The organism is Gemmatimonadota bacterium, assembly GCA_009838645.1.
GTDB lineage: Bacteria > JAAXHH01 > JAAXHH01 > JAAXHH01 > JAAXHH01 > JAAXHH01.
Genome location: VXRC01000028.1, coordinates 1 through 43,222 on the forward strand (window position 1 = coordinate 1; position 43,222 = coordinate 43,222).

Consider the following 43,222-nt stretch of genomic DNA (forward strand, 5'->3'; position numbering starts at 1 on the left):
ATCGTAGGCCGTCTTCACCGCTTGAAGGAACCCGTCTATTTCCTCCTCGTCGATTTCATCCGCGGCATGAGCGAGGCTGCCGAACAGGACGGGTGCCGCGGCGGCTTCATCCGCCGGCTTCTCCGGCCATGCTTCGGTAATACCCGCCGCAATCTTCGATACCGGGCCAATCTCGATCAGCGTATTCACGGCAAGACCGGCCAGGTTTCGCGCGGAAGCGCCCGACCCCTGGCCCGATCCCTGGCCCGATCCCTGGCTCGATACCTGGCCGTCGTGCGATCCCTCGCCTTCGACTGTCCGATGGACCCAGCGGTCCAGGTCCGCCATCTCCGCCGATCCCACCCTTTCTCCCGTGGCTCCGCTGATGATCGTGAGTGACGGCGTCGATACGGATATCTCATCCAGCCTGGTCTTTGATGCTTCTGCGGCTGCCGATACATCGCGCCCCATATCCATGGTCCTGGCGATCTCACCGCGCGCCAGTGCGATGCGGAGTCCCTCGTCGAGCGTGAACGCTCCGGCAGCCTGCGCGGCTGCGATCTCCCCGACGTTGCGGCCACAGACTGCCGAGGGCCGTACATCCAGGCTGGACCACAGGGCGGTGATCGCGCACTGAAGCGCATAGGCCGCCGGGTCCGCCCAGGCCGGATCGTCGATCGGATGCTCCGCCCCTTCCTCGTCGAACAGGGGATTGAGCAGGGAGACGTCCGTTTCTCCGCGGAACAGCGCTTCGCAGTGATCCAGGACGCCTCGTACCACGGGTTCCGAATCGTACAGGCGCTTGCCGATATCCCGCCATCCGTCGTCCCAACTATCATATACGAACGCCACCTTCGGCGCAGCCGCGGCCACATTGATCGAGTTCGACTCGACGGAATCTAAACTGGCCTCATTCGACGCGAGTTCCTCCAGTCCTTCGCGGAGCGTTGCAACACTACGAAACACCACGCCGTTCCGGCAATTGAAATGGCTTCTTCCCATGCTCGCGGTCCAGGCCATGTCCGCCAGGAACTCCTCTTCCGATTCCGCGCCCGAACCGGCCGGGAGATTTCGATCCAGCCAGGACAGGTAACTTCCGGCGAGTTCCCTGAGTGCCGCCGGGTTCTTGCCCGAGAGTGGCAGAAGCCGATACGTCCGCTCCACGGGGCGCTCGTTGTCTCGTTGCGGTTCCGGGACGCCCGGAGGCAGTTTCAACGCGACGGTTTGCGGGGCGCCGGCCGCTTCGATCTCAGTTTCCGCCGGTTGCACGTTCTCGTCGCCCGTCCCATAGCCTTCGACCAACACGTGGGCGTTCGCCCCGGATATGCCGAAGGCGCTGACCCCCGCGCGATGCGTCCGGCCGGGATGGACCGGCCAGTCCACCGCTTCTGACGTCACCCGCACGGGAAGCCGGTCCCAGTCCACGTTAGGGTTTGGTTTCTCGAAATGCAGTTGTTTCGGGATACGTCTGTGGCGAATTGCCATGACCACCTTGATCAGTCCGGCGAGGCCGGCGGCGGACTCGAGATGGCCGATATTGGTCTTCACCGATCCGACCAGGAGCGGCCGGTCCGGCGCGCGTCCCCTGCCGTAAACCGCGGCGGCCGCCTGCACCTCGATCGAGTCGCCCAGCGCCGAACCGGCGCCGTGGGCCTCCAGATAGTCCACTTCCGCGGGATCGACGCCCGCCTGCGCCAGCGCGTCCTCGATCACCCGTTCCTGCGCCGGACCATTGGGCACCGTGGGCCCCGCGGTCGCACCGTTCTGGTTGACCGCCGAACCCCGGATGACGCCCCAGATGCGGTCGCCGTCCGCCTGGGCCGCGCTCAATCGTTTCAACACGACCACGGCGCAGCCTTCGCCTCTAACGAAACCGTCTGCTTTGGCGTCGAAGGCGTAGCAACGACCTTTATTGGACAGCATGCCCAGGTAGGCCATTTCCGACGTGATATCGGGGGACAGCACCGTATTTACCGCTCCTGCCAAGGCCATATCCACTTCTCCTAGACGAAGGCTGGCCACGGCCTGGTGCACGGCAAACAGGGCCGACGCACAATTCAGTTCCAGAGGTACCGAGGGACCTTCCAGGCCCAACAAGAAGGAAATCCGGCTTACTGTCAGGCTTCTGGCCGTACCCAGGAAATTGACGCCGCCTCCCCGGTTCTTCATCAGATCACGATACTCGCTGGAAGATACACCCGTGTACACCCCCGTACGCGAACCTCGGAGCCGATCCGGATTGATTCCCGCGTCATCGATCGCGTGCCAACTCGTCTCCAGCAGGAGCCGCTGCTGGGGATCCATGCTGCGCGCTTCCAGTGGCGATACCCTGAAGAACCTCGCATCGAACTGGTCTATGTCGTCTATGAACCCAGCGCGACGCCAACCTTCGTCGCCCTGGTCCAGCCCATCCGGCGATACACTCGCCGATCCAGTGTCGGGACGCACGTCTGTGACGGCATCCGTACCTTCTTCCAGCATGCTCCAGAAGGCATTCAGGTCCGGCGCGCCGGGAAAACGGCACGCCATGCCGATGATGGCAATGCCTTCGTTTTCGGTCCGAGCCACGGCGCCGCTTGCGGGCCCGGTGGGTGCAAGCGGGGCAGCAGAGGCACTGCTCTCCTGCCTGGCGGGCGCATCCGGTGCGGCGATAGCAAAGCGGCCGGATCCGGCAGGCGCTTCCGAACCCGCGGCTTCGCTTCCGCTGCCGCCGCCGGATCCAGGATCGCCGCTTTCCAATTCCGCGTCGCCGATCTCGTCCATCAGGTGGGTGGCGAGAGACGAGATATCCGGATAGTCGAAGACAAGGGTGTTGGGCGCCGTGTAGCTGCCCGAAAGTGCGCGGTTCAACCGGTTCCTCAGCTCGACCGCCATCAGCGAATCCATGCCGAGGTCGAAAAACCCCACGGTAGGCGCGGGGGTGGACGACAACCGAAGCACCGACTGCACTTCCCCTTGCAGAAAGGAAACCAACACATTCTCCCGCTCCGCGGATGGTGTGTTCCGCAGGCGGGTCAGGACGTCGTCCGAGGAGGATTCCGGCGCCTCTTCCGCCGCCTCCTGGGCTGCCGCAAGCAGGTCCTCGAGCAAGGGCGGCCGGCTTTCCGCCGCTTCTTCGAACACGGCCCAGTCCATCGCCATGACCACGGAATGAGTCCCGTCCTGCCGGACCAGCCGGTCCAGCGCCCTCAGGCCCTGCTGCGGGGTAAACCAGCGGCCGCCGAGGGCCGCGCGCTGGCTTTCGATCCGTTCCTTCTGCTCCGCCGCCTCGCCGATCTCCGACCAGGCGCCCCAGGCGATGGCCTGGCCCGGAAGCCCCAGTGCCCGCCGGTGGCCGGCCAACTGGTCCAGGAACGCGTTGGCCATGGCGTGGTTCGCCTGGCCCGGGTTGCCCATGACGCCGACTCGGCTCGAGAAGAGCACGAACAGATCCAGGTCCCGGTCCCGGGTTGCCTGGTGCAGATGCCAGGCGCCCAGTATCTTGGGCCGCAACACGGTCTCGAAGTTCTCCCAGCGCTGGTTCCCCAGCGCGCCGTCCGACAGCACGCCTACACTGTGGATCACCCCACCCAGGGGAGGCAGTTCCCGGTCCATGCGCTCGAGCATCGCGTCCACCGCGTCCAGGTCGGTCACGTCCGCCAGTTCCACCTTTACCGTTGCACCCCGCTCACGGAGTTCCTGTATGGCTTCTTCGGCTTCCGCGTCCGGCTGGCGACGGCCGTTAAGCACGATCGTGCCGGCGCCGCGGTCCGCGAGCCAGCCGGCCACCGCGCAACCGATGCCGCCCAGTCCCCCCGTCACCAGGTAGGTGCGGTCCTTCTTCAATCGGCCTGTGACCAGCGGGGGCGGCGTCACGACGATCTTTCCGAGATGGCGGGCGGACCGCATGAAGGACAGGGCGGCGCCCGCTTCGGCCAGGGGCCAGCGGCTGTGGATGATGGGTTTGAGTTCTCCCGAAACCATGCGTGCCATGATTCCTCTGAGGACGCGGCCGACCCAGGCGGGATCCGTCTTCTTCAGTACATCCAGTTCCAGGATGTCGTAGGCCACGTCGGGACGGAGCGCGGCCATCTCGTCCCCGGTCAGGATGTCGCGACGGGCCATCTCCACGAATCGGCCATCGGGCTTGAGGCAGGACAGGCTGGCGTCGATGAACCCCTCGCCCGTCAGGCTGTTCAGGACCACGTCCACCCCTTCGCCATCCGTGGCTTCGAGGATCTCCGCTCCGAATGCCGTCGTGCGGCTGTCGTAAATGTGTTCAACGCCCAGCGAACGGAGATAGGCCTGCTTCGGGGCGCTTGCCGTGGCATGGACCTCGGCCCCCGCGGCCTGAACCAGCTGGACGGCCGCCAGGCCCACCCCGCCGGCGCCGGCGTGAATGAGCACTTTTTCTCCCGCCTCGAGTCCCGAGTACTCGAAGGAAAGCGCGGCGGATACGAAGGCGCTGGGCACCGTGGCGAGCCCGGAGACGGAGAACCCCTCCGGTGCGGGCGCTACGAGGTCCCCATGGGTGATCATAAGCGGCGCGAAGGCGCCGAAGCCCAGTCCCACTACGTGATCGCCCACGGAGACGGACGATACTTCGTCGCCCACCTCGGTAATCACGCCGCACATCTCCCGGCCCAGGAGCCCCTCTTCGATGAAACCGAGGGACCGGAATACATCCCAGAAATTGAGTCCTGCCGCCTCGACGGCGACCCGGACTTCCCGGGGTTCGAGCGGGCGCGGCGGGAGCGGCTGTACAAAGGGTTGGTCGAACACGCCCGCAGGGTCGGGCGCCAGCACCCATTCCTGGTCTTCCGGAAAGTCCAGGCGGTCGGATCCGTCTCCCATGTGAACCAGCCGTGCCACCATGCGGCCTTCCCGCCGGTAGACGATGTGGTTCTCATCGTCCGGATACATGAGTTCATTGACGAGATCGGGATCCGGCGCGAGCTCCGCGGGGTCCAGATCCAGCATCCGTGGTTGCAGATGGGGCGCTTCGCGGGCCACCCCCTTGCCGAAGCCCCAAAGGGCGGCGCCCGCCAGTTCACCGCCGAGTTCCCGTTCCAGCACTTGGGATCCGCGGGTAACGAACCAGACGCCCCTGGTCGGGGTCGAATCGGTGTCGATCAATCCCTGCACGAGGGCGAGGGCGCTGGCTCCGGCACGCTGCACTTCCGCGGCCAGTTCTAGCGTGGCGGCCTGCGCACCGGGGCCATCCAGGCCGGCCAGATGTGCAATGCCGCTGAACGGTACGTCCTGCGGCAGGCCTTCGATCAGCGTTCGCCACGATTCGCGTTGCCCCCATTCCACGGCGGTCCTGACGATACCCGGGCCGGTTGCGGCAGGCTGACCGTCCGCTGCATCGCCGTCCCGCACCAGGTAGACCGTCTGGTTCCGTGCCGCCAGCGCGGACGCGAGTTCCGCTGCCCGTCCCGCCCGGTCCTCGGTGAGGATCCACGCGCCGGAAGGCTCGGACACCTTCGCCGGGCCCTGGGCCACGATCACGCCTTTGTCCAGGATCGTGGATGCGTCCGATGTATCCGGTCCGTCGGGTCCCAGCACTTCCGCTTCCGCGAATCCCGCGTCGCCAAGAGCCTGCTTCCATACGTCGGGCCCTGCCAGCGCGTGGTGGGGCCGGTAATCGTCGGCGAACCGCCACCAGCCGTCGAGCTGTCCGAAAGTCAGGTCCATCCAACCCAGTCCGCTGAGGTTCTCGAGGGCAATCAGATGGCCGGACGGCGCGAGCAGATCCCTGCAGTGACCGAGGGTCTCTGTCAGGTACCGTGTCGCGTGCAGTACATTCGACGCGATCAGCAGGTCGTAACCATGGGGTTCGAATCCCTGCTCGATCGGATCCTTCTCGATATCCAGCGGGCGATATTCGATGGCTCCGCTACGGTCGCCGAACCGGGCTTCCGCCTCGGAGAAGAAGCCCGCGGAGATATCCGTGTAGGTGTATACGAATCGGCCATCCGGAAGCTCGGGCAACACGGACGCGGTCGCGGACCCCGTGCCGGCCCCGACTTCGATCACCCTGAGGCGCCGTCCATCCGGCAGTGTGGTCACGAGGGCCTGCACCGCCTCCGTGAGCATCCTGTTCGCGGCCCGCGCGACGGGCGCTTTCAGATATAGATCGCCCGCCGTCGGTTCTCCGCTGCTGAACAGGAGGGTCAGCGGGTCCTCTTTTCCACGAAGCACCTCCGCCAGGGCGAGGCCGGACCGCAGGAACAGCCCGATCTCGATCTGGCCCTGGTCATACCTGTCCTTCATCCAGTCGGCGAAGGCCTCGAGGTCGGCGGGCATGTGTCCAGGGAGCGGATCCTCCGGACCCACAACCACGCGGAATCCGTCGTCCCGCTCCTCCATTACGCCGGATCTGGCAAGCATCTCGAAGAGCCGGCGAAAGAGGCGGGTGTGTTCGGGCAGGACGCCCAGCGCCTGCCGGAGATCGTCGGGATCCACCACCACGCCCTTCTCACGCTGCCATCCCAGTTCTTCCAGCGACGCGAGTGCGCGGGACCGCGACCATCGCTCCAGGTCCGCCAGCAGGGCGTTCCGGTTCTCCGGATCCACGCCGGCGTCGGTCAGGTAGTCCGTAAACGACTGTGCGTTGCCCGCGATCTCCGACGGACTCGGGAAGAAGTCCGCCGCTTCGATACCCGGGGCCAGGGGGCGCTCGCGCCAAACGACCTCGTACAGCAGGTCATTCACGCCCTCGACCGCCGCCAGTAGGGCCGCCCGGGTCGCCCGTTTCACCGTGTATCCACTCAGGCGGCCGACCAGGGCGCCGTTCGGATCGTAAATCCGCATCTCGCCGCTCAGTACTTTCGGCGTCTCGTCCGGGTTCGCCTCGGCGCCGCGCGAGGATTCGCCCAGCAGCACGTGACAGACCACCCGGTCCGGCAGCGGCCCCGCCAGCCACATCCGCTCCCAGCCGAAGGGCAGGTAGGTCGCTCCGCCTTCGGTCTCCGCCACGTTCCGCGCAACGCCCATGACCTGGAAGCATCCGTCGAGGACGAGCGGATGCACGTCCAACCCGTCCCTGTCGTGGGGTTCCGTTAAAGATACCTCCGCCACCGCCTCGCCCGGCCGGGACCATGCGTTACCGAGCGTGCGGAAGCTGGGACCGAGATCGACCCCCGTACTCGCACGGTGGCGATAGTAGCCCGCGACGTCCACGGGCGAGAGTCCGTCTTTCAGCGCTTCCAGGTCGACCTGCCGGTCAACCCGGCCGGACTGGCCGGACTGGGCGCCTGGACCGATCGGGCCGTCTCCCGGATCGGGGGCGCCCGATGAGATGTGCCCTTCTACGTGGACCGTCCATTCTTCTTCGTTCCCCTTGCTGTAGATCTGCAGGCCTCTGGATGCATCCGGTTTCACCGTATCGATCACGACCTGAACCCGTCGTCCGTTCTCGGCCCCTTCTCCGTCTTCGAAGACCATCGCGTTGTGTAACTGCATGTCTTCCAAAACCATCGGACCGCTTCCTTCAAGCATCGATACGGCACAGGCCATGGAACCGTACAGGGCGCCTGGAGCCAGGACGCGGTTGAAAACGCGGTGGTCGCTCAGCCAGGATGGATCCGTGGGGAAGATCTCCGTTTCGAACGTGATCTCGCCGCGGGCGGACTCGTGACGGTCTCCCAGCAGGGGATGGCCAGCGCCGCTCCGACGTTGCTTCGGCGCTTCGACCCAGTGCCGCTGGCGTTGGAACGGGTACCCCGGCAACGAGATTCTCCGCCTGGATTCCCCGGCGAAGAGTCCTTCGAATCGTATCGGCAGGCCGGCCTCATACGCCGCCGCCACTGCGTTTACGAGACTGCCCACTTCCGGTATCGGCGAATCATCGGAGGGACGGGTGAGACTGGGGAGCACTTTGGGCGCCGGTGTCTGCGGAGTTTCCGGCCAGGCCGAGACGGTTAGGGGAGCCAGGATCGCATGCGGACCGATCTCGACGACCAGGTCCACGCCGAGGGCGGCCAGGGTGCCGACACTCCGGGCAAAGGCCACGGGTTCCCGGGCGTGCCGTGTCCAGTAGGCCCCGTCGAACAGGTGATCGGAAGCTACTTCCCGTCCGGTCAGATTGCTCACCACGGGAATCGACGGGGTACCGATGGCCACCCCGTCCAGTGAGGATTCCAGCGCGTCCAGGGCCGGTTCCACCAGCGCGCTGTGGAAGGCCCTGGTGGTATTCAGCCGTCTTGCGCGGATCCCCGCCGACTCGAAGTGTCTCATGACGGCTTCGACGCCCGGGACCGTTCCGCTTACCACCTGGTGCGACCCGTTGTCCGCCGAGATATTGCACCCGATTCCGCCGGCCGCTTCGATATCGCCGGCCGTTTCGGCACTGCCGGACGCCCCGTTCAGGGCTTCCAGTTCGGCTGCGACCCGTTCCGCGGGCGCAAAAACCGCGGCCATGGCACCTTCTTCGGTACCGGACAGCAAGGTGCCCCGCGTGGCGGCGAACTTCATCCCGTCTTCCAGGCCGAATACTCCCGCGGCATGCGCCGCGGCCAGTTCGCCGACGCTGTGGCCCATGACCACGGCCGGCTGCACGCCAACGCTCGACCAGAGTGCCGTCAGCGCACATTCCAATGCGAAAAGCGCCGGTTGCTCCCAGGCCGTGTCGTTCAGCGGTCCTGCCGCTTCGTTACGGCCGAACATCACATCCAGCAGCGAGGTCCCGCGGACCTCCTGGAACACCGCTTCACAGCGGTCCAGTACCGCACGGGCTACGGGTTCCTGTTCGTAGAGCGCCTGGCCCATGCCGACCCACTGGCTTCCCTGCCCGGTGTAGACGAACGCGACCTTCGCCGGTTTCAGGGCATGCTCGATCGGGCCGGCTTCGGTCAGTTCGGTGAGCCGTTCCCGCAATGAACCGATGTCATGGAAGGCAACGCCCGTACGGTGATCGAAATGACTTCTGCCCACGCCCGATGTCCACGCCATATCCAAAAGGCACCCTTCCAGGCCGGCCTCGCCGTCGCTGTCGACGGGGTGCGATTCTTCGGTCCGCCCGGTCCGCTGGTCTAGCCAGGACAGGTAGCGGCCGGCCAGTTCGCGCAACGCGCTTTCCGATTTGCCCGACAGTGGTAGCAATCGGGTCTTGCGCTGTCCCAGGTCATCGGACGGCACAGGCGCGTCAGCCACCGATTCAGGCAATGAAGCAGCCACGGCGACCGGCGATCCGGCGGCCTCGTGGCCACCGTCCCCCGCTTCATCCGGCGTGCGGTATTCCTCCACCACGATGTGGGCGTTGGTCCCGGAAATACCGAAGGAATTCACGCCCGCCATGCGCGTGCGCCCGTCAGTACGCGGCCAGTCCATCATCTCCGTGGTAACCCGTATGGGAAGGTTATCCCAATCGATACCGGGGTTCGGGTCGTGGAAGTGGAGGTGCTTCGGAATAACCCCGTGCTTCACCACCAGGGCCGCCTTGATCAGTCCGGCCACGCCCGCGGCCGACTCCAGGTGGCCGAGATTGGTTTTCACAGAACCCGTCAGCAGCGGATGATCGGCGTCCCGTCCCCGGCAGTAGACTTCGGATACGGCGTCGATCTCTATCGGATCGCCCACGGTCGTACCGGTCCCGTGCGCCTCCAGGTACTCCACGTCCGTAGGCGATATGCCCGCCTGGTCCAGCGCGTCTTCGATCACCCGGATGAGCGCGGGGGTATGGGGGACGGTCAGGCCCGTGCTGGCACCGCCGTGGTTTATGGCCGAACCGCGGATCACGCCCCAGATCCGGTCGCCGGCGGCCTCCGCCTCGCTCAGCCGTTTCAGAACCACCACGCCGCAGCCTTCGCCCCGAACGTAGCCGTTCGCCGACGCGTCGAAGGTCTTGCACTGCCCATCCGGAGACAGCATCATGGAATCGGCGCGCAATTCGTAAATACGGGGATTCAGGAGTGCTTGCACGCCGCCAGCGAGAGCCAGGTCCGCCTTGCCGTGCTGCAGGTCCGACACCGCGTCATGGATCGATACCAGTGACGACGCGCAGGCGGCGTCCACCGCCTTTACGGGACCCATCAGCCCCAGCACGAAGGCGACCCTGCCGCAGGTACCGTTGAGGTTCGTGCCGCTCAGTGCGTAGAGACAGGAGGCGGCGTCGGCGGGCCGGGTGGATTCCAGGACCAGCATGCGGTACTCGTCGTTGCTGATCCCGGTGTAGACTCCGGTTCGGCTGCCTTTCAGACTGTCCGGGTCGATTCCCGCGTCTTCCAGCGCCTGCCAGCTCGTCTCCAGTGTCATCCGCTGCTGCGGATCCAGCAACTGCGCTTCGACCGGCGAGATCCGGAAGAAGGACTCGTCGAACTGGTCGATGTCGTCCACGAAGGCGCCGTAGCGGCAGCCGTCGCTGATCACCGCGCCTTCCGGGAAGAGCGTGCCGATGCGCCCGTTACCCGATCCGGGGACGCCCTCGGTCACCGCGTTCCCACCCGCTTCAAGCAGGCGCCAGAACGAATCCAGGTCCGGTGCGCCGGGAAACCGGCAGGCCATGCCGATGATCGCGATCGACTGTTCGTGCACGGCGTTCCCCTTCGTCGTGTCTCCGGATCGACCAGCCGCTTTCTCGCTCGCCCGTGGTGATGTTTCGATCGACATGATCATCCCTTTCGTCTACTTGAGTTTTTTTCGTCAACTGGGTCTGTTTTGGATGCCACCCGCCCTGCCGAATACCGATTCCGGTACTTCCGCCAGTTGCTTGATCCGCTGCAGGAACCGTGCGGCCGGCGCGCCGTCCACGATCCGGTGGTCGAAGGTCAGGCTGAGCGCCATCATGCGGCGCACGCCGGTCTTTCCGCTCGATTCGTCGACAACGACCACCCTCGGCGCCGCCCGTCCGAGTCCGAGAATGGCGCACTGGGGATAATGTATGATCGGGGTGAAAGCGTCCACGTCATACATGCCCAGGTTGGTCAGGGTGAAGGTACCGCCCTCGATCTGTTCGAGCGTCAGGCCGCCGTCCTGCGCGGCCTGGATCAGGCTTTTCGTTGCCGCGGCAATCTCCTGGAGCGATTTGCCCGGAACGTCCCTGATGACGGGCGCGATCACCCCGCCGGAAGTGTCCACCGCGATGCCGATGTGGATGCCATCGTTCAGCACCACGCCGTCGCGCCAGGATGCGTTCATGACGGGATGCTCGGCCAGGGCGACGGCGGTGATCCCGGCCATCAGATCGTACCAGGACGGGCGGTAAGCACCTTTGAACAACGACGAAAGCGCGGTTACGTCTGCCTCGGTGTTCAGGGTGACCGGCGCCGTGGTTTGATGGGCTTCGACCATCCTCCGGGCGATGACCTGCCGCATTTCGCCGTGGCCTGTGATGACCTGCCGCATGTCGCTGTGGCCGGCGCCGGCCTTTCCGTCCGTCCCGTCCACCGCGGCTTCGTGCGGCCGGGCTGCTTCGTGCTGCCGTGCACCTTCGTGCTGCCGGGCGGCTTCGAGCACGTCCCTTTCCACGATCCGGCCCGATCGTCCGGTGCCTTCCAGCGTCCGCCAGTCGATGCCCGCCGTATGTGCCGCGCGTTTGGCCCGGGGACTGATGGCGGGGGCGCCGCGTTCGAGGCCCGTTGCTACCGGCGTGGCGCGTTCGAGTTCGGTCCCGGTACCGGGATCCGGGAATGATGTCCCGGCAGGCGCGGTTCCCTCCGCGGGTCCGACCGCCACGTCCTCGTTCCCGGCATCGCCCGCCCTCCCCGCATTCGGATCAAAGGTCTCAATTTCGTGTTCGGCCACGACGAAACCCAGCAACGTCCCCACGGGCACGGTCTGGCCAGGCGGAGGCGATGCGTCCGGGATCTTCAGGATACCGGCCTCGAAAGACTCGACGTCCGCCGCGGCCTTGTCGCCCTCGATGGTGCATACCATTTCGCCCTGGATTATCGGATCGCCGTCCTGTTTCAGCCATTCGACCAGCGTGCCTTCTTCCATGTTCCAGCCCAACCGGGGCATGACGATTTCGTAGGGCATGAGCCGTTCCTATTCCGCGAGCAGTTCGCGGACGGCCTGTTCGATCGATGCCCGGTCCGGGACGACGGCCTGCTCGAGAGAAGGACTGTAGGGCGTGGGCACGTGGGCGCCGTTCAGCCGCTTGATCGGCGCGTCGAGCTCGTCGAAGCCGTGTTCGGTCACGCGGGCGGAGATCTCCGCGCCGATCCCGCAAGGCATGAAGGTCTCGTCCACGATGAGCAGCCTACCCGTCTTCCCCACGGACGCGAGGATGGTGTCCGCGTCCAGGGGCGCCACCGTGCGCGGATCGATGATCTCCAGGGAAATCCCCTCGCCGGAAAGTTCCTCCGCGACCTGAAGGGCATGATGGACCATGACGGTCAGCGCCACGACCGTGGCATCGGCCCCCTCGCGAACGACCGCGGCCTGTCCGAAGGGCACCCGATGCTCGCCGTCGGGCACGGGCCCCTTCAGGTTCAGCAGATGCCGGTGCTCCATGAAGAAAACGGGGTCTTCGCTGCGCAGCGCCGTGGCGAGCAGGCCCTTCGCATCCGCGGGATTGGAGGGCAGCGCCACGCGGAACCCCGGGATATGAACGAAGAACGGATAATAGCTGCCGGAATGATGGGTCGCCGCGGAGTGGCCGATGCCGATGCAGCCCCGAAGGACCATGGGCATCTTCAGCCGGCCGTTGCTCATGTACTGCATCTTGGAAGTCTGGTTGATCAGCTCGCCCAGGCCGTCGAGGATGAAATCCGTGAACATGAAGTCCACGACGGGCCGGGCGCCGGTCATGGCCGCGCCCGTGCACATCCCGATGAACCCCCGTTCGCAGATGGGCGTGTCGCAGAGCCTTAAGGGACCGTGCTTCTCGTAGAGACCGGCCGTAGTCTCGAAGTTGCCGCCGCGTTCGCCCGCGCCTTCGCCGACCACGAATATGGCGGGGTCCGCGTCCATGGCGTCGGACAGGGCTTCCCGCGCGGCTTCGGTGAAGGTCTTCTCGGTCATACCGTCTCCCGGTATACGTGGCGATCCGCCGTACCGCCTTCGGGCCAGGGACTGGCTGCCGCTTCCTTTTCCGCTTCTTCGACTTCCGCCCGGACGTCGGCTTCGATCCGGTCCAGATCGGACTCCGTCATCGTTTCATCGGACAGGATACGGCGCCGGAACCTCGAGATGGGGTCCTTCTCCCGCCACTCGGCGACTTCTTCCTCGGTGCGATATACGCCGGTGAGGCCCATCCCTTCGGCATGGGGACGGGTGCGGTACGTCTTCGCTTCGATGAGGGTCGGTCCCTCTCCCGCCCGTGCCCGCAGCAGCGCCTCGATGGCCGCTTCGTGCACGGCCAGCACGTCGTTGCCGTCCACGCCGACGCCCGGCATACCGTAATTGGACGCGCGCGTTGCCACGTCCGGGTTCCTGGAAGCATGGGAGAAAGGCACCTCGGTCGCGTACAGGTTGTTCTCGCAGACGAAGAGAACGGGCAGGTCGTAGATGGCGGCGAGATTCAGCCCTTCGTGAAAGGCGCCGTTCCCTACGGCGCCGTCGCCGAAGAAGGCCACTCCGACGCTGCCGTTGCCCAGCAGCCTGGCGCTGTAGCCGGCGCCGGCGGCCTGCAGGATGCAGGGGCCCACGATTCCGCTCGTTCCCATGAGACCGATCTCCGGAGCGAAGAGGTGCATGCTGCCGCCCCGGCCGTGGGAGATCCCCGTCTCCCGGCCGTAAAGCTCGGCGATGAGCGCGGCCGGCGACACCCCCTTGGCCAGCGCGTGGCCGTGGCCCCGGTGCGTGCTGAAGACCGCGTCGTCATCGGTCAATCCGGCGCATACCCCTGCGGCTACGGCCTCCTCGCCGACGTAGGTATGGCAGGCGCCGTGGATCAACCCGGACATGAAGGACCTCGCCAGCCGTTCTTCCACCGTCCGGATCGTGAACATGGTCCGGTACAGCCAACGATAAAGTTCGAACGGGTTTTCGCGTTCGACGGACATAACGATCTCCGGCTAAAAAACTTGCCTGTTGCACGCGGCCCTGTACATTGTCGAATGTCCTTCAAAAATACAAGTAGATCTTCCCGCGGGGCAAGGTAGATTTTCCCTCCCGGCGGGTCGCCGTCCGGCTTCATCCTGAAGGGAGATCGACATGGCTATGGAGCAGTCCGAGACCCATCGCGGACTGACCGTCGAAGAGGTCGGCGCGTTCCACGACCAGGGGTTCCTGGTGGCCGGCAAGTTACTGGACGACGACCACGTGGAAACGCTTCGGGCGGAGTACGACCGCGTATTCGAAACAGCGCGCGAAAGCGGCCGCTACCGCAACCTGTCCATCGATGACACGGAAGACAAGTCGCGCAAGCGCAAAGCCCGGACGCAGATGCTGCAAATCATGCAGATGTGCGAACGCAGCATCGAATTCAGGAAACTGCTCTACCACGGGCCCATCCTGGATATCGTCGAGTCCCTGTTGGGACCGAACATCCAGCTTTTCCACGACCAGGCCCTCTACAAGCCGCCCCGGCAGGGCGGTCCCGTCTTCTGGCACCAGGACAACGGCTACTGGCAGTGCACCCCCGCGAACCTGGTGAGCTGCTGGCTCACCCTGGACGACGTGGACGTGTCGAACGGCGCCATGCACCTGATTCCCGGCTCGCACCGGCTCCTGGTCTCCCATGAACGGTCGGCCGAGACCAGTTCCCTCCTCGACCTGGGCGACCAGGCCGCAGCGGAAAGGGCGACGGTGATCGACCTGCCCGCGGGCGGCGCCATGTTCCACCATTGCCAGACCATGCACCACACCCCGGCCAACGTCACCGACCGGCCGCGCCGGGCCTTCGCCATCCACTACATGACACCCGGCACGAAGCGCATGCGGGACGGGGCTTACATCGATGTCTCCTTCGCCCACCCCATGCTGCGGATGCGGGTGTAGGGAGCTTGTATGACTGAAACCCCTCGGTGGGAACCCCTCGGACCGGACGTGGAGTCCATCCTGGCCGCCGAAAGCGATCCGCTCCTGGCCCTGTCGGAGGGCCGGATTCCCGCGATCATATGCCGGCAGGCCTATTCGCCCGCCCATTGCCAGGCCCTGATCGAGCGGTTTATCGACCGGGGGCTGATGCGGAATCCAGCCGATCCGGAGGCCGCGGCAAAGGACAGCCGCCTGCGTATCGATATCGGCACGAGCCTGGCGAACAAGGGTTCGGACAAGGAGGCTTTTCTGATGCACGCGGTCGGAACGCGCGTCCTGTACGAGACCCTGTTCAATGGGTATGAGGATCCCGTGAAGCTACTGTACGGGGTGCTGGACACGCTCGCGGGAGAGAAGCGCGTCATGACCGCCCGGGAGCCCGACGGCCGCAAGTACGGCCCGGCCATCTTCCGCATCCACTACGGGGGGCATACCTACAAGCCCCATATCGACCACGTCACGCTCCGGGAAAAGCGGTTCGACTACGACGTGACCCGTTTCGGCCACCAGTTCGCCGGAGTCCTTTGCTTCCAGAACGCTTTGCACGAGGGACGCAGCACCCAGGCCATCCTGCACCAGTGCATGTGGACGCCTGAGGTGCAGGAGTCCATCGCCACCGATACCTTCCCCGAATACGCCCGGCGCAACGGCGTAAGCAGCTACACCGTCGACCTCGAGCAAGGCGATCTATACTTCTTCAACACCCGCCTCATCCACGAGGTCCCCGCCGTGGAGGGCGACCAGCCGCGCATCGTCCTGGCCACCTTCATCGGTTATTCCCCCGACGACCCGGAAGTCTACGTCTGGTCGTGATGTGGTAGGGCGGTCTATCAGATGTACAATTGTACAATAATCAAGTTCCTCACGCCACATCCAGTACCGCCTGAAGATTCTTCGACGCGATCATCATCAAAGTTCGAGCAGCACCTGAAGGACGACGGCGGCCTTGCTCCCAATCTTGCAGTGTTCGTACCGATACACCTAACAATCGGGCGAACTCGACCTGCGATAATCCTGATTTCTTTCGAATCCCAGTAATATCGGGCACATTGATCACGCGGCCGTGTTTACCTCGTTTGATTTCCTGAAGACCTTCCAATATCTCCTTGCCAACGTCTCGTTCAACTTCATTCATTTTCCACCTCCCAACGGATCTTGCGCAAAACATGATTGGCGATGTTGTCCCTCACAGATTCCGAGTACTGATGATCGGTCAGGTATTCCCGAACGAGACGGGTAAAAAGCCTAGTCTCGATATAGCAGTACATAGAATTAATATACGGCATTGCCGTACGAGGTTAATAGGTAAAACCCGCTACAACCGTCTTGTTGCTAAGGTGTTTTATTTTGTCAGATTCAACGACGGGTTACAAATTGCATTGCATAAATGAACGCAATCAGTAAATTGATAGGACAATCGAATACAGCCGCAGGTGGCGGTAAGCAATTACGCTGAAAAGGGAAGATGGTGCGAATCCATCACGGTCCCGCCACTGTGTTCGGGGACGAAACTCAAACTCGTCACTGCCGGTCAGGCTGAGTCCAAGGACCGGCGGGAAGACTTGAGGAGTAGGACGATCCGTCAGTCAGGAGACCTGCCTGCAGGCTGTGCGAACGCTTCTCCGTGAGCAGAGAGGCCGAGCCCGGATGCGCATGCCTGCCGTCCCGACCCAGCCCTTCCATTGCGGAGCGGCTGGTTTTTTTGTGCAGAAAGGGGACGAGTCGGTGTGAGCGTGGAAACCGCCAAAGGGGTGGAAACCGCCTTCCGCGTTGAAGACCTCTCCTGCGGTTACGATCGTCGCCCGGTGCTGGAGGGCCTGTCGTTCGACCTGCGCCAGGGCGAGATGCTGGGGGTGATCGGGCCGAACGGCTCGGGAAAGAGCACGTTGATACGTGCGCTTACGCGGATTCTTCCGCTGAGCCGGGGACGCATCACGCTCTACGGGACTCCGCTACAGGACTACACGGTCCGTGAGATCGCGCGCGAGGTCGCCGTCATTCCCCAGCAGACGCCGGTTACCTTCGCCTTTTCTTCGCTGGACGTCGTCATGATGGGCAGGACGCCCCATCTTCGGCGCTTCCGTCGAGAAGGTCCGGAAGACCGGGAAATCGCCCTCGAAGCCATGCGGCGGACCGACTGCCTCGCCTTCAGGGACCGCCCCATACACGAACTGTCCGGCGGTGAAAGGCAGCGGGTCATCATCGCCCGGGCGCTGGCGCAGCAGCCTTCGATCCTTCTCCTGGACGAACCGACCTCTTTCCTGGACCTGAACCACCAGGTCGAGATCTTCGATCTGCTTCGCCACGTGTGCGCCCGCGACGGACTCGCCGTGCTGTGCGTGTCCCACGACCTCAACCTCTCGTCAGAGTACTGCCACAGGCTTATGATGCTGAAGGAGGGGCGTATCTACACCGACGGCACGCCCGAAGATATCCTGACCCGGGGACACATCAAGGCGGTCTTCGAGACCGATGTGACTGTAATAAAGAGCCCCTATTCGGGTTCGCCGCAGATCATACTGAAACCGGGAGACTGACCGGCTTGACGATGAAACGTCCCCTCATACTGGTCTTGACGGCCGTAATCCTCTTCGTCGCCTGCGTCTTCTCCATGGGAGTGGGCGCCGTATATATCCCGGCTGGCGCCGTGCTGCAGGTGCTGGCGGATCACCTATGGCCAGGCGGCACGCTCGAGGCGGCAAAGACGGCGACGGACACGATCGTCTGGGAGATCCGCCTGCCGAGAACCCTCCTGGCGGTGCTTGTAGGGGCCGCCCTGGCCAGTTCGGGCGGGGTGATGCAGGGCTTCTTCCAGAATCCCATGGCCGATCCCTATATCATGGGCATATCGGCCGGCGCCGCGCTGGGCGCCACGGTTGCGGTCACCCTGGATCTGCAATTCTGGATGCTCGGGCTGAACGCGGTATCCATCGCGGCGTTCCTCTGCGGCCTGGCCGTGACCATGGTGGTGTACGCCTTCTCCCGCCGGGGAGGCCGCGTGGCTTCGACCACTCTGCTTCTGACGGGCATCGCGATCGGCGCCATGGCGACTTCCTTTACGTCCTACATGCTCGTGATGGGCGGCGAGAACCAGCGGCAACTGCTCTTCTGGCTCATGGGCAGCCTATCCGCCCGGAGATGGGACCACGTCTGGATGCTGGTGCCCTACGCGGCGGTCGGTCTGGCCGTCGTCCTCGTATACGCGCGGGAACTGAACGTCCTGCTGCTGGGGGATGAGCAGGCGTCCCAGCTGGGCGTGCACGTCGAACGGGTCAAACTGATCCTGCTGACGGCGGCCGCCTGCCTAGCGGCGGCCGCGGTATCGGTGAGCGGCATCATCGGTTTCGTCGGCCTGCTGGCGCCGCACATGGTCCGGCTGATCGTGGGGCCCGACTACCGCATCCTGACGCCCATGGCCGCCCTGGCCGGCGCCTTGCTGCTGGTGCTGGCCGACCTGGTCGCCCGGACGGCCATGGCCCCGGCCGAAATGCCCATCGGCATCTTGACCACGTTACTCGGCGCTCCATTCTTCCTGTACCTGCTGCACCGGCAACGGCGGGTCTGAACCGGGCGCGCCGGATAGGACCGGCAACACCTTCTTCAACTACAACGCCGGGTCTGAACCAAGGAGATCGCATGCCCAGGCTTACAAAGATATACACCCGCAAAGGCGACAACGGGACCACCGCCCTCGGCAGCCGGCAACGCGTACCCAAAGAGTCGCCCCGCGTGGCGAGCTACGGGACCGTGGACGAACTCAACTCGGTCATAGGCATCGCCCTCGCACACGGACTGGCTCCGCGGCTTGCGGAAACGCTGCCGGTCATTCAGAACGAGTTGTTTCACCTCGGATCGGACCTGTGCTTTACCGAAGAGGACAAGGAGAAATACCAGATCCCGCTGATCGAAACCCGGCACGTGGAGAAACTCGAAGCGATCATCGACGAACTGAACCCCATCGTTGGACGGCTCGAGAACTTCATCCTTCCCGGCGGGTGTCCGGGCGCCGCGTACCTCCACCTTGCGCGGACCGTCTGCCGGCGCGCGGAACGGGAAGTAGCGGCCTTGTCCCGCAACGAGGCCATCGGGGCATTCGTGCTGGCCTACCTGAATCGCCTCTCCGACCTGCTCTTCGTCATGTCACGGTATGAAAACAAGGAACGGGGCGTCGACGAACCACTTTGGGACAGCAGGTTGTAGGATTGGACGTATCCGAGGTGAATTTGGAAGAAACACTCGAACGCCAAGAGCATTACCTGCTCAAGAAAGACGGAAGGTTCCTCGTTGCCGAACTGCGCACGCCCCACCAGGTGCTGAGTACCTCGGCCTGCAGCGGCGGAATGACCGGCCGCGTCCGTTTTCTCGTCAACCACCAAAGCGTCGAGGGCCAGGGCCACCTGGATCGTTTCGAATGGATGTTGGAACTCGGCGAGACGGGATACCACCACCACGTGTGCAAGGAGCTTGGGCTCGAACCGGAAGCCGTCGCAATGATGGGCACGGCCGCGAACATGAACTACGCCGCCCGGATCGTGGAGACCTTCGCCGAACTGCGCGTATGCGCCGTCGTGACGGCCGGAGTCGAAGGGAATGCGGGCTGCGCCGGCGATCCCGCGGACTGGCATGAAGCGGAATCCGGGCAGATGGAGAGACATCCCCATGAGAGACATCCCCACGACGGTACGATCAATACGATGCTGCTCGTCAACTGGCCGCTCACGCCCGGTGCCATGGCTCGCGCGGTCGTCACCATGACCGAGGGCAAGTCGGCGGCCCTCCGGGACCTGGCCGTATCAAGCCGGTACTCCCAGGACCTGGCGACCGGGACGGGCACGGACCAGTACTGTATCGCCGCGCCCCTGGACGAAGCGAAACGGTCCAAGGCCAGGGCGGGTCACCACGCAAAACTTGGCGAATTGATCGGTTCGTCCGTCCGCCGGGCGACCCTGGAGGCGCTGAGGTGGCAGAACGGACTGGAAGCCTCCAGCACGCGCAGCCTTTATCACGCGTTGAAACGATACGGGTTCAAAGCCGACCGGTTTCTGCCCGCCATGGAAAGCCGCTTGGGCGCGGAAGAATACGCGCTCCTGGACAAGAACATCCGGTCGGTCGTCCACGATCCGGGTGTTTCGGCCGCCGCGTACGCCTATGCGGCGGTATGGGACCGCGTGAGGCACGGTACGCTTTCTACCGGACTGGCCGCCCCGCTGCTGAGACAGCAGGCTGCCGTCCTGGCCTCCGCTGTCGCGGCGAAACCGGAGGCTTGGCCGGCCTGTTACGAACAGCTTGCCGTCCATGAAGACGCGTTGCTGGATGCCGTCTATGACGCGATAGCCCTGGGATGGCGCCTGAAATGGACCTGACGGTTCTCGCGCCGCACCCCCTTCTGCTCCTGTGCGCGGTCGCGTTGGACGGCATCCTGGGGGATCCGGTCTACCGGTGGCACCCGGTGCGCCTGATGGGCTTTACGCTCACGGGCATCGAGCGCATGCTCCGCCGGACCGGGCTGGACGGGTACGCGGGCGGGTGCATGCTGTTCCTGGCGCTCTCTGCCTTCTGGGTTGGCGTCATCGCGGCGTTGGCCCTGTGGCTGAACGGCCTGCATCCGGTGCTGAACGGGGTTTACCAGGTCTTCGTGATCTACAGCATGGTGGCGCTCCGGGACCTGTGCCGGCACGGCATGGCCATCGACCGCGCCGGGGACCTGGATGGCGCGCGCCGGGCCGTGTCCATGCTGGTCGGCCGGGATACGTCCGCCATGGACGCCGCGGCCTGCCGGCGGGCAGGCATGGAAAGCCTGAGCGAGAACGCCGTGGACGGCTTCATCGCGCCCGTCTTCTGGTATGCCCTGCTGGGGTTGCCGGGCATCGTGCTCTACAAGGTGATCAGCACGATGGATTCCATGGTGGGGTACCGGACGCCCCGATATCTGCGCTTCGGCTGGTGCGGGGCGCGGCTGGACGACCTGTTCAATCTCGTACCCGCCCGGCTCACCTGGCTGCTGATGGCGGCGGTCGCGTTGCTACTGCCCGGATATTCGGGTCGCAAGGCGCTCTCGGTGGGATGGCGGCAGCATGGACTGATTCCGGGTCCGAACTCCGGCTGGAGCGAAGCGGCGGCGGCCGGTGCCGTGCAGCGGAGGCTGATCGGGCCGATATGGCAGGATGGAAAGCTGGTTACGGAGATCTGGATCGGCGACGAAGGCGATCCGGAAGGCGGCCAGGCCGGCGACCTGCGCCACATGCGCGTCCTGGTCGTGGTCACGTGCGTTATAGCTACCGCTCTCTCGATTTTAGCCATGGTCGTGCCGGCGTAATAGAAATGAAACCGACGGAAGTTTCACCGCGACCAAACGGTCACTTTCCCACGCCGTAAAATGAGGCGGAGTACTCGGTAACACCTGCTACTCCTACCATAGAATCTTCCTGTTGCGCAATCGTTTAACCGGTCTTTAGTTTGAAGTTACATCCGATTTACGTGTGACTGGCTTGACTATGTCCACACCTTGTTACGCATGACTTCGACGGTTTGGTGCATTCCGTGATGTTCAGCCAAGTACCATTCGGCATCCTGCCTTAACACGCTTCTGATCGGGTAGTGATATGACCTTTCAACAACTGAAAGAAAGTGGAATCCAGGTCGCGGTCTGGCTAAGAGACACCGTCCTGCAGGTCGCGCCGCTCCTCCTGGAGGCGTTGCTATACCTGGTCGTCGGGCTGTTCGTTGCCCGGCTGATCAGAAAACTCGTCTCCAGGCTGTTGGACAATGCGGATCGGATCGTGCCGTACGGGAGCATGAAGACCTACGTAAAAGCGTTCATCCAGCGGCACCGCGTACCCGTCCTGCTCGGCGGCATCGCCTACTGGACGGTGATTGCCGTCGTCCTCGCCGTAGTGGCCGACACGCTGGGGCTGGTCGTGGTGTCCAGCTGGCTGGAAGCGCTCGCCGGTTACCTGCCCAGGGTGATGGGTGCCGTCGCCATCGTAGTGGTCGGGTTCATCGGCAGCATCGTCCTGCGCGACGTGATCGAGATGGCGGCCGGTTCGATCGGCCTGGACCTGGGTGATAACCTGTTGCGATTCGTGCGATTCCTGATCGTGGCGGTCGCCTTTCTCCTTGCCGCCGGTCAGCTCGGGGTCGACGTCTCGGTCATTTCCGGCCTGATCATGGTCATCGTGGGCGGCGTGCTGCTCAGCGCCGCGCTGGCCTTCGGGCTCGGCGCGCGCGCTTCCGTGTCCAATATCCTGGCGAGCCATTACCTTCGTAAGTCCTTCTCCGAAGGTGAATACGTGCAGATCGAAGGCCACAGGGGACGCATCATCCAGATAACCGCCACCGCGGTTATCCTCGAATCCGATGAGGGCCGCGTGGTCGTCCCCGCGAGCGTATTCAACGAGCAAATCACCGTAAGCGGCCAGAAGCAGCACCCCGATGAATAGCAAGAACGATCTCGTCCGGTCATTCATAGAGGCCCATCCCACGGAGGCGGCCAGGATCCTGGAGCGGCAGCGGGAAGGCGACGTGCTCCGGCTTTTCGAGGATCTGGAGACCGAGACTATCGCCTCGGTGGTCGAGCGAATGAACGACCATGCAGCGGCCGACCTGATGGACCGGCTTGAAACCGGTCCGGCCACCCGGGTCATGGCGGCGATGCCCTTCCGCGCCATGGCGATCCTGTTGCGCCGGATGCAGTCGAAGGAGGCCGTCCTGGACGGCCTGCCGGACGAGGTCGTCTCCGGATTCCGCCTGGTGGACCGCTTTCCCGATCGTACCGTCGGCGCCTCCATGAACCCGCGCGCGTTGACCGCGACCGATGATATGAAACTGGGTGACGTGCTCAGTGCCGCGCGCCGTTACCCCGACCGCGTAAGGGACGTCTTCTTTGTCGTCGACCGGGAAGGCGTCCTGATGGGCCTCTCCCCCATGCGGCAGATACTCGCCGCTCCCGCGGACGCATCCCTACCGGACGTCATGGAACCCGTCCGGCACACACTTTCCCCCTACGTGACCCTGCAAGACGCGGGCGACGCGCCCGGTTGGCGTTACAGCAGCGAGTTGCCGGTGGCAGACGGCGAGGGCGTTTTGCTCGGTACGATCGGCCTCGTGGATATCCGGCGACAGGGCAACCGGGATTCGGAATACGATCACGCGTCGGAAAAAGCCCTGGGCGAGCTGTTCCGCCTGGGATTCTCGGCGTTCGCGGGCGGGCTTCACCTGGAAGCCGACGGAGACCCGGAAATAGAAGGCGGCCAAGATGAAGGCCATGAAGACGAAGGCAACGCAAAAAAGGAATCAGGCCATGAGTGAATCCACCACCCCATCCTGCGCCGATGCGCTGATCCATGAATATGTCCGGCTGTTCCCCGCGGAAGCGGCCTCACACATCGAGCGGATGTCCCCGGAGGAGATTGTGCCGGCCCTGGCCCTGGTCTCGCCGCCGGAACTCGCGGAAACCGTCAGAAGGATGGATCCCGATGTCGTCGCGGCGTGCGTCCCCGCCATGCAGCCCGAGATGATCCGGACCGTGTTTACCCGAGTCGAGCCTGCCGTCGGGGTAAGCGTCTTCGTCCGAATGGAAAGGAAGGACCAGGACAGGGCGTTTTCCCATCTGCCCCATCACCTGGTGAGAGAATACCGGTCGCTGATGTCCTATCCCGCCGAGTCCGCCGGTAGCCTGATGGATTCGCGCGTGACCATGTTCCGGGAGGACAGCACCGTGGAAGAAGCGCTGGTGCAGCTCCGCGCGGTCAAGGGACGCGACCTGCTCGATCTCTGCGTCGTCGACCGGGAGAACCAGCTGACCGGCATGGTACCCCTGCACCGCCTGGTCAAAGCCGATCTGGGTACCCGGCTCACCGAACTTGTGGACGGCGAGTCCATCCACATTCCCGACATGGCGGAGCGGGAGGAAGTCGTCGCGCTGATGGAGAAATACCAGATTACCACCATCCCGGTCGTAAACGCGGATGGATTTCTGATGGGCGTGATTCGCCACGATACGATCTTCAGGGCGGCCCAGGCGGAGATCACGGAGGACCTGCAGACCATGTTCGGCGCCGGCCGGGAGGAACGCGCGTGGTCCCCGGTCTCGTTCTCGATCCGGAAGCGGCTGCCCTGGCTGGAGGTGAACCTCGTGACGGCCTTCCTCGCTTCCTTCGTCGTCAGCCTCTTCGAGGACACGATCGCCCAGATCACCGCTTTGGCGGTATTTCTGCCGATCGTGGCCGGCCAGTCCGGCAACACGGGCTGTCAGGCGCTCGCGGTCGTCATGCGCGGCCTCGCCCTGCGCGAAGTCCGGACCGGCAACTGGTGGCGGGTCACGCGGAAAGAAGCGGCCATCGGGTTTATCAACGGGTTGGTCGTCGCGGCGACGACCAGTCTGGCCGTGGGGCTGTGGACCGGAATACCCGCCTTCGGGCTGGTGATCGGCATATCCATGGTCGCGTCCATGGTCATCGCCGGGATTTCCGGCGCGTTGATCCCCCTTCTGCTGAACGCGATCGGCCAGGACCCCGCGCAGTCTTCGTCCATCATCCTGACCACCGTAACCGACGTCGTGGGCTTCATGAGCTTTCTCGGACTGGCGACGCTTATGATGGGAATGCTGACCGCGTGACCTCGCTAATGGCCGGACTGCTGACGTCTACGCTATGACCTTGCTGGCCGTTTCCGCTGTCCGGCCCTGCCGTCCGGCCCCGTTGTCCGGCCCTGCCGTCCGGCCCTGCCGTCCGGCCGTCGGGTGGCCGTCGGGTGGCCATGTTTATTTGGAATCGCCCTGATTCCCGGGTTCCAGGGGCACGTACCTGAACACCGGCGGCAACGACGCTTCTTCCGAAATCTTGTATTCCACGGCCGAATGCGGATAGGCGAATCCCAGCCTGTCGCTGTTTGAGAACGCACCGACGATCTTCGCGACGATGGCCGTGGAGATCTTCTGCCGTTCCACGGCGATGGACTGGTAGCGCAGCCGCATCAGGACCCCGGAATCGAAGAACTCCGCCCTTACCTCCGGTTCCCGTCCGAGTTCTTCCACGATCTCCTTCGTCGACTCCCGCGCGCAGGCGATGAGCGTCGATTCCGCGAGTTGATAGTCCGAATCATAGGACACCCGCACGGGGACTTCGTCCAGGATATACTTTGTTTCTTTCGATACCGCGTAGTTGATCACCATCTGGTCGAACAGTACCGCGTTCGGGATCAGTATGCCCCGGTTGGACGATTCCTCGCCGCCCACCGTCCCGCCGACCTCTCCCAACAGGACATGGGTCGGCGAGATGTCGAGGACGTCGCCGCGCACGCCCATGATGATGATGCGGTCGCCGATCTTGAAGGGCCGCTTGATCATGACCATGAGCCACGCCGCCACGCCGGTAACCGGACGCTGGAGCGACCAGCCCAGCACCATGCCCAGGAACGCCACGGTCAGCCCCATGGCCGCCAGCGAACCGGACATGCTCACGATCACGAATACGATACCCGTAAGGAGAAAGGCGTACTTCCACATGGTGGTGAACTGCAGGACCTGGGCGTCGCTTCGGTGCTTCTCCTTCATGGCCCGGATGACCAGGTTCTTCGAAATCCTGTACAGCACCATCAGGGCCAGAATCGTAATCACGGCATACAGGATTCCGGTCATGGATTCTCCCAGGGCGCTGACCAGCATTTCCTGGATCCGCTCCGGGTATCCGTTCGATACGACCTGGGTAGCGGCCGCCTGGAGGGAATCCTGTGCGACTTCCAGCAAATCGTTCATTGCGTCTTCCTTTCCTCAGTGATACAAGCGATACAAGCGATGCAAGCAATGCAACTGCCATATTGGCATATACCTGTCATTTTGGCATATCTACGTGTTGTATATACACAAGCCGACATCCTTGTAGTCCGCAAGCCTTTGTTCAGACCGTGTTTTTCAATCTGGCACGGTAGTTGCGATCAGATATAGGCAGTCGACGGTGAATTCACTTGGAGCATTTAGATACGTCAGAAGTGTCTCACATTCCACTACAAGAAGGAGGATTCAAATGAATCTCATCAGATGGAAACCCGGCGAGTTGTACAGTCTCAGGCGCAACATGGACCGCATGTTCGACAGCCTGTGGAACCAGTCGGAGGATGGAGAAGGCACCAACTCCGCGATCTGGACCCCGTCCGTCGACATTTCCGAGACTGAAAACGGCTATGTCATCTCGGCGGACCTGCCCGGCATGAACAGGGAAGATTTCGACATTTCCTTCTCGAACGGCCGTCTGGCCATTTCGGGTGAACGCAAGGCGGTGAACAGTACCGGTAAAAACAACGTGCACAGGATCGAACGGCTGTACGGCAGGTTTACCCGGTCCTTCGATCTGCCGCAGGACGCGGACACCGCCAGGATCGACGCCATGTACAAGGACGGCGTGCTCACCCTCACCATCGGCAAGGCGGAAAAGGCGAAGTCGAAGCAGATCTCGGTGAAGGTCCACGCGTAAGCGCCCTGAAGGTCCGCAATCAGGACCCGAAAGGCTTGAAGGCAAGACCCACGGGGAAGTACCTGGAGGCAGGATCCGGGCACTTCCCTGTTTTTCTGCCCCACGATGACCGGGGAAGTCCAGGGTCTCTACCTCACCACCCCGTAGAACCGCGCCAGGAACCTGGGCGGGACGAAAAGGGTATAGAGCAGGCGCAGCATCCAGGTCAGCAACAGCGTGCGCACCGGCCCGCGGCGTTCCCAGCGCCGCGCGGAGGTCAGCACGGCTTCGTCGATCCAGTCCAGGCCGCCGGCCTTCTTCAGCCGGTCGGCGAACCGGGCGTCTTCGAAGACCGGAATCCCGGGAAATCCCCCCACTGCCTCGAAGGCCTCCCGCGTAGTATAGATCGCCTGGTCTCCGTAGGTAATGCCCAGGAAGCGCGAACGGAAATTGGTGCCCCGCGCGATCCACCGGTATATCCGATTCGTATGGGCGATGTCGAAACGGAACCGTCCTCCGGCCTTGCCCCGCCCACGGATCGATTCGGCCACGAGTTCCCGCCATCGGTCCGGAAGCCGGGTGTCGGCGTGTAGAAACAACAGCACGTCCCCTGACGAAGCCGCGGCGCCCGCGTTCATCTGGATCGCCCGGCCCCGCAGGCTGGATTCGATGAGTCTCGCATCCGGCCGCGAACGGACGATCTCCGGCGTGCCGTCGTCGCTTCCGCCGTCCACGACGATGATTTCCAGACCGGCCGGCTCGTCCGGACGCACCGATCCGCCGTCGAACTGCCCCAGGCAGTCCTCGATCGTCGATGCCTCGTTGAGTGTGGGGATGATGACGCTGATCCGGGGGGCCCCGGCGCGATACGCATTCCCGTGCCCGGGCGTGCCATGGTCGAGGAAAGATGCCGGGGTCGATGAGGCCGGCTTATCCGAGGGTCCGTTCCAATGACCAGATGAAGGCTTCATTTTCTTCCCTCGAACCCGTCGAAACGCGGATGTGGTTCGGTGAGGCCCACTGGCCGGCGCCCGCGCGGACCATGACCCGCCTGGACCACAGCTGTCGTACGATGCGCTGCGTCTCCCGGCCGAAGTCGGCCCAGACGAAACACCCGTGGCTGGGTATGACCCGGGCACCGAGCCGCTCCAACTCGGCGGTCAGGTAGTCGTTTCCGTCCCATACGGCCTGCCGGGACCGCCGGACGTGCTCCTCGTCGCCCAGGGCCGCGGCGGCCGCGTGGACGGACAGGACGTTCCGACCCAGGAGGCCCATGGAGAAAGGCGCAAGGCGGTAGATCACGTCCCGGTGGGCGACGGCGTAGCCCACGCGGATGCCGCCCAGACCATACACCTTGGAGAAGGTGCGGAGCACGATCACGTTTTCCCGTTCCTTCGCGACCTCGATGAAATCCTGGTACGCCGGGTCACGGACGAAATGAACGTAGACCTCGTCGATGGCCACGAGGACGTGGGGCGGCACCCGGTCGATGAAATCCAGGATCTGTCCATGGGGCAACAGCGCCCCGGTAGGGTTGTGGGGGTTGCAGATGATGACCAGGCCGGTGCGGTCGCCGATCTGCCTGCCCATGTCTTCGAGATCGTGATTCCCGTCAGGGAGTACGGGCGACTTGCGCGCCTGCACCGCGTGGTCCGCGTCACGGAGTTCGTCGCCGACGCGCGTGATCTGTCCGTAGGAGGGGAGGGCTTCCACGACTTCGCCGTGTTTCATCAGGGCCTGCAGGGCCAGGATCTGGAGCAGCTCGGTCGTTCCCACGCCCAGCATCAGGCCGTGACGGTCGCCGGTGGCCTTGAAATCGAATCCCGAAGGACGGGGGATGTCCAGGTCGTGGTGCCGGATGATGGCCTGCTGCAGGGTCGTCGTGTAGTCGTACCGGTTCATCCAGTCCTGGTGCCTCAGCACGGCTTCTATGGCCGCGGGGGAGGCGCCCAGGGGATTCTCGTTGAAGGCCAGCCGGACCCGGCCCGGTTCGAGCCCTACACTCTTTACGTCCGTGGGCCGCCTGCCCGCAAGCTGGGCCGCAACCGCGTCCGCTCCCGCCGGTCCCGGCAATCCCGTCAGTCCGCCCGCCAACGCGCCCGCTCCCGCCAGCCCGCATAGTCCGCCCAGTCCGCCCAGGCCGCCGCGGAGGAAGTCCCTGCGAGATACGGGATCGTCCCCGTAGTATGCGTCAGAGGTCAATTGCCGGGATCCTGCTCGAGGTGGTCGAAGACGTCCTCCGACACGTTGCCGTATTTTATGCCCGTTTCCCGTTCCACCCGGTCCACGCCCTTGACCTTCTTGATCCGGACGATCAGCCGGTCCAGCTGGCTGAGATGTTCCACCTCGATGCCGAAATTGCCGTCCGCCATTCCGTCCGTGGTGTCCATCGCGGCGTGGGTGATGTTGATCCCCGCATCGGAAATCGTCCTGGAGATCTCGTTCAGCAGGCCGGGTCGGTCGCTGCCGAAGATGCGCAGTCCGACGACGAAGAACTGGTCCTTTTCCACGTCCCAGTGTACCTCGAGGCGCCTTTCCAGGTCGTCCACGATGTTCGCGCATTCCTTGTTATGCACCGTCACGCCGCGCCCACGGGTGATGAAGCCGATGATCGGATCGCCCGGGACCGGCTGGCAGCACTGCGCGAAGCGGATCATCAGGTTGTCGATGCCCGTGACCTTGACCCCGCCCCGGGATCGGCGCACCCGGTCCACGAACCGCGTCAGCACCGACTCCCTGGGCGGTTCTTCCTCGGAAGGCTCCTCCGGAAGCAGCCGCTGGGCGACCTGGGCCGCGGAATACTCCCCGCGTCCGATCGCGGCATAGAGGCGATTCGCGTCGGGCAGCCCGTACTCCTTCGCGAGGGCCTCCAGTTCGTCGGTTACCTTGCGCTTGACCTTGAGCCGTTTCAACTCCCGGTCCAGCAGGTCTTCGCCGAGGCTGATGCTCTGTTCCAGCGTGGCCTTTCTGAACCACGACCGGATCTTGGAGGACGCCTTGGTCGTCTTGACGATATCCAGCCAGTACGAACTCGGCGTCTGGTGTGGAGAGGTGAAAATGGTTACCGTGTCGCCGTTCTGCAATTTCGCGGCCAGCGGCGCGATATTTCCGTTCACCTTCGCCCCGCTGCAGTGGAGCCCGATGTCGGTGTGTATGGCGAAGGCGAAGTCCAGTACGCTGGCGCCCTGCGGCAGTTCCTTGAGATCCCCGCGCGGGGTGAAGACGAAGATGGCGTCGTCGTACAGGTCCATGCGCAGGTAACTCATGAACTCCTTCGGGTCGGTCATGTCGGTCTGCCAGTCCAGCGCCTGGCTGAGCCAGTCTTCCCGGTTCTCGCCGTCCTGGACCTCATCCCTTCCTTCTTTGTAGAGCCAGTGGGCGGCGATCCCCACTTCCGCGATCCGGTCCATCTCCCGCGTGCGGATCTGGATCTCGGCCGTTTCCCCGTTGGACGCGATGATCGTGGTGTGCAGGGACTGGTACATGTTCATCTTGGGTCGGGAAACGTAGTCTTTGAAGCGGTCGAAGATGGGGGTGTAGAGTGTATGGATGATCCCGAGCGCGTGGTAGCAGTTGGGCACCGTATCGGTCACGACGCGCAGCGCCAGCAGGTCGTAGATCTCTTCGAAAGGCCGGTTGCGGCGCTGCATCTTCGTGAAGATGCTGTAGAAATGCTTGGCCCGACCGTTCACCGTGGCGTCGATGCCGGCGTCCTTCAGGGCCTTGACGATGGGTTGGCGGATCTCGTCGATCAGCTTCTCCCGTTCCGCCCGCTTCTGGTCCAGCTTGCTCGCGAGATCCCGGTATACATCGGGAGACAGGTATTTCAGGCTGAGGTCTTCCAGTTCGGATTTGATCTTGGCCATGCCGAACCGGTGGGCGAGCGGCGCGTAGATCTCCCGCGTTTCGAGGGAGATGCGCTGCTGCTTCTCCTCTTCCAGGAAGGACAGCGTCCGCATGTTGTGCAGCCGGTCCGCGAGCTTGATGAGGATGATGCGCACGTCCTTCGCCATGGAAACGAGCATCTTGCGGAAATACTCGGCCTGGAGTTCCTCCTGGCTTCTGAAGGACAGCCCGGTGATCTTGGTGACGCCGTTGACCAGGACGGCCACTTCCTCGCCGAATTCCGCGGCCAGCTGTTCGATTGTCACCTCTTCCACGTCTTCCACCACGTCGTGCAGGAGACCCGCCGCGATCGTCACGGCGTCCAGCTGCAGGCCGATCAGCGTAAGCACCACCTGCGTGCAGTGCACCATGAAGGGCTCGCCGGACTTGCGGACCTGGCCGGCGTGGTGCAGGGTGCTGAAATGATAGGCTCTTTCGATGAGGTCCAGCTGGGCTTCCAGCGCCTCGTCGGAGTCGATTTCCGGATGTGAAATGGCGTACTGCTCCAGCAGTACCTGGACTGGTACGATCGCGGAGTGGGCAAGGGTGTTTTCAGCCGTCGCAGTCATCGGGACATTCGCCTCGACAGCCCGACATCGGGCCTGAACGCGCTTGACAGGGCCAAGGGGCGATTTAAACTAATGCTTACCCCTTTGGTCAACCGACGCGGAATGCGTGTGTAACGTTTCTTATTTACAATAGGTTATCTCATATCCTTTAGATAACGGGCGAAATGGACCGTTGTCAAGCCGGATTTGGCGGGCCGGGGAACAGGAAAGCCGATACATCGTGGACGAATCGATCGAAGGCGGATCGGTATTCCGGCCCGATGCGGTGGGCGTTACGGACGTTCCTGATCATGGACCGGGTCTCCTTTGCACGCCGGTCGTAGCGGTCCGGCAGTGGTTCTCCCGTGGTGAAGGGGAACTCGTGCACGCCCAGATCGAGGCGCAGGACGGGCGCCGGATGCAGGTTCCATTCCGTCTGATCGGCGGATATGACCCGGTCGGCGGGATTGACGACCACCAGCAAACGGTCCTGCAGGTCCTTCATGCGCGCTGCCAGGGCATCTCCGTGAAACAGCACCTCCTTCAGCCAGCGCAGCGGGGGATCGACCAGCCGGCGGTGGCGGCCGTCGACCTGTTGACGGTTGTAGCCATCATCCAGCCGGCGGTGGCGGCCATCGACCGGGTTTCCGCCGCGGCCATCGACCAGGTTACCGTGGCGGTCATCGACCGCGGTGCGCACCGGTAGCCCGTCCGGAAAGGACGCGCTACGAAGATACGCCGACAACTCCTTCGCGGCCGAATCGTCCATGATGAAAAGGCTTTCGGGCCGGATGCCGCCGAGGGGCGCGCCGGACGCGAAGAGTGCGGCCCGTGCATCGGAGAACCGTCCGAAGGGATCGGCCAGCAACAGGACCAGGGCCAGGTAGCCGCCGGCCGAGTAACCCAGGAAGCGCACCCGCGCCCCGGCCCTGCAGGAAGCATGCTCGCCCCTTTCTATGCGCGCTACCAGGTCCGCGGCGTCGAAGCAGGACTGCAGCCCGCCCAGGCAGTACCGTTCGGGCGCCCGGTCCAGTCTTTCGCTGATCCGTCCGTTGAAGGGGCTGGTCCGCCCGTTGCCCGTCATGGCAGCGCGGCGGGCGGCGATCCGGGTTTGTTCCTGCACGCTCCAGAGATCCGATCGCCTCCCCACGTGGAAGGACAGGGGGAAGAGGATGACGGGAATGCCGAGCCGCTGGGCGAAGCTGCCGGCCCAGGGCAGCATCCTGGCGTAGCTGCCCTCGTTCAGCCCGTGGAAGATGACCAGGACCTCGCCGGCGCCCGCCGCGGGCAGATCGACCGGCTCCACCATGAGGTAGCTGAACCCGCGGTTCTCCTCGATATCCCGGTCCTCCGGCAGCAACAGGCCGGTCCAGCGGGATTCGAAACGGGGGCGGCGCAGCCGGAAGCGTCCGTCGTCGACGGGATCGCCGCCCTTCCGGTACAGCCGGTTCAACTCATCGGGCTCGTATACGTTTCCGGGCACCCGGCAACCTCCTGCGCGTTCGATCCGGTCTGCGCGTCCGGTTCGGGTCGGATGACCAGTACCGCGCTTATTTGAACATGCAACCACAAGACCACCGCCGCGTGACCCTCCGCTCCATCCTGGCCGGCATCGTCCTGGCCGTTTTCATCAGCCTGTGGATCCCCTACAACGTATGGGTCGTGCGCGGGACGTTCATGGACTTCGAGCACGTCTCGGCGTCCCTGATGGCGCCCTTCCTGTTCTTCGTCATCGTCGTGAACGGCCTGCTGCGCAAGTACCGCCCCACGGCCACGTTCTCCACGTCGGAACTCCTCGTCATCCTCGCCTTCGGCCTGATCGCGTCCACCGTGCCGTCCCACGCCTTCATGAGCTATTTCATCGGCGTGATCACCACCCCGTACTATTTTGCATCGCCCGAAAACCAGTGGGTAGAGGTTTTCTTTCAATACCTTCCGGCCTGGCTGCTGGTCGACCCCGAGGACCATACCATCCGCTGGTTCTACGAAGGGCTGCCCGCCTACGCCCGGCTGCCGTGGCGTCCCTGGATCGTCCCGCTCTTCTGGTGGGGCACGTTCTTCATCGCCCTGTTCTTCGCGGGGTCCTGCCTGGTGGTGATCCTGCGGAAACAGTGGATCGTCCACGAGAAGCTCAGTTTCCCGCTGGCCCAGGTCATCGCCCAGGTCATCGACGAGCCCGGCGGCCGTTCGTTTCTGCCGCCCTTCATGCGGGGAAGGCTCTTCTGGATCGGGTTCTCGCTGCCGCTGGCCGTGATCGGCTGGAACATCGTAGACTACTTTACGCCGGTCGGGGTGATCCCCATCGGACAGCCCTACGCGACGGACCTCGTCATCGGCCACCTGTTCCCCGCCATCAGGATCAAGATCAACATCTACCTCCTCTGCTTCGCCTTATTCTCCCCGGTGGACATCCTGTTCAGCATCTGGGTCTTCCACCTGCTGGCCATCCTCGAGTCTGGCGGCATGAACGCCGTGGGCCTGCTCGAAACCGGGGCTTCGCCGGACGCCGCGGTGCGGCTGCAGGAGATCGGCGCCCTGATCGTCTTCGTGCTGTGGGGGTTCTGGATCGCCAGGCGCCACCTGTGGGACGTGGTGCGGAAGGCCATGGGCGGCCTGGGCGGCCTGGGCCGGGCGCCGGAAGTGGACGATTCCGATGAGTTCTTTTCCTACCGGGCGGCCGTCCTGGGCGTGTTGCTGGGCGTCGCCTACATGGCGGCCTTCCTGCACATGGCCGGCATGAGTCCTGTCATCATGGCACCCTTTCTGATTCTGCTCTTCATCTTCTATGTCGGCGTGGCCCGGATCGTGGCGGAGACCGGCCTGGTCGCCCTCGATCTGCCCATGAACTCCCACGAGTTCCTCATTCGCGGGGTGGGCTCCTCCGGCATAGACCCTTCGTCCCTCACGGTCTTCGGCCTGACCAACGCCTTCGCGCGGAACTGGAAGACCTTCACCATGGTCTCCGTTTCCCACATCACCCGGATCGGGGACCGGGTCTGGACCGACAAGAAGCTGATGTTCGCCGTGATCTGCGGGGCCTTTGCTCTGGCGTTCCTGATCGGCGCCGCATACACCGTCTATTCAGGATATGAGACCGTCGGTGCGTCGCAGTTCGACCAGTGGGCGTTCACCACCGGGAACATCCACTTCTTCGAAAGCGTCAAGGTATGGATCCAGAACCCGACCCGATTGTCGGTCATGGAGACCGCCTGGTTCTTCCTCGGAGGTCTCGTCATGATGGTGCTGATCTTCCTCCGGTACAAGTTTCCGGGCTGGCCGCTGCATCCCGTGGGACTCACCATTGCCCGCGGGGTGGCGATCGACAACGGGGCCTTCACCCTCTTCGTCGCGTGGGCGGTCAAGGTCCTGCTGCTCCGGTCCGGCGGCATCAGCCTGTTCCGCCGCGCCCAGCCGCTGATCATGGGCATGCTGGTCGGATTCTGCACGGGACTCGTCCTGTCCAACCTCGTGGACATCATCTGGTTCCCGGGACAGGGCCACCGGATACACGGCTGGTAGGTGTCCCGGGCAGCCGGATACACGGCCGGCGGGCGTTCGGAGCCGCCGGTACACCCGGCGCGTGAGGGTGCGGGAAATGTTGCGATTCCATGACGAATAGAATTGACATTCGGGTACCTAACCCCATATAATCAAATGGTTTTGTGGATCTGAACCCGCCTGGAGATCGCCGAGGGCCGTTTGATGGATCAGCTTGACCTGACTATACGCATCGCCGGGGAGAACGGCGAAGGCGTGCTTACCGTCGGCGACGTGCTGGCCGAAGCGCTGGCCCGGTCCGGTCTGCACATCTATACCTTCAAGAACCTTCCCGCCGAAATCAAGGGCGGCGCGTCCATGACCCAGGTCAGGGTGCAGGACACGCCCGTGCGCTCGCCGGGCGACGCCTTGGACATCCTGATGGTCTGGAACCAGGAGAACTACGACATTCACGTGGATGAGGTCAAGCCTACCGGCGTCGTGATCTACGATCCGGACGAATGCGACGCGGACGAAAGCCTTGCTCTGACGCAGATCGGCGTGCCGCTCCAGTCGATCACGAAGACTGTCATCAAGACGATGAAGTCCAAGAACGTGCTGGCCTTCGGGATCCTGACCGCCTGCCTCGGCATTCCCTTCGATTCGGCGAAGCAGATGGTGTCCGAAAGCCGATGGGGACGCCGCAAGGAGTTTCTCGAGTCCAATATCAACGCGTTGAAGCAGGCCTATGTCTACGTGGACGAAAACGGCATCGACCTGGGCCTCCGGGTCGCCGTCGAACGCAAGAACGGACATACCCAGCTGATCATGACGGGGAACGACGCGCTCTGCATGGGCGCCCTGGCCGCCGGCTGCCGGTACTACGCCGGGTATCCCATCACGCCGGCCAGCGACGTCATGGAGACGCTGGCGAAAGCGATGCCCAGGGTGGGGGGCGTCCTGATGCAGACCGAAGACGAGATCGCCGCCATCACCGCCTCCATCGGCGCGTCCTTCACGGGCGCGAAGGTGATGACCGCCACGGCGGGCCCGGGCCTTTCCCTCATGGTCGAGGCCCTCGGCCTGGCGACCATGGAGGAGATCCCCCTCGTGGTCGTCGACGTACAGCGCGGCGGTCCGAGTACCGGCATGCCCACCAAGACGGAGCAGTCGGACCTGAACCTGGCCATCCACGGTGCCCACGGCGAGGCGCCCCGTATCGTGATCGCGGCGACCAATACAGAGGACTGTTTCTATACGGCGGTCAAGGCCTTCAATCTCGCGGAGAAGTACCAGACGCCGGTCATCCTGCTCAGCGACCAGCATCTCTCCCAGCGCGCGCAGGTCATGTCTCGCCCCGATCTGAGCGAGGTCGAGATCGTCGAGCGCAAGCAGCCCGAATCGAACGGCAGCGTCACGCCCGAGGAGTTCGACCGGTACGAGATGACGGAGGACTACGTCTCCCCCATGCCCTTGCCGGGCCGCCATGACCAGCATTACGTGGCTACGGGCCTGGAACACGACGAGCACGCCCACATCGACTACTCGCCCGAAGCCCATATCCGCATGACCGAAAAGCGGCATCAGAAGATCGAATCCGCGGTGAACGAGCCCGGATTCGTCCAGCGGTACGGCGCGGAGGACGCCCAGCTCGGGCTGATCGGATGGGGATCGTCGGAAGGTCCCATTCTGGAAGCGCTGGACCGGACCCTGGCGAAGGGGTACAAGGTGGCCGCCCTGATATTCAAGATGCTCCATCCCCTGCCTGAGAAGGAGGCCCGCGCCTTCATCGAATCCATCCCGGTGGTTTCCGTGGTGGAACTGAACGCCAGCGGGCAGTTCGCGAACTACCTGCAGGGCCGCCTGGCCGTTTCTCTCCAACGGTTCAACATCATAACAGGACTGCCCTTCAAGGCGGGCGACATCGAGGAATACATCGAAGGAGTGCTGCAGTATGGCTGAAGTCCGTACGGCCGACACCGCCAGGACCACGGCGCCCGAACGGCCCGCGAAAGCCGAGCGGCCCGGTCCGGCCAGTCAGTCAGAGGCGGCCAAGCCGCCCGCAAAACGAACGCTCAAGGACTACCGGAGCGAAGTCAAGCCCACCTGGTGCCCCGGCTGCGGGGATTTCGGCGTGCTCGCCGCACTGCAGCGCGCGCTGGCCGAACGCAACCTCGATCCCAGGGACGTGGTCATCGTGTCGGGCATCGGCTGTTCCGGCCGCCTGCCTGAATTCGTCAACGCCTACGGCCTGCACGTGGTGCACGGACGGGCGCTGCCCGCGGCCCAGGGCGTCAAGGCGGCCAATCCCGACCTGACCGTTATCGCCGTCGGCGGAGACGGCGACGGTTTCGCTATCGGCGGCGGCCACGTGCCCCATGCCGTGCGCCGCAACCAGGACATCACCTACATCGTGATGGACAACCAGGTGTACGGCCTGACCAAGGGCCAGCCGTCACCCAGCACGCCCACGGGGATGCAGGCCCTGCGGCGCAGCGTTTCCATGCCCAAGATGGCGCCTTACGAAGGGGTGCTGGAAGGCCAGCTGAACATCCTGGCCATGGTGATCGTGTACGGCTGCAGTTTCGTTGCGCGCACGTTCTCCAGCCAGGCGACGGAAATGGCGAAAACCATCGGCCGGGGGCTCGATCACCCCGGGTTCGCCTTCGTCCACGCGATGAGTCCCTGCCCCACCTTCTACAACACCTACGACCCCTGGAAAGAGTCTTTCATGCCGTTGCCGGACGACTGGGACACCGGCGACCGGATCAAGGCGATCGACATGGCCATGGAAGAGGTGGGCGACGGCGTCTTCCACAGCGGCGTGTTCTTCCAGGACGTGTACCGCACCTATACCGACAAGCTGCAGGACGTGTACGCCAAGGCCTACGGCGAAGAGCAGGCAACCATCGACGCCCTGATGGACCAGTACGCCTGAGCCTGCGGGCCCGGTCGGTCTTTAATCCCTGAACATCACCGGAACACCACGGTACGGCGTCCGTTGATCAACACGCGCCGCTGTATGTGGTAGAGTACGGCCCGCGCCAGCACGATGCGTTCGATGTCGTGCCCCACGGCCGTAAGTTCCGCCGGAGACATGCGATGGGTCACGGTCTCCACGTCCTGCTCGATGATCGGACCTTCGTCGAGGTCGGCCGTCACGTAATGGGCGGTGGCGCCGATCAGCTTCACCCCGCGCCGATGGGCCTGATGGTAGGGCCGGGCGCCCTTGAAACCCGGCAGGAACGAGTGGTGGATGTTGATGATGCGGCCCGCCATCCGCTCGCAGACCTCGGGGCCGAGAATCCGCATGTACCGGGCCAGCACGACGAAATCGATGTTGTTTTCCTCGATCTCGTCGATCAGCCGCTCCTCCTGCTCCTCCTTGTTCTCCGGCGTGATGGGAAGGTGCAGGAAGTCGATGCCCGATTCCTTCGCCAGTTGTCCGGCGTCCGGGTGATTGGAGATGATCAGCGGAATATCCAGCCGGAGCTTGTCCATACGGGTGCGGTTCAGCAGGTCCAGCAGGCAGTGCAATTCCCGCGACACCATGATGAGCGCCCGGGGCCGGGTGTCGTCGGCGGACAGGTCCCACTGCATCTCGAGTTCTTCCGCCAGGGGCGCGAAGGTGCGCCACAGCGAACCCAGGGTGACCTTACCGCCGAAATGCACCCGCATGAAGAACCGCTCGCTGAACGGATCGATGTACGTGTCGCTTTCGATGACGTGGCAGCCCTGTTCCGCCAGCCAGCGGGTCACGGTGTAGATCAGTCCCGTGCGCTTGGGACAGGACAGGGCCAGCAGGAAGTTCTTTACGGTGCGTGCCTTCATGAATGGAGACCGTTACCGTGGGTTTGTGGTTTTGCTGCGTACCGCGTGTCCTCTTCGGTGGGCGGGATCGAAGATGAAGAGGGCATGAAGGTGGACCCTTCCGCAGGGCCCGGTTGCCGTGGAGCGGCGGGCGAGATCAGGCGGAACCGGACGGAACCGGGCGGGACCGGGCAAGTTTCGGCGAGACCGGCCGGGCGCTGGCGTGCGCTGGCGTGCGCTCCGCCCTGGCTAGACCGGCGCAGGGCCGTCAGTCGTCCGTGAAGAAGTCCGCGTTGATCTGGATGTAGTTCTGCCATTCGTCCGGCGTGTCTTCTTCGGCGAAAATGGCCTCAACCGGACATTCGGGCTCGCAGGCGCCGCAGTCTATGCACTCTTCCGGATCGATGTACAGCATCCGTTCGCCGTCCTTGGTGTGAATGCAGTCCACCGGGCATACATCGACACAGCCCTTGTCCATTACGTCAATGCATGGCTCTGCGATAATGTAGGTCATCCGAGTCTCCTCGCTAAAACACGCTTTCTTGAAACAAACCGGCTTTGAGGATGCGTCGAACCCGGTACCGTCGGTAACAAACATTCAAACCAGGCAACGGTTCCGCCGCCAAAATACCGTACTATAATAGTCGGCGCGCCATGGCCTGTCAAGCCTGAATTCGTTTGACCGCGGGCCGGTTCTCCCTTAAGTTCAAAGGCCATGCCACCGTTCGCCGTACCCACCGAGTTGGCCCGCCGTTACGACGTCTGTTTCAAGTCCATAGCCATTGGCAAGTGGGTGAACCTGGACATGCTGGCGGTACGCGATCCCGATGTGCTCATCGACGAAATCGATCCGGAATTCTACGATGAGGATGAACGCCTGCCCTACTGGGCGGAGATCTGGCCCTCGGCGATCGGTCTCGGCCGTCACCTGTTCGAGTACCCCGCGCCCGCCGGTTCCCGGATCCTGGAACTGGGCTGCGGCATCGGCCTGGCCGGTATCGCCGCGGCCGCGGCCGGACTGGCGGTCACCGCGTGCGACTACGAAGAAGACGCCCTGGCCTTCGCCCGGTACAATGCCCGACTGAACGCCCTGGATGGGCGCGTTTCTTTCCGCTTCCTGGACTGGAGAAACCCGGATCTCGACCGAAGGTACACCATTGTAATCGGCTCGGACATCCTGTACGAAAGGCCGAATCACGAACCGATCCAGCGCCTGCTCCACGAAACGCTGGAACCGGGCGGCATGTTCCTCGCGAGCGATCCCGATCGCCGGGCGGCCGCCCCCTTCGTCGAATCCATGATCGCCCGGGGATACCGCCACAGCGCGCAGCCCCGTAAGGTGAAATTCGAAAGTAAGGACAACCGCATCACTGTCCACCGCTTTCTCAAAGAAGACTGAGCCGCTGCCCTGAGCCGCCCTGATCGGAAAGGACATGAAAGAAGCCATCGACCAACTACCGGAGGGTATCCGCGGACAACTGCGCCGGGCCGGCCGCCTGGCCGATGAATCGGGACAGGCGCTTTATCTGGTTGGCGGGACCGTGCGGGACCTGCTGCTGGGACGTACCAGGACGGACATCGACCTGGCGGTAGAAGGAGACGGCATGGAGTTCGCCGCCCGGCTGGCCCGGGCCTCAGGAGCCCGCTCCAGACCGAATCCCCGGTTCCTGACGGCCACCGTGGAAATGCCCGGAGGCCACAGCCTGGACGTGGCCACGGCCCGCAGCGAGACCTACGAGCACCCGGGCGCGCTGCCCTGGGTGGCGTCCGCGTCGATGGACGTGGACCTGGCACGGCGGGATTTCACGATCAATGCCATGGCGGTCTCGCTGAACGGGCCGAGCTTTGGCAAACTGGTCGATCCGTTCGAGGGCAGGTCCGACCTGCGGAAGAAACGGGTCCGCATTCTCCACGACCGGAGCTTTAACGACGATCCGACCCGCCTATTCCGGGCCGTCCGGTTCGAACAGCGCCTTCGGTTCAGGCTCGAGCGGGGGACGGAACGGAGGTTCAGGGAAGCAGTCGCGGGGGGTATGATCGGGAACCTCTCCGGCCCCCGGTTACTCGAGCAGTTGAAACTGGTCTGCTTCGAACCGGATCCCTGGCTGGTATTCAACCGGCTGGAAGGACTCGAGGTCCTCAGGGCCATCCACCCCGCCGTCGGTTCCGACGAGGGCCTGAAGACCCTGGTTCGGGAGATAAGCCCGTCCGGCCCGTCCGGCGACCTGGCGTCTCCGGCCAGCGACGGCTGGTGGATCCTGTACCTGGTGGCGCTGTTCGGCCCGCACCGGGCGGAGACTTTGCAGGGCGTCGTGGACCGGCTGAAGCCCAACCGGCGTCTCAGGAAGGCTATCGAGGACATGTCCCGGTGGTCCGTCGTGGAACGGGCCGTCGAGTCGGGGGAAATCGACACGCCGGCGGACTTCTTCCGCGCGGTGCGGACGATCTCGAAGGACACCATGCTGTTCGTCACCCTGACCCACCCTGACGAAGGCATGCGGAAACGTTGCGAATCCTATTACCACCAGCACCGGCACATGCGCCTGTCCATCGACGGAGGCACGCTCAAGGACCTGGGCATCGCGGAGGGTCCGGCTTACGGCCGGATCCTCGACGAAGTGCTTTCGATGAAGATAAACGGCGAAATCGGGACCGAGGCGGAGGAACGCCGCGCCGCGCGGACGCTTTGGTCGCGCCTTCACCGCTCCGAGCCCTGAATGGATCCGCTGCCCCAGCAAAGGAGTATCCATGCCCGACTTTACGATCCTGTTCATCGCCATGCCGGCGATCCTCTTCGCCCTGACCTTTCACGAGTATGCCCATGCCTGGGCGGCGTGGAAACTGGGCGACCCCACGGCGCGCAGCATGGGGCGGCTTTCGCTTAACCCCCTGGTACATCTCGACCCGGCCGGGACCATCATGCTGATCATCACCGTCATGAGCGGATTCGGCATCGGCTGGGCGAAACCCGTGCCGGTGGATCCACGCTACCTGCGCAATCCACGGAAGGACATGCTCTGGATCGCCCTGGCCGGGCCGGTGTCCAATATCATCCTGGCCTTCATCCTGGTGGGCGTGTTTACCCACATGCCCTCGGGCGGCGCCCTGACCGACACGCTGCGCCAGATGATCCGGTACGGCATCATCATCAACCTGGCGCTGGCCTTCTTCAACATGCTGCCGATCCCCCCGCTGGACGGGTCGCGGGTCCTGAAGGGACTGCTGCCCCCGGCGCAGGCTCAGCGGTACGGCCAGCTGGAGATGTACGGCCCCATGCTGCTGATCGGCCTGATCATCGCGGACCAGATGCTCCAGCTGGGCATCATCCGGACCTGGATCGCCGTGCCTGCCCAGATCAGCCTGCGCCTGATGAGCGAAATCTTCAGCAGCTTCTAAGCGGGGGTTTCATGCGGCTGAGCGCCGAAACGGTCCGCCTGGACCTCATCCATCCCTTCCGTATCGCCCGCGAGGTCAGCGATCACAAGCACAACGTGCTCTTGCGCATCTCCGAAGGCGAGTTGACCGGTACGGGTGAAGCCGCACCTTCTCGCTACTACGGGGAAGACGCCGGTTCGGTCATCCGGGCGCTGGAGAAAGTGCCGCCCCTCCTCGGCGGCGATCCCTTCGAACTCGAGGAAACGACCGGTCGTCTCGCGTCCGCGCTTCCGGGCGATCCCGCGGCGCGCGCGGCCGTGGATATCGCACTGCACGACCTGGCCGCCCAGCGGCTCGGCGTACCGCTCTACCGGTGGCTCGGTCTCGATCCCGCGAAAACGCCTGTCACTTCATTCACCATCGGCATCGACGAGCCGGCGGCCGTCCGCCGCAAAGTGCGCGAAGCCGAAGGGTACCCGGCGTTGAAGATCAAGCTCGGCTCGGAACAGGACCTCGACATCATGCGCGCGATCCGGGATGAAACGAATGCGCGCATCCGGATCGACGCCAACGCGGGGTGGACGGCGGACCAGGCCGTGGAAATGGTGGGCCGCCTGTCCGAGTTCGGCGTGGAACTCGTGGAGCAGCCTCTGCCCCCCGGTTCGCCCGCGGACTGGCGCAGGGTGCGGGAGGCCGCGTCCATGCCGGTCTTCGCTGACGAAAGCGTACTGGTCTCACCGGACGTGCCCGCCATGGCCGGCCTGGTGGACGGCGTCAACGTTAAACTGATGAAGTGCGGCGGGGTCCGCGAAGCGCTCCGCCTTATCCACACCGCCCGGGCCCACGGGATGCGCGTCATGATCGGCTGCATGATCGAAACCTCCGTCGCCATCACCGCCGCGGCCCATCTCTCCCCATTGGCCGACTATGCCGACCTGGACGGCAACCTGCTGATTTCCAACGATCCCTTCACAGGGGCAACCGTTCGGCAGGGACGCCTGATTCTGCCGGAGGGACCGGGAATCGGGATAGCGCCCGGGTCATAGGCAAACTCCCCTCGCCAGATCCGAAGGCCCATCACCGCTCGTAACCATGACGAGTGTCGGGAGGGTCTAACGACGATTCGCGCATATAATACATTAATTATAATTAAATAGTATGTATTACTGCGGATATGCCTTCGCGTTGCCGGCCGGTAGATTCCTGACGCCCGTGGGATGTCTTGCCCTGGCTCCGGCACGTACCGGTGCCTCGCATCCCCCGTAATCCCGGTCTGGAACGGCTTATCCGATCAAAAAACACAAAAAAGTATTGACTACGATCAATTGAAGTATAAATTATGCTTCACAGTAGTTTATTATGTTTGGATGGATTGAATGAAATCTGCACGCATCAGGGTGATTCACGTCCGACGACACTGATATCCGCACAATCTGCGACAGTTAACCACTGTCCAATACGCGCAATTGCACTGGACGGGAAAGGAGGACATATAGAACGGTGCCGTTAAGCATCTACCTTTTTACAGCAAAGAGTAAAATTCGATAAACGGGAGACAACAATGCATTACCTCATAGTAATTGTGATTGCGTTCGCGCTATCCACGATGGGATGCGAAGGCAAGACAGGCCCCGCCGGTCCTACCGGCGCTCAAGGCGCGGCTGGTCCGCAGGGCGTAGCAGGTTCTACCGGTCCTCAAGGCGCGCTTGGCCCGCAAGGTCCCGAAGGTCCGCAAGGTCCCGAAGGCCCGCAAGGTCCCGAAGGCCCGCAAGGTCCCAAGGGTGACCAAGGTGATCA

Annotated in this window: 30 protein-coding genes and 1 riboswitch; of the genes, 18 read left to right on the forward strand and 12 right to left on the reverse strand. The window is 63.9% G+C overall.

Annotated elements, in window-relative coordinates; translation table 11 throughout:
• From F4Y38_08175 to F4Y38_08190, 4 genes are all read right to left on the reverse strand, one after another.
• Positions 1–10,575, reverse strand: a 10,575-nt coding sequence (locus F4Y38_08175; GenBank protein ID MXY49263.1) for an SDR family NAD(P)-dependent oxidoreductase, incomplete at its 3' end; no start/stop codon positions are given.
• A gap of 27 nt (positions 10,576–10,602) precedes the next feature.
• Complete coding sequence (locus F4Y38_08180; GenBank protein ID MXY49264.1) at positions 10,603–11,937, reverse strand: 2-oxo acid dehydrogenase subunit E2; 1,335 nt, start codon at positions 11,935–11,937, stop codon at positions 10,603–10,605.
• Positions 11,938–11,946: 9 nt separating this feature from the next.
• The gene (locus tag F4Y38_08185; protein MXY49265.1) at positions 11,947–12,924 is read right to left on the reverse strand and encodes an alpha-ketoacid dehydrogenase subunit beta; all 978 of its coding nucleotides are present in this window, start codon (positions 12,922–12,924) and stop codon (positions 11,947–11,949) included.
• On the reverse strand, positions 12,921–13,907 hold the full coding sequence (locus F4Y38_08190; GenBank protein MXY49266.1) for a thiamine pyrophosphate-dependent dehydrogenase E1 component subunit alpha: 987 nt from the start codon (positions 13,905–13,907) through the stop codon (positions 12,921–12,923). The genes F4Y38_08185 and F4Y38_08190 overlap by 4 nt, the downstream gene beginning before the upstream one ends.
• Before the next feature lie 151 nt (positions 13,908–14,058).
• Between F4Y38_08190 and F4Y38_08195 the strand changes: the two genes are divergently transcribed.
• A complete protein-coding gene (locus tag F4Y38_08195; protein MXY49267.1) occupies positions 14,059–14,844 on the forward strand; it encodes a phytanoyl-CoA dioxygenase family protein in 786 nt (261 codons plus the stop codon).
• A 9-nt stretch (positions 14,845–14,853) separates the two neighbouring features.
• On the forward strand, positions 14,854–15,696 hold the full coding sequence (locus F4Y38_08200; GenBank protein ID MXY49268.1) for a hypothetical protein: 843 nt from the start codon (positions 14,854–14,856) through the stop codon (positions 15,694–15,696).
• Positions 15,697–15,745: 49 nt separating this feature from the next.
• On the opposite strand, the gene F4Y38_08205 is transcribed toward F4Y38_08200, so the two are convergent.
• Positions 15,746–16,018: a helix-turn-helix domain-containing protein gene (locus F4Y38_08205; protein ID MXY49269.1), complete on the reverse strand. Its 273-nt coding sequence runs from the start codon at positions 16,016–16,018 to the stop codon at positions 15,746–15,748.
• A gap of 279 nt (positions 16,019–16,297) precedes the next feature.
• A riboswitch (cobalamin riboswitch) is annotated at positions 16,298–16,501 on the forward strand.
• A 64-nt stretch (positions 16,502–16,565) separates the two neighbouring features.
• On the opposite strand from F4Y38_08205, the gene F4Y38_08210 reads away from it, so the two are divergent.
• The 8 genes from F4Y38_08210 to mgtE all read left to right on the forward strand — a co-directional run bounded on the left by F4Y38_08210 (position 16,566) and on the right by mgtE (position 24,499).
• On the forward strand, positions 16,566–17,420 hold the full coding sequence (locus F4Y38_08210; protein ID MXY49270.1) for a heme ABC transporter ATP-binding protein: 855 nt from the start codon (positions 16,566–16,568) through the stop codon (positions 17,418–17,420).
• Positions 17,421–17,431: 11 nt separating this feature from the next.
• A complete protein-coding gene (locus F4Y38_08215; GenBank protein MXY49271.1) occupies positions 17,432–18,448 on the forward strand; it encodes an iron ABC transporter permease in 1,017 nt (338 codons plus the stop codon).
• Between the two features lie 71 nt (positions 18,449–18,519).
• Entirely contained in the window at positions 18,520–19,083 is a 564-nt protein-coding gene (locus F4Y38_08220) for a cob(I)yrinic acid a,c-diamide adenosyltransferase (protein MXY49272.1), read from the forward strand.
• Positions 19,065–20,246 (forward strand): adenosylcobinamide amidohydrolase, encoded by a 1,182-nt coding sequence (locus F4Y38_08225; GenBank protein MXY49273.1) that lies wholly within the window; start codon positions 19,065–19,067, stop codon positions 20,244–20,246. The genes F4Y38_08220 and F4Y38_08225 overlap by 19 nt, the downstream gene beginning before the upstream one ends.
• Entirely contained in the window at positions 20,237–21,199 is a 963-nt protein-coding gene (gene cobD, locus F4Y38_08230; GenBank protein MXY49274.1) for a cobalamin biosynthesis protein CobD, read from the forward strand. Before F4Y38_08225 ends, cobD begins: the two co-directional genes overlap by 10 nt.
• A 286-nt stretch (positions 21,200–21,485) precedes the next feature.
• Positions 21,486–22,322: a mechanosensitive ion channel gene (locus F4Y38_08235; GenBank protein ID MXY49275.1), complete on the forward strand. Its 837-nt coding sequence runs from the start codon at positions 21,486–21,488 to the stop codon at positions 22,320–22,322.
• A complete protein-coding gene (locus F4Y38_08240; protein MXY49276.1) occupies positions 22,315–23,190 on the forward strand; it encodes a magnesium transporter in 876 nt (291 codons plus the stop codon). The genes F4Y38_08235 and F4Y38_08240 overlap by 8 nt, the downstream gene beginning before the upstream one ends.
• On the forward strand, positions 23,138–24,499 hold the full coding sequence (gene mgtE / locus F4Y38_08245; GenBank protein ID MXY49277.1) for a magnesium transporter: 1,362 nt from the start codon (positions 23,138–23,140) through the stop codon (positions 24,497–24,499). Before F4Y38_08240 ends, mgtE begins: the two co-directional genes overlap by 53 nt.
• Before the next feature lie 144 nt (positions 24,500–24,643).
• Here the strand turns inward: mgtE and F4Y38_08250 are convergent, their stop codons facing one another.
• On the reverse strand, positions 24,644–25,636 hold the full coding sequence (locus F4Y38_08250; GenBank protein ID MXY49278.1) for a mechanosensitive ion channel family protein: 993 nt from the start codon (positions 25,634–25,636) through the stop codon (positions 24,644–24,646).
• A gap of 268 nt (positions 25,637–25,904) precedes the next feature.
• Between F4Y38_08250 and F4Y38_08255 the strand changes: the two genes are divergently transcribed.
• Positions 25,905–26,351, forward strand: a complete 447-nt coding sequence (locus tag F4Y38_08255; GenBank protein MXY49279.1) for an Hsp20/alpha crystallin family protein — start codon at positions 25,905–25,907, stop codon at positions 26,349–26,351.
• Between the two features lie 128 nt (positions 26,352–26,479).
• Here the strand turns inward: F4Y38_08255 and F4Y38_08260 are convergent, their stop codons facing one another.
• From F4Y38_08260 to F4Y38_08275, 4 genes are all read right to left on the reverse strand, one after another.
• Positions 26,480–27,301: a glycosyltransferase gene (locus F4Y38_08260; protein MXY49280.1), complete on the reverse strand. Its 822-nt coding sequence runs from the start codon at positions 27,299–27,301 to the stop codon at positions 26,480–26,482.
• On the reverse strand, positions 27,261–28,532 hold the full coding sequence (locus F4Y38_08265) for an aminotransferase class I/II-fold pyridoxal phosphate-dependent enzyme (GenBank protein ID MXY49281.1): 1,272 nt from the start codon (positions 28,530–28,532) through the stop codon (positions 27,261–27,263). The genes F4Y38_08260 and F4Y38_08265 overlap by 41 nt, the downstream gene beginning before the upstream one ends.
• A complete protein-coding gene (locus F4Y38_08270; protein MXY49282.1) occupies positions 28,529–30,784 on the reverse strand; it encodes a bifunctional (p)ppGpp synthetase/guanosine-3',5'-bis(diphosphate) 3'-pyrophosphohydrolase in 2,256 nt (751 codons plus the stop codon). Before F4Y38_08270 ends, F4Y38_08265 begins: the two co-directional genes overlap by 4 nt.
• 175 nt (positions 30,785–30,959) lie before the next feature.
• A complete protein-coding gene (locus F4Y38_08275) occupies positions 30,960–32,246 on the reverse strand; it encodes a hypothetical protein (protein MXY49283.1) in 1,287 nt (428 codons plus the stop codon).
• 77 nt (positions 32,247–32,323) lie between these two features.
• Here F4Y38_08275 and F4Y38_08280 point away from each other — a divergent pair, with 77 nt between their 5' ends.
• The 3 genes from F4Y38_08280 (at position 32,324) to F4Y38_08290 (ending at position 37,178) form a co-directional block, all read left to right on the forward strand.
• Positions 32,324–34,282 carry a hypothetical protein gene (locus tag F4Y38_08280; GenBank protein ID MXY49284.1) on the forward strand — a complete coding sequence of 653 codons (1,959 nt, stop codon included), beginning with the start codon at positions 32,324–32,326 and terminating at the stop codon, positions 34,280–34,282.
• Between the two features lie 183 nt (positions 34,283–34,465).
• On the forward strand, positions 34,466–36,202 hold the full coding sequence (locus tag F4Y38_08285) for a 2-oxoacid:acceptor oxidoreductase subunit alpha (GenBank protein ID MXY49285.1): 1,737 nt from the start codon (positions 34,466–34,468) through the stop codon (positions 36,200–36,202).
• The gene (locus F4Y38_08290) at positions 36,195–37,178 is read left to right on the forward strand and encodes a 2-oxoacid:ferredoxin oxidoreductase subunit beta (protein ID MXY49286.1); all 984 of its coding nucleotides are present in this window, start codon (positions 36,195–36,197) and stop codon (positions 37,176–37,178) included. The genes F4Y38_08285 and F4Y38_08290 overlap by 8 nt, the downstream gene beginning before the upstream one ends.
• Positions 37,179–37,213: 35 nt before the next feature.
• Here F4Y38_08290 and purU read toward each other — a convergent pair whose 3' ends face one another.
• On the reverse strand, positions 37,214–38,071 hold the full coding sequence (purU, locus tag F4Y38_08295; GenBank protein MXY49287.1) for a formyltetrahydrofolate deformylase: 858 nt from the start codon (positions 38,069–38,071) through the stop codon (positions 37,214–37,216).
• 247 nt (positions 38,072–38,318) lie between these two features.
• Positions 38,319–38,564, reverse strand: coding sequence for a ferredoxin family protein (locus F4Y38_08300; GenBank protein ID MXY49288.1), 246 nt, complete (start codon positions 38,562–38,564; stop codon positions 38,319–38,321).
• 201 nt (positions 38,565–38,765) lie between these two features.
• On the opposite strand from F4Y38_08300, the gene F4Y38_08305 reads away from it, so the two are divergent.
• The 4 genes from F4Y38_08305 to F4Y38_08320 are packed head-to-tail and all read left to right on the forward strand — an operon-like array spanning position 38,766 to position 42,471.
• On the forward strand, positions 38,766–39,449 hold the full coding sequence (locus F4Y38_08305; GenBank protein MXY49289.1) for a methyltransferase domain-containing protein: 684 nt from the start codon (positions 38,766–38,768) through the stop codon (positions 39,447–39,449).
• A 34-nt stretch (positions 39,450–39,483) separates the two neighbouring features.
• Positions 39,484–40,767, forward strand: a complete 1,284-nt coding sequence (locus tag F4Y38_08310; protein MXY49290.1) for a CCA tRNA nucleotidyltransferase — start codon at positions 39,484–39,486, stop codon at positions 40,765–40,767.
• A gap of 31 nt (positions 40,768–40,798) precedes the next feature.
• A complete protein-coding gene (locus F4Y38_08315; GenBank protein ID MXY49291.1) occupies positions 40,799–41,446 on the forward strand; it encodes a site-2 protease family protein in 648 nt (215 codons plus the stop codon).
• Positions 41,447–41,457: 11 nt separating this feature from the next.
• Complete coding sequence (locus tag F4Y38_08320; protein MXY49292.1) at positions 41,458–42,471, forward strand: dipeptide epimerase; 1,014 nt, start codon at positions 41,458–41,460, stop codon at positions 42,469–42,471.
• Positions 42,472–43,222: the final 751 nt, after the last annotated feature.

Bases quoted from the DNA above. Each gene is read 5' to 3' on its own strand.
- cobD (MXY49274.1), top strand. From the start codon at position 20,237: ATGGACCTGACGGTTCTCGCGCCGCACCCCCTTCTGCTCCTGTGCGCG.
- F4Y38_08255 (MXY49279.1), top strand. From the start codon at position 25,905: ATGAATCTCATCAGATGGAAACCCGGCGAGTTGTACAGTCTCAGGCGC.
- F4Y38_08235 (MXY49275.1), top strand. From the start codon at position 21,486: ATGACCTTTCAACAACTGAAAGAAAGTGGAATCCAGGTCGCGGTCTGG.
- F4Y38_08205 (MXY49269.1), bottom strand. From the start codon at position 16,018: ATGAATGAAGTTGAACGAGACGTTGGCAAGGAGATATTGGAAGGTCTT.
- F4Y38_08185 (MXY49265.1), bottom strand. From the start codon at position 12,924: ATGACCGAGAAGACCTTCACCGAAGCCGCGCGGGAAGCCCTGTCCGAC.
- purU (MXY49287.1), bottom strand. From the start codon at position 38,071: ATGAAGGCACGCACCGTAAAGAACTTCCTGCTGGCCCTGTCCTGTCCC.
- F4Y38_08290 (MXY49286.1), top strand. From the start codon at position 36,195: ATGGCTGAAGTCCGTACGGCCGACACCGCCAGGACCACGGCGCCCGAA.
- F4Y38_08280 (MXY49284.1), top strand. From the start codon at position 32,324: ATGCAACCACAAGACCACCGCCGCGTGACCCTCCGCTCCATCCTGGCC.
- F4Y38_08270 (MXY49282.1), bottom strand. From the start codon at position 30,784: ATGACTGCGACGGCTGAAAACACCCTTGCCCACTCCGCGATCGTACCA.
- F4Y38_08315 (MXY49291.1), top strand. From the start codon at position 40,799: ATGCCCGACTTTACGATCCTGTTCATCGCCATGCCGGCGATCCTCTTC.
- F4Y38_08240 (MXY49276.1), top strand. From the start codon at position 22,315: ATGAATAGCAAGAACGATCTCGTCCGGTCATTCATAGAGGCCCATCCC.
- F4Y38_08320 (MXY49292.1), top strand. From the start codon at position 41,458: ATGCGGCTGAGCGCCGAAACGGTCCGCCTGGACCTCATCCATCCCTTC.
- F4Y38_08285 (MXY49285.1), top strand. From the start codon at position 34,466: ATGGATCAGCTTGACCTGACTATACGCATCGCCGGGGAGAACGGCGAA.
- F4Y38_08260 (MXY49280.1), bottom strand. From the start codon at position 27,301: ATGAAGCCTTCATCTGGTCATTGGAACGGACCCTCGGATAAGCCGGCC.
- F4Y38_08300 (MXY49288.1), bottom strand. From the start codon at position 38,564: ATGACCTACATTATCGCAGAGCCATGCATTGACGTAATGGACAAGGGC.
- F4Y38_08215 (MXY49271.1), top strand. From the start codon at position 17,432: ATGAAACGTCCCCTCATACTGGTCTTGACGGCCGTAATCCTCTTCGTC.
- F4Y38_08250 (MXY49278.1), bottom strand. From the start codon at position 25,636: ATGAACGATTTGCTGGAAGTCGCACAGGATTCCCTCCAGGCGGCCGCT.
- F4Y38_08195 (MXY49267.1), top strand. From the start codon at position 14,059: ATGGCTATGGAGCAGTCCGAGACCCATCGCGGACTGACCGTCGAAGAG.
- F4Y38_08200 (MXY49268.1), top strand. From the start codon at position 14,854: ATGACTGAAACCCCTCGGTGGGAACCCCTCGGACCGGACGTGGAGTCC.
- F4Y38_08310 (MXY49290.1), top strand. From the start codon at position 39,484: ATGAAAGAAGCCATCGACCAACTACCGGAGGGTATCCGCGGACAACTG.
- mgtE (MXY49277.1), top strand. From the start codon at position 23,138: ATGAAGGCCATGAAGACGAAGGCAACGCAAAAAAGGAATCAGGCCATG.
- F4Y38_08180 (MXY49264.1), bottom strand. From the start codon at position 11,937: ATGCCCTACGAAATCGTCATGCCCCGGTTGGGCTGGAACATGGAAGAA.
- F4Y38_08220 (MXY49272.1), top strand. From the start codon at position 18,520: ATGCCCAGGCTTACAAAGATATACACCCGCAAAGGCGACAACGGGACC.
- F4Y38_08190 (MXY49266.1), bottom strand. From the start codon at position 13,907: ATGTCCGTCGAACGCGAAAACCCGTTCGAACTTTATCGTTGGCTGTAC.
- F4Y38_08305 (MXY49289.1), top strand. From the start codon at position 38,766: ATGCCACCGTTCGCCGTACCCACCGAGTTGGCCCGCCGTTACGACGTC.